Origin of the sequence: Dorea sp. AF24-7LB, assembly GCF_003478575.1 — a bacterium.
In the GTDB taxonomy this organism is placed as follows: Bacteria; Bacillota; Clostridia; order Lachnospirales; family Lachnospiraceae; genus Dorea_D; species Dorea_D hominis.
In genome coordinates, this window is record NZ_QUFR01000012.1 from 1 (window position 1) to 57,671 (window position 57,671).

45 protein-coding genes and 1 tRNA gene (1 of these 46 running past the window's edge) are annotated in these 57,671 nt (G+C 40.0%); 4 read left to right on the plus strand and 42 right to left on the minus strand.

From position 1 onward, the window contains the following. Window positions 1-403 precede the first annotated feature (403 nt). Window positions 404-808 (plus strand): hypothetical protein, encoded by a 405-nt coding sequence (locus DWY31_RS11150; protein WP_021860559.1) that lies wholly within the window; start codon window positions 404-406, stop codon window positions 806-808. Window positions 809-811: 3 nt separating this feature from the next. Here DWY31_RS11150 and rpoN read toward each other — a convergent pair whose 3' ends face one another. The 8 genes from rpoN to DWY31_RS11190 form a co-directional block, all read right to left on the minus strand. Further along, window positions 812-2,188, minus strand: a complete 1,377-nt coding sequence (gene rpoN, locus DWY31_RS11155) for an RNA polymerase factor sigma-54 (RefSeq protein WP_118520651.1) — start codon at window positions 2,186-2,188, stop codon at window positions 812-814. A gap of 85 nt (window positions 2,189-2,273) precedes the next feature. Further along, a tRNA-Cys gene (locus DWY31_RS11160) sits at window positions 2,274-2,344 on the minus strand. A gap of 87 nt (window positions 2,345-2,431) precedes the next feature. Beyond that, window positions 2,432-3,070 (minus strand): lactate utilization protein, encoded by a 639-nt coding sequence (locus DWY31_RS11165; protein WP_118520583.1) that lies wholly within the window; start codon window positions 3,068-3,070, stop codon window positions 2,432-2,434. A gap of 112 nt (window positions 3,071-3,182) precedes the next feature. Then, window positions 3,183-4,337, minus strand: a complete 1,155-nt coding sequence (locus DWY31_RS11170) for a PucR family transcriptional regulator (protein ID WP_118520585.1) — start codon at window positions 4,335-4,337, stop codon at window positions 3,183-3,185. Window positions 4,338-4,598: 261 nt separating this feature from the next. Then, window positions 4,599-5,903, minus strand: coding sequence for an O-acetylhomoserine aminocarboxypropyltransferase/cysteine synthase family protein (locus tag DWY31_RS11175; RefSeq protein ID WP_021860555.1), 1,305 nt, complete (start codon window positions 5,901-5,903; stop codon window positions 4,599-4,601). A 243-nt stretch (window positions 5,904-6,146) separates the two neighbouring features. Further along, window positions 6,147-7,277 (minus strand): M20 peptidase aminoacylase family protein, encoded by a 1,131-nt coding sequence (locus DWY31_RS11180; RefSeq protein ID WP_021860554.1) that lies wholly within the window; start codon window positions 7,275-7,277, stop codon window positions 6,147-6,149. A 28-nt stretch (window positions 7,278-7,305) separates the two neighbouring features. Further along, window positions 7,306-7,776 carry a YjiG family protein gene (locus DWY31_RS11185; RefSeq protein ID WP_021860553.1) on the minus strand — a complete coding sequence of 157 codons (471 nt, stop codon included), beginning with the start codon at window positions 7,774-7,776 and terminating at the stop codon, window positions 7,306-7,308. 4 nt (window positions 7,777-7,780) lie between these two features. Then, window positions 7,781-8,467 (minus strand): nucleoside recognition domain-containing protein, encoded by a 687-nt coding sequence (locus DWY31_RS11190; protein WP_118520587.1) that lies wholly within the window; start codon window positions 8,465-8,467, stop codon window positions 7,781-7,783. 175 nt (window positions 8,468-8,642) lie between these two features. Here DWY31_RS11190 and DWY31_RS11195 point away from each other — a divergent pair, with 175 nt between their 5' ends. Beyond that, the gene (locus tag DWY31_RS11195) at window positions 8,643-10,712 is read left to right on the plus strand and encodes a sigma-54 interaction domain-containing protein (RefSeq protein ID WP_243060560.1); all 2,070 of its coding nucleotides are present in this window, start codon (window positions 8,643-8,645) and stop codon (window positions 10,710-10,712) included. Here the strand turns inward: DWY31_RS11195 and DWY31_RS11200 are convergent. The 13 genes from DWY31_RS11200 to DWY31_RS11260 form a co-directional block, all read right to left on the minus strand. Then, window positions 10,687-11,607, minus strand: coding sequence for a LysR family transcriptional regulator (locus DWY31_RS11200; RefSeq protein ID WP_118520589.1), 921 nt, complete (start codon window positions 11,605-11,607; stop codon window positions 10,687-10,689). The two genes, DWY31_RS11195 and DWY31_RS11200, sit on opposite strands and share 26 nt — an antisense overlap. 476 nt (window positions 11,608-12,083) lie before the next feature. Further along, complete coding sequence (locus DWY31_RS11205; protein ID WP_021860549.1) at window positions 12,084-12,515, minus strand: RrF2 family transcriptional regulator; 432 nt, start codon at window positions 12,513-12,515, stop codon at window positions 12,084-12,086. A 178-nt stretch (window positions 12,516-12,693) separates the two neighbouring features. Beyond that, the gene (cysK, locus tag DWY31_RS11210; protein ID WP_118520591.1) at window positions 12,694-13,626 is read right to left on the minus strand and encodes a cysteine synthase A; all 933 of its coding nucleotides are present in this window, start codon (window positions 13,624-13,626) and stop codon (window positions 12,694-12,696) included. Between the two features lie 376 nt (window positions 13,627-14,002). Next, window positions 14,003-14,125, minus strand: coding sequence for a MetS family NSS transporter small subunit (locus tag DWY31_RS11215; protein ID WP_021860547.1), 123 nt, complete (start codon window positions 14,123-14,125; stop codon window positions 14,003-14,005). 19 nt (window positions 14,126-14,144) lie between these two features. Continuing rightward, a complete protein-coding gene (locus tag DWY31_RS11220) occupies window positions 14,145-15,635 on the minus strand; it encodes a sodium-dependent transporter (RefSeq protein WP_118520593.1) in 1,491 nt (496 codons plus the stop codon). 378 nt (window positions 15,636-16,013) lie between these two features. Then, window positions 16,014-17,537, minus strand: a complete 1,524-nt coding sequence (locus DWY31_RS11225; RefSeq protein ID WP_118520595.1) for a D-alanyl-D-alanine carboxypeptidase family protein — start codon at window positions 17,535-17,537, stop codon at window positions 16,014-16,016. Between the two features lie 394 nt (window positions 17,538-17,931). Further along, a complete protein-coding gene (locus tag DWY31_RS11230; protein WP_117537961.1) occupies window positions 17,932-18,588 on the minus strand; it encodes an L-fuculose-phosphate aldolase in 657 nt (218 codons plus the stop codon). A gap of 59 nt (window positions 18,589-18,647) precedes the next feature. Further along, a complete protein-coding gene (locus DWY31_RS11235) occupies window positions 18,648-20,087 on the minus strand; it encodes an FGGY-family carbohydrate kinase (protein ID WP_118520597.1) in 1,440 nt (479 codons plus the stop codon). 30 nt (window positions 20,088-20,117) lie between these two features. Beyond that, window positions 20,118-21,068, minus strand: a complete 951-nt coding sequence (locus tag DWY31_RS11240) for a 2-hydroxyacid dehydrogenase (RefSeq protein WP_021860542.1) — start codon at window positions 21,066-21,068, stop codon at window positions 20,118-20,120. 61 nt (window positions 21,069-21,129) lie between these two features. After that, window positions 21,130-21,513 carry an OsmC family protein gene (locus tag DWY31_RS11245; RefSeq protein WP_021860541.1) on the minus strand — a complete coding sequence of 128 codons (384 nt, stop codon included), beginning with the start codon at window positions 21,511-21,513 and terminating at the stop codon, window positions 21,130-21,132. 62 nt (window positions 21,514-21,575) lie between these two features. Beyond that, the gene (locus DWY31_RS11250) at window positions 21,576-22,631 is read right to left on the minus strand and encodes an S-methyl-5-thioribose-1-phosphate isomerase (RefSeq protein ID WP_117537962.1); all 1,056 of its coding nucleotides are present in this window, start codon (window positions 22,629-22,631) and stop codon (window positions 21,576-21,578) included. Between the two features lie 65 nt (window positions 22,632-22,696). After that, window positions 22,697-23,902: an S-methyl-5-thioribose kinase gene (gene mtnK / locus DWY31_RS11255; RefSeq protein ID WP_021860539.1), complete on the minus strand. Its 1,206-nt coding sequence runs from the start codon at window positions 23,900-23,902 to the stop codon at window positions 22,697-22,699. A gap of 36 nt (window positions 23,903-23,938) precedes the next feature. Further along, window positions 23,939-25,228, minus strand: a complete 1,290-nt coding sequence (locus DWY31_RS11260; RefSeq protein WP_243060562.1) for a Na+/H+ antiporter NhaC family protein — start codon at window positions 25,226-25,228, stop codon at window positions 23,939-23,941. A 490-nt stretch (window positions 25,229-25,718) separates the two neighbouring features. Between DWY31_RS11260 and DWY31_RS11265 the strand changes: the two genes are divergently transcribed. Together DWY31_RS11265 and DWY31_RS11270 are read left to right on the plus strand one after the other, a co-directional pair. After that, window positions 25,719-26,489, plus strand: coding sequence for a DeoR/GlpR family DNA-binding transcription regulator (locus DWY31_RS11265; protein WP_118520601.1), 771 nt, complete (start codon window positions 25,719-25,721; stop codon window positions 26,487-26,489). 41 nt (window positions 26,490-26,530) lie between these two features. Beyond that, a complete protein-coding gene (locus DWY31_RS11270; RefSeq protein WP_021860536.1) occupies window positions 26,531-27,697 on the plus strand; it encodes an iron-containing alcohol dehydrogenase in 1,167 nt (388 codons plus the stop codon). Between the two features lie 145 nt (window positions 27,698-27,842). Here DWY31_RS11270 and DWY31_RS11275 read toward each other — a convergent pair whose 3' ends face one another. The 21 genes from DWY31_RS11275 to DWY31_RS11370 form a co-directional block, all read right to left on the minus strand. Next, complete coding sequence (locus DWY31_RS11275; RefSeq protein WP_118520603.1) at window positions 27,843-29,027, minus strand: iron-containing alcohol dehydrogenase; 1,185 nt, start codon at window positions 29,025-29,027, stop codon at window positions 27,843-27,845. Between the two features lie 869 nt (window positions 29,028-29,896). Continuing rightward, window positions 29,897-30,118 carry a hypothetical protein gene (locus tag DWY31_RS11280; protein WP_118520605.1) on the minus strand — a complete coding sequence of 74 codons (222 nt, stop codon included), beginning with the start codon at window positions 30,116-30,118 and terminating at the stop codon, window positions 29,897-29,899. A gap of 15 nt (window positions 30,119-30,133) precedes the next feature. After that, on the minus strand, window positions 30,134-30,394 hold the full coding sequence (locus DWY31_RS11285; RefSeq protein ID WP_021860260.1) for a hypothetical protein: 261 nt from the start codon (window positions 30,392-30,394) through the stop codon (window positions 30,134-30,136). 30 nt (window positions 30,395-30,424) lie between these two features. Then, window positions 30,425-39,298: an MBG domain-containing protein gene (locus DWY31_RS11290; protein WP_118520607.1), complete on the minus strand. Its 8,874-nt coding sequence runs from the start codon at window positions 39,296-39,298 to the stop codon at window positions 30,425-30,427. Further along, entirely contained in the window at window positions 39,276-40,355 is a 1,080-nt protein-coding gene (locus tag DWY31_RS11295) for a hypothetical protein (protein WP_118520609.1), read from the minus strand. Before DWY31_RS11295 ends, DWY31_RS11290 begins: the two co-directional genes overlap by 23 nt. 297 nt (window positions 40,356-40,652) lie before the next feature. After that, the gene (locus tag DWY31_RS13955; RefSeq protein ID WP_021859627.1) at window positions 40,653-40,808 is read right to left on the minus strand and encodes a hypothetical protein; all 156 of its coding nucleotides are present in this window, start codon (window positions 40,806-40,808) and stop codon (window positions 40,653-40,655) included. Between the two features lie 202 nt (window positions 40,809-41,010). After that, on the minus strand, window positions 41,011-43,476 hold the full coding sequence (locus tag DWY31_RS11300; protein WP_118520611.1) for a leucine-rich repeat protein: 2,466 nt from the start codon (window positions 43,474-43,476) through the stop codon (window positions 41,011-41,013). A gap of 99 nt (window positions 43,477-43,575) precedes the next feature. After that, complete coding sequence (locus DWY31_RS11305) at window positions 43,576-44,220, minus strand: GDSL-type esterase/lipase family protein (RefSeq protein WP_158575514.1); 645 nt, start codon at window positions 44,218-44,220, stop codon at window positions 43,576-43,578. After that, the gene (locus DWY31_RS11310; protein ID WP_118520615.1) at window positions 44,198-45,190 is read right to left on the minus strand and encodes a helix-turn-helix transcriptional regulator; all 993 of its coding nucleotides are present in this window, start codon (window positions 45,188-45,190) and stop codon (window positions 44,198-44,200) included. The genes DWY31_RS11305 and DWY31_RS11310 overlap by 23 nt, the downstream gene beginning before the upstream one ends. 35 nt (window positions 45,191-45,225) lie before the next feature. Then, entirely contained in the window at window positions 45,226-45,720 is a 495-nt protein-coding gene (locus tag DWY31_RS11315) for a hypothetical protein (RefSeq protein WP_243059847.1), read from the minus strand. Window positions 45,721-45,819: 99 nt separating this feature from the next. Further along, entirely contained in the window at window positions 45,820-46,746 is a 927-nt protein-coding gene (locus DWY31_RS11320) for a site-specific integrase (protein ID WP_118288267.1), read from the minus strand. A 65-nt stretch (window positions 46,747-46,811) separates the two neighbouring features. Beyond that, entirely contained in the window at window positions 46,812-49,787 is a 2,976-nt protein-coding gene (locus DWY31_RS11325) for a type I restriction endonuclease subunit R (protein WP_118520617.1), read from the minus strand. A 66-nt stretch (window positions 49,788-49,853) separates the two neighbouring features. Continuing rightward, window positions 49,854-50,384, minus strand: coding sequence for a restriction endonuclease subunit S (locus tag DWY31_RS11330; protein ID WP_118520619.1), 531 nt, complete (start codon window positions 50,382-50,384; stop codon window positions 49,854-49,856). Window positions 50,385-50,423: 39 nt separating this feature from the next. After that, window positions 50,424-50,966 (minus strand): restriction endonuclease subunit S, encoded by a 543-nt coding sequence (locus tag DWY31_RS11335; RefSeq protein WP_118520621.1) that lies wholly within the window; start codon window positions 50,964-50,966, stop codon window positions 50,424-50,426. Window positions 50,967-51,033: 67 nt separating this feature from the next. Next, entirely contained in the window at window positions 51,034-51,516 is a 483-nt protein-coding gene (locus tag DWY31_RS11340; protein ID WP_118520623.1) for an NADAR family protein, read from the minus strand. Next, window positions 51,516-51,932: a hypothetical protein gene (locus DWY31_RS11345; protein WP_186855653.1), complete on the minus strand. Its 417-nt coding sequence runs from the start codon at window positions 51,930-51,932 to the stop codon at window positions 51,516-51,518. The genes DWY31_RS11340 and DWY31_RS11345 overlap by 1 nt, the downstream gene beginning before the upstream one ends. A gap of 11 nt (window positions 51,933-51,943) precedes the next feature. Then, complete coding sequence (locus tag DWY31_RS11350; protein ID WP_118288260.1) at window positions 51,944-52,591, minus strand: DUF3990 domain-containing protein; 648 nt, start codon at window positions 52,589-52,591, stop codon at window positions 51,944-51,946. Between the two features lie 16 nt (window positions 52,592-52,607). Further along, on the minus strand, window positions 52,608-53,864 hold the full coding sequence (locus tag DWY31_RS11355) for a restriction endonuclease subunit S (protein WP_158575515.1): 1,257 nt from the start codon (window positions 53,862-53,864) through the stop codon (window positions 52,608-52,610). Window positions 53,865-53,869: 5 nt separating this feature from the next. Further along, complete coding sequence (locus tag DWY31_RS11360; protein ID WP_118520627.1) at window positions 53,870-55,468, minus strand: type I restriction-modification system subunit M; 1,599 nt, start codon at window positions 55,466-55,468, stop codon at window positions 53,870-53,872. A gap of 21 nt (window positions 55,469-55,489) precedes the next feature. Beyond that, on the minus strand, window positions 55,490-57,298 hold the full coding sequence (locus tag DWY31_RS11365; protein WP_243060564.1) for a GGDEF domain-containing protein: 1,809 nt from the start codon (window positions 57,296-57,298) through the stop codon (window positions 55,490-55,492). Window positions 57,299-57,579: 281 nt separating this feature from the next. Further along, a protein-coding gene (locus tag DWY31_RS11370) for an aminopeptidase P family N-terminal domain-containing protein (protein ID WP_117537974.1) crosses the window boundary here: on the minus strand, window positions 57,580-57,671 show its final stretch. It continues 1,696 nt past the right edge of the window; 92 of the gene's 1,788 nt are visible here — the last part of the coding sequence; its start codon lies beyond the right edge, outside the window; the stop codon is at window positions 57,580-57,582.

Below are 57,671 nucleotides of genomic sequence, written 5' to 3' on the forward strand. Positions count from 1 at the left end.
TATGGAAACTAACTGCCACGTCCTACTTTTGAATTAATGTGTTTTGCTCATCTCTACAGGAAAGCTTTCTATAGCTGTCTTTTTCTCGCATTATTTATTTAATTTTAATCGTTATTGTACCATATTTGCCTGAGCCGTCTTTTGCCTTTGCAGTAATCTTCACTTTTTTGCCTTTTCCGGCTTTCATATTAGACAAATAAATTCCAGGATAAGTTTTATGAAATATAAAATATTTTAATTTATGTGATAGATGTTTTCAGTATAGCCTCCCCCAATTTTTTTGTCAAAACATCATTTTATACTTTTTTAATGACCTTTCACTTCTTCTTAATTGACTTTAAAATCTGTGGGTATATCATTATGAAATATAGAAATAATCTTATAAAAATCAGAGGTGTGAGATATGAATCGGTTCAAAGAAAAATTTATGCAATTCATGTATGGAAGATACGGAATAGATACATTAGGAAAATGGACAGTCGGGCTGGGACTCGCAATTATGCTGATCGCCGGATGGACATCTAATTCCAAGTTGTCTCTCCTTTCCTGGGTGCTCATTATTTATTCCTATTACCGGATGTTTTCCAGAAATATTTATAAACGTTCCCACGAAAATCAACTCTTTCTTGGAAAGACCGCGAAGATCCGCAGCTGGTTCTTCCATAAGAAAAGTATGATGCTGCAGCGCAAGACACATCATATTTACCGATGTCCGGGATGCAAGCAGAAAATAAGAATCCCGCGTGGCAAAGGACGGATTGAGATCACCTGCCCAAAATGCCACACGACATTTATAAAGAACAGTTAAAAATCAGACAACGGAGTCCTGTTTCCAGTCCTTTCTTCCGGATGCTCCCGGTATTCCTTCCTGATTCCGGTATTTTGCAACGGTTCTTCTGGAAATCTGGATTCCCTTTTCATTTAATAATTTTGTTATAACCGCATCACTGTACGGTTTCTTTTTGTTTTCCTGTCTTATCAATTCTCTTATCATCCCCTTAATAGCAGCACTGGATTGTTCTGCATTTTCCTGCATACCACGAACAAAGAAATAACTTAACGGGAAAATCCCCTGGCTGCATTGCAAATATTTTTTATTCACCGCACGACTCACTGTCGATTCATGTATTCCGATCTCTTCCGCTGCGTCTGCCAGACGATATGGTTTTAAATATGCACTGCCATGTTCAAAAAAATCTTTTTGATGTACTACTATTGCTCTTACTACTTTTAACAAGGTTGTATTTCGCTGCTCTATGCTCTGTTTCACCCAGTTTGCCTGTTTTATCTTCTGTTCCAGATAATCTTTCACTTCCTGAGATGAATTATTTTTTTGCATCTGACTGTAATATGGACTGATCGATATATCGGCATACATCCAGTCATTTAACAGAATGTCGTAATATTCTTTAAATTTCACAACAATTACATCGGGAATAATGTATTTCATCTGTTGTCTGTTACTAAAAGACCCACCCGGCTTTGGGGTAAGCGTTTTCAGTCGTTCACACATAACTAAAACTTCATCTATTGGGAGTTTCATTTTTTTTGCAATCTGTGGAATTTTATTTTCTCCAAGCAGCGGAAGACATTCTGCCACCAGTTTTTTCATATTATGATCCAGTTCCCCCCGTCGCTGCAATTGCAGTTGAAGGCATTGCTGCAGATTCATTGCTGCAACACCTGCCGGCTCCAATGTACGCACCTCTTCTATAAGCTGTATTACATGTTCTTTCGTCTCACCTACACTGTCCACAATATCTTCTACAGTATCTGTGAGATATCCCCGGTCATCCAGACTGTCCAGAATAAATTTAAAAATCTTCTCATCCCTGTCACTGTGCTCCTTCCATAGAAACTGCGACCAGAGATAGTCCTGCAGTGTTTCTTCGTTGTTTGGATCCACATTCCATTTATTTTTCAGATCGGAAATATCATCATCATCGCTTTGTCTCTGTGTCAGATAATGATACTGTTCCTTTGCAGATGTCTGCTGTTGCCTTTCTTCAATAGATTCTGTTCCAGTATTTTCTTTTACATGTTCATCCAATTCTACAACCGGATTCTCCAGCATTACTTCATTCACATATTCTTTTAATTCCTGCGAAGTCATCTGTAAAATTTCCACGGACTGTATCATTTTCTCTGTCAAAATCTGTTTTTGTTTCTGTTGTAATTCAAGTCTCATACACTCCACCGCTGTCCTTTTTCGCATTTTTCTCGTCACCATAACAGAAAAATCCTGCCCGAATCGGACAGGATTTTTGTTATAAAGGCGCCAACCAGATTTGAACTGGTGATAGAGGTGTTGCAGACCTTTGCCTTACCACTTGGCTATGGCGCCATCTATGTGCATTTGTTATTATAGCAAATGCACAGGTATTCGTCAATAACAGAATCTTAATTCTACTGTCAGATTTTTAATATTTTTCTAAAATCCCAGGTCTTCATTTACAAGGATTACTTTAATCCGGTTTGGATGTTTAGAATAACGTGTCACCAGAAACTGACAGCAAATCGTGTCCGGATTCTTGCAGTCAAAGCAGGAACCTGTTTTGCAGCAAGGTGTATCCAGCCCGAAGCGCTGCGCATTGATCGGCGCCGCCTCATTTCTTGCGCGGGACCATGCATTTTCCAGATCCTTTGTAACCTTATTCATACCGATGATCATAATAACATTTCTCGGTCCATATGCAATTGCGGACACACGATTGGCATTGCCATCAATATTTACAAGCACACCACTTTCCGTAATCGCATTAGCACTTGTCAGGAAGAAATCACTGTCGTAAGTTGCCAGCTCAATTTCCCGTTTTTCTTCTTTGTTCTTTGCCGCATCACGATTATAAACTTTATAATTACCTTGACAGACTGCATCCTTTAATCCGATCTCGGCGATCGACATCGAACCGCCCCAGGCAATTGAACTTCCTTCCGGAATGAGCCTGAGTGCGATCTGCAATGCTTCTTCCTTAGAGTCCGCATAGTAGCCTTCCATATTGCGGGTTTCCAAATTCTTAATCATGCGCTCGCCCAGGAGCACATTTCTCTTGATACGATTTTCATCCATAGTCTTCTCCTCCTGTCCACATATTTCACATCATTCCCTCCACATTCCCTGTGGGAAATGTGGAGTACTTTTAAAAGGGGACGGGGCTTTTCTAGAAAAGCTCCGTCCCCTTTTAAGCTTTACGGTTATTATACCACATCTCGCCGATACGCAAAATATAAAATGAAAGCATAATCTTTGTGCGGTTCTCATTATTTAAAATATCATACCCCAGTATTTCTTTGATAGCATTCAATTTGTAAGTCAGTGTATTCTTATGGCAGTATAATGCCTGTGCTGTGCAGACTGTGCTGCACTCATTCTCAAAATATGCCTGCAGGATTGCCACATAATCTGTCTGATGTTCTCTGTCATACTGGAGCAGACTGCCCAGTGTCTCGTCCACAAATTTCGTATATAATGTCGGTTCTTTAAAGTCAGTCAGTATTTTGTAAATGCCAAGCTCATTATATACAAGATAATTCTTCGGAATTGCTGTCTTCGTAAGCTGATATGCAATCTGTGCAGATTCAAAAGAGCGGTGGATCTCATTTAATTTGTTCACCGTAATTCCAATTCCTGCATAAATATTCTCATCATTTTCACACATATCCCTCACACATTCCTTCACCCACGCCTCAAAATGACCGGCTACCAGAACTGTAAGAATACCCTGTTCTTTGTAAATAATACTCTTCTTCATAGAATAACGGATATCGCGCTCCAGATCTTCCAGAATACTATTGCCTTTATCCGTATCATAAGTGTGACAACTGATACGGATAACATTATAAGAATAATCTTCAAAAAAGCCATTACGTTCCAGATGATTCTGATACATATCCTGACTGTCCGGATAATAAATTGCATTTTTCAGTGCATTTACCAGATTCGTCTCAATCTGCTCATTCTTCAGCAAAATTTCCGAGAAAAGCCGCATAATATCGATATAAGGCGTGTCCCATGACGCTGAAAATAACGGAAGTTTCTTCTCATTACAGTAATCTACAATCTCCTGCGGAAATCCCATTCCATCATGCATTCCCACAATCAGTCCCCCCGCATTTTTTTCACAGAGACAATCGATAAATTTCTTCAGCCATTCATTGGATTCATAATTAAGTCCCGAATTAAACAGTAGTTCATTTCCATGCAGAAATTGTGTAAATTCAATATCCTCTACCATATGTATCCAGCTGATTCTTTTTTCAAAGCAGCTCTGCGTACAAAGCCTGATATTGTACTCTGGAATCAGCTGTACGTATAATTTTTCCAGTTCTACGGCCATAAAACATCTCCTTTTTTGAAACTATTGTATCATTTTTGTGATCAGAGCACAATTTATATCTGTTTTTCTGTTTACAAAACCTATGTTAAATCTGGATAATTCATGTTATATTGTCATTGAAGCACAAAGCTATTGATAGCATCCCCGAAATTTGTGCTCCATATTTGAACTTCAGATTATTGAATATTAATAAAAGCCGAAGTATTTCCACTTCGGCTTTTATTAATTATCTAAAAGAACGCTTTTAGCGTCAAGAGGGGCTTATTTTACTGCCTCAAATGCTGCATCTAATGCTGCAATCAAATCTTCTACTTTTTCAATTCCGATAGAAAGACGGATTGTGTTTGGTTTAATTCCCTGATCTAACAGTTCTTCCTCTGTGCACTGGCTGTGTGTTGTTGTTGCCGGATGGATTACAAGAGATTTTACATCTGCAACATTTGCAAGCAGTGAAAAAATGGACAGGTGATCAATGAAATCCTGCGCCGTCTTGGCATCTCCTTTAATCTCAAATGTAAAGATAGATCCACCACCGTTCGGTAAATATTTCTTATATAATTCGTGGCTCGGCTCACTCTCAAGAGACGGATGATGCACTGCCTCTACCTGTGGGTGATTTGCCAGGTAATCTACGATTTTCAGCGCGTTGCTTACATGACGTTCTACACGAAGTGATAATGTCTCTAATCCCTGAAGGAATAAGAATGCATGGAATGGAGAAAGTGTTGCTCCTGTATCACGTAAGATAATTGCACGAATGTATGTAACAAAAGCTGCCGGTGCAGTTGCGTCTGCAAATGAAATTCCGTGGTAGCTTGGGTTCGGATCAGAGATCCATGGGAATTTTCCACTTGCTTTCCAGTCGAAGTTTCCTCCTTCAATGATGACACCACCGATTGCTGTTCCGTGTCCACCGATGAATTTTGTTGCTGAATGTACAACGATGTCTGCGCCATATTCAAATGGACGGATCAGATATGGTGTTGCAAATGTTGAATCTACAACCAATGGAATATTGTGTTTGTGTGCAATTTTTGCAATCTCTTCCAGATCAACTAAGTTAGAGTTCGGATTTCCTAATGTCTCAACAAAGATTGCTTTTGTATTTTCCTGGATTGCTGCTTCAAATGAACCTTCAACTTCCGGGTCAACGAATGTTGTTGTTACACCGTTTGTAAGTGGAAGTGTATGTGCCAGAAGGTTATATGTTCCTCCGTAAATAGTCTTGGATGCTACGATATGCTCACCTGTTTTTGCAAGTGCCTGGAATGTATAATCGATTGCTGCTGCTCCGGATGCAACTGCAAGTGCTGCAGAACCACCTTCCAATGAAGCAATACGCTGTTCAAATACATCTTCTGTCGGATTTGTAAGTCTTCCGTAAATATTTCCTGCATCGCGAAGTCCAAATCTGTCAGCTGCATGCTGTGAGTTATGGAATACATAAGATGATGATGCATAAATCGGAACTGCTCTTGCGTCCGTTGCCGGATCAGCCTGCTCCTGTCCAATGTGTAACTGTCTTGTTTCAAATCCCCAGTTTTTTGAATCCTTAATATCTGCCATAATTTTATCCCTCCATATTACGCTTACTGCGTTTCCTTAATTTGCCCTTTTTTGTTGTGTTTCTTTGTTTCTGTAAACATACTAACATGGTAGGTAATTCTTGTCTAATACATAAGAAAAATATCCAGTTATAGAATGAAGCTATAACTCAGGGGACAAAAAGCAAAACAGACTATCACTTTATTTTCTTAAAATGACAGTCTGCTTTTCTTAGAGGGTGTTTATTTTATTTTTCCTTATTTCTTAATCATGCATCCGTTTTTCTACCAGTCTGCACCAAATCTGTACACCATATTCCAGTGCCTTTGTATCAATCACAACATTTGGATTATGGAATCCCGGAACTGCATCCGCTCCCAGTCCCATATAAGTCGTTTTGCAATGCAGCTTTTGTGTATAGTAATGGAAATCTTCTCCGCCTGAATTTTTGAAGATTCCAATTGAACCATGTTCGCCAAATACATCCAGAATCGTTTCTTCTGCAAGTTTAATCATATCATCATCAAATTCTGCTGCCGGAACTCCACTGTTGAATGTTAATGTCGCTTCTGCTCCGACTGCTTCGCATGCTTTTGTCACAGCTCTGACAACCAGTTCTTTCATATGTTCAATCTCTTCATTACTCTCTGAACGAAGATCCAACGCCATAAATGCTTCTTCAGGGATATTATTATATGTTTCTCCCGGAATCTTAACATTTGTCACTTTTACAGAACTCGGGATTGCCGGATTTACACGAATCATATTAACAGCCTGTGTAGACAGCGACAGTGCATCTGCTACGTTGACACCAAGATGTGGTTTTGAACCATGCGCAGTTTTTCCTTTGATAGAAAAATGCATAATACAGCTTGCATTATGATACATTGCCGGTATTGCCTTTCCCAATCTGCAATCCTGTTTCGGGCGCAAATGCATGCCAACCATTTCCTCAACATCATTCAGTACTCCTGATTCAATCACTTTTAAAGCACCAAACAATTTTTCTTCTGCCGGCTGGAATAAAATTTTCAGTCTTCCTGCCTTCACCAGTCCTCTGTTCTTAATTTCTCTTGCAGCAACCAACAGCATGGAAATGTGTCCATCATGTCCACATGCATGAATAATTTTGCGTTCTCCATTGATAATAAATTCCAGCGCATCTATATCTGCTCTTAACGCCAGTACAGGTCCCGGTTTACCAGAATCAATCGTCACAAGAATACCTGTTCCTGCAATTCCCGAAACAATATCTTCATCCCTGAATCCACATTTCTTTAATTCACTCAGAATAAATGCAGATGTCTTATACTCTTCAAATCCCAGTTCTGGAATTGTATGTAAATAATCATAAACCTCATGTACATAAGTGATATAATCTTTCTGTTCTGCCATTGTTCTTTCTCCCTTCTGCTACATTATTTTAAACAATAAAGTAATTCATGATCAGCATTGCAATAATTCCATTTACAGTTGCAATCGTAAACATATGAGGATAGTATTTCGTATCCAGTTCTGCTGTTCCAAGCATACGTCCCATGAACTGCACCTGTGCTCCGGAAAGCAATAATGCCGGAAGCATAATTGCAACCTGTGCACTTGTCATCTGTCCAGCCGTAAAAAGTCCGGCGATAACACCTGCGGCTCCTCCCATAGATACAAAAATTGCCATCCATGCTGTTGCAGCAACACCCGGGAGTCCAAAGATTCCCATGATCGGTGTAAATACTTTTCCGATAATTTCCATTAATCCGGTCAGATTTAAGATTGAAATCACAGCAAATCCAAAAATAATATTCGGAACCATAGAATTTGTACCGATCTTAAATCCATTTCTCGCTCCGCCTACAAATGCGTCAATAATATTTCCCTTCTTCTCTGTCTTTGCTTCCATATGTTTATGCCTCCTCTTTCTTATCCATTTTGTTTACCCAGAAACGCATTGCATTTGCACCCACAAATTTCAACACAATAATCAATACCAGCGGTTTCCAGATTGCCAGGTTTCCAATAAATGGGAATAATGCGGCTCCTGATGCAAAAAAGTTTGTAATTACAGACGCTCCTGAAAACTGGAACGCACAGAAAATCGCTTTTTCTTTCTCTGTGATATAACCATTATCACTTAATTCTTTTGTCATAGCTGCTGCAGCATCTGTTGACTGAATACTTGTAATCAATGTAAGTCCGGCACTTCCCGGAAGTCCCATCAGTGGTTTTAACAACGGGCTGAGTAATTTCTGTGCTGCTTTCATTCCATCCAGATGTTCAATGATCTTTACCATACCAAGTGCAAACATAACTGATGGCAATAATGTAAGTGCATATAACCATCCGTCCTTCGGTCCGGACCCTCCGACTCCACGGAAGTTTTCCGCCAGCGTACCCGATCCTTTTGTTAATTCTCCAAGTGTTCCAAAACTTCCCATTACATTATTGAAATCTAATGCTTTAAGAGCTCCTGGTGCTTTCTGAAATAATCCTGAGAAAAACAGAATACCTACCAGTAATGCAATATAACCATACCATTTTACCTGTACCTGTTCTTCTGCTCCCTTTCTCTTTTCCTTTGTTTCTGTTGCCATTCCTTTTCTCCTCCTTTATGACTGATATATTTATATAGAGCAAAAACCGTGCCAACTTTCTTCCTGCTTTATTTCGCGTTTTTTCTCTATTTTTTCTTTTCTTCAAGTATTTTTTAGGATATAATTGGATAAAATAGGATATTATCCATTATATTCAAAGAAGGATGGGAATTCAATGAAGAAAAAGCTGATTTTAATTACCTACGATTTATTAAATGCCATGCATTACCGCCAGGAACTTTTAGATTTTTTTGGTGGATTATTCGAACTGGAAACACATACAATTACAGATGGAATCGGCGAACACCTGAAAGCCGATGCTGTTCTTGCTCTTTCTCCGATTAATAATGAAGAAATACTTAAACATTTTGACGATGAACCAATTATTATTCATGGCGTAAAAGCAATTTCAAATACTGGTTATAAAAAGCTCATGAATATCGTACCCGGAACAAAAGTCCTGTTAATGACTACAAACCGTACTTCTGCGTTTGATATGGCTGCTTATCTTTATCAACTGGGAATCAATCATATTGATTTCGTTCCATCTTATCCGGACAATCCGGAAACTTACAGTGTTGATATTGCGGTCACTCCTGGACAGATGCGTTTTATCCCATCATATATCACAAAAGTTATCGACATTGGATGGCGTCTGATTTCAGCAGACACATTAATGTCTGTGATGGTTGCTCTAGAAATCAAAACGAACTCTCTGCTTGAGAAATTGTATCAGACATCGAAAGAAATTTTGAACAGCGACTTTTCACACGCACCGTTGGATCTCTATTCAAACACAAAAGACCTGTTAACTCTGACAATCAACCTGATCGATGATGGTCTGCTCTTTTTAAACACAAGTGACCATCCGGCTTTTGTCAATCAGGCTTTTTTGTCTATGATGAATTTGAACGAACAGACTATTGACACCCGGGAACTGATCCGTTATCTTCCAATGGAAGTCCGGGAACTGATTATGGATCCGTCAGAACGGGATAATTATATTTTTAAATTAGAAAAACAAGAAAAAATATATACATTTTCCAAGCATATATTTTCACTTTACAAAGATACAAAAGGATTCTTAATTATCTTAAAAGATGCAAAAAAAATCGAATCTCTGGAACATGAGATCCGTAAAAAATCAATCCATAAAAATGCTGCTGCCAAATATCAGTTTTCTGATATTATCTGTAAAAGCAGTGTTATGAAAGACTGTATCCAACGAGCCAAACGAATGGCTCTTACAGATTTTCCGATTCTTATCAACGGAGAAAGCGGAACCGGGAAAGAACTGTTCGCCCAGTCTGTGCACCAGTATTCTGCACGCAGTGCTCATCCGTTTATCGCACTCAACTGTGCCTCCCTTTCAAATGAATTACTGGAAAGTGAACTTTTTGGTTATGAAGAAGGTGCCTTTACCGGTGCAAAACGCGGTGGTAAAAAAGGCTTATTTGAACTTGCGCAAAACGGAACCATATTTCTCGACGAAATTGGCGAAATGCCTGTCATTCTGCAAGCGAAGCTCCTTCGTGTTCTGCAGGAACAGGAAATCCGAAAGCTCGGAAGCAGCACGACGATTCCGATCAATGTGCGGATCATCACAGCAACAAACCGAAACCTTTCGGACATGATCGAACAGGGACTCTTCCGTCTGGATCTGTATTACCGTATCAGTATGTTTACACTCGTGATCCCGCCACTCAGAGAACGTATCGATGATATCCTGCCATTGTCCGAACATTTTTTGAAAAGTTTTAAAATCCATCATTCTATCACGCCTGCGCTACAGGAACTTTTGCTGTCTTATTCATGGAAGGGAAATATCCGCGAATTACAAAACTGTATTGAATATATGGCATACATGGGTTCCAGAGCTTTAACACCGGATGATCTTCCACCTGGATATAACAAAAAAATAATTACAACCTCCCAGACAGATCTCATACATTCACAAAAGGATTCACCTATTTCCAATTCTTCTGTGGAATTTTCCGATTTGTTTTCCAGAGAAGAAACTTTATGCCAGCGCATTCTGTCTCTTCTCTACCAACAGCCAATGGGGCGGATGAAAATATTAAAAGAACTAAATTATGACTATACTGAGCATGAGATAAAAAAAGCTTTTGAATATTTACATGAAAAAAACTGGATTAAAAGTTCCAGAGGACGCGGCGGAACATCACTGACTTCCGCCGGAGTACAGCAATTCAGACTGGCTACTCAATCCGCAGATACTTTTTAATCTCTTCTATATAATGCTCGCCCATGCGGCTTAAAATAGAGTTTTTTCTTGTGACATACCCGATCTCCATCTCACTGTTCGGGTTCATTTCATCATCTTTAAATGGAACTGCGCGGTACTCATCACCATTCAGTTCCTCACAGATGATGCCGGAGCACAGCGTATAGCCATTCAATCCGATCATCAGATTCAGCATCGTTGCACGATCATTTGCCTTGATGATCTGCGGATATTCATTCGTAGACAGGATTTCTTCTGCAAGATAAAATGCACTGTCATCTCCCTGTTCAAATGCAAGGCACGGATATTTGCCAAGCTGCTCAAAAGAAATAGATTCTTCGTTTGCCAGCGGATGTCCTTTCCACAAATATACATATGCCTGGCAAATGGTCAGATGATGAAATTCCAGTCCCGCGGAGTGAAATAATTTTGTCATAGATTTACGGTTGAAATCTGACAGATAGAGAACGCCGACTTCGCTCTTCATCGTACTGACATCCTGAATGACTTCTTTGGTCTGCGTCTCCCGGATTGCAAATTCATACTGCGACATATCATAAGCTTTTGCCATATCTACAAACGCTTTTACGGCGAAAGAATAATGCTGTGTGGAGACACCAAATTTCTTCTTATAGCTGCCGCCACCGCTGTATTTTTCCATCACTGTTTCATATTGTCCATAAATCTGCTTCGCATATAATAAAAATTCAATTCCGTCATTCGTCAGCGTAACTCCACGTCCGCTTCGGTAAAATAATGTAATTCCAAGCTCTTTCTCCAGTTCTTTTACCGCACTGGTCAGCGACGGCTGAGAGACAAACAGCTGCTCCGCTGCTTTATTCAGGGATTTAGTCTGTGCAATTGTAATAATATAATGAAGTTGTGTTAATGTCATAATCTTTTATCCTCATATTGTGGCAAGTCACTAAGCCATTTTTATTCTGGACTCCACCGCTATATTCGCAAATCCGCACGTCACTACGTGCTCTTTCGCTGCTTCGCAGCTCATTTTGCTCATATCGGGGCGGTGACTCTATTTTTCTGTTTCCTATATATAAACACCTTACGGATTGCTCCGTGCTATGCACTTCCACAATCCTGCACAATATTCGGATATCGCAGGGCTACACCCTGCTTTTATCCCCATATTGTGGCAAGTCACTAAGCCATTTTTATTCTGGACTCCACCGCTATATTCGCAAATCCGCACGTCACTACGTGCTCTTTCGCTGCTTCGCAGCTCATTTTGCTCATATCGGGGCGGTGACTCTATTCGAGTCACCTTTCGAATAAGAAAAGATGCTATTTACATACAAGCATGACATATCATCTTTTCTTATTCTATGGAGTCCTGAATAGTTACTCTGGTGTTTATATATAGTACATCTCCGCTGAATACGCAGTAATCTCTTCTGTCTTTTCCACTAATTCTTTTAAGGTCAGTCCCTGCAGCAGTTGATTGGTCTGCTCATTGACCGGATTGATAATACATCTCTGAATCACCTGTGCAGTCGGCAGTTCAGACACTTCTTCATCCAGTTCATAGCTTCCGTCCATCGCTTCAACTACATCAGATATGCGAATTTCCTCCGGTAATTTTCCAAGCAGATATCCGCCCTGTGGACCTTTGATACTTTTTACAAATCCTGCTTTTCTGAGCGCAGTAAATATCTGCTCCAAATATTTGACGGAAATATCATTCCTCTCCGACACATCCTTTAACTGTACACATTCCGTTTTTGCATATATCCCCAGATCTATTAACGCCTGTATGCCATAGCGGCTTCTTTTCGAAAATTTCATATTACCCCAATCCTTTATCTTTTATTTTTAACTGGCAAAATACAGAGTAAACATTTTAGGCTTACTCTGTATTTCTACTCATGGTATCTACTTTATGATTATGCCTGTCCGGCGAATGTTTTACTCACTTTTACAGGCATTTCCGCTCAGCAAATGTTTTACTCACTTCGCAGGTTATTTACTCTGTAAATAATGGTGTTGAATAATATCTGTCACCTGTATCTGGCAGTAATGCTACGATTGTCTTGCCTTTATTCTCTGGTTTCTTCGCATATTCGATTGCTGCATGAAGTGCTGCTCCTGAAGAAATACCTACCAGTACGCCTTCTTTCTTGGCAAGCAGTTTTGCTGCTGCAAATGCATCTTCATTTTCTGCTTTATAAATCTCATCGTATACAGATGTATTGAGTACGTCCGGTACAAATCCGGCACCGATTCCCTGAATCTTATGTGCTCCGCTCTTTCCTTCAGATAATACCGGTGAAGAAGCTGGCTCTAATGCTACGATCTTCACATCCGGTTTCTGCTCTTTCAGGTATTCACCGGTTCCTGTCAGTGTTCCACCGGTTCCGACACCTGCGATAAAGATGTCAACTTCACCATCTGTATCTTTCCAGATCTCCGGTCCTGTTGTTGCTTTGTGCACAGCAGGGTTTGCAGGATTTACAAACTGTCCCGGAATGAAGCTGTTCGGAATCTCTTTTGCAAGCTCTTCGGCCTTGGCAATTGCTCCTTTCATTCCTTTCGCGCCCTCTGTCAGCACTAACTCTGCACCGTATGCTTTCAGAATATTTCTTCTCTCAACGCTCATTGTCTCAGGCATTGTAAGAATAATACGATATCCTTTGGCTGCTGCGATGGATGCAAGTCCGATTCCTGTATTACCAGATGTTGGCTCAATAATCACAGAACCTTCCTTTAACTGTCCTTTGCTCTCTGCATCTTCGATCATTGCCTTTGCGATTCTGTCTTTTACACTTCCTGCCGGGTTGAAATACTCTAATTTTACAAGTACTTTTGCTTCCAAACCTAATTCTTTCTCAATATTTGCTACTTCTACAAGTGGTGTGTTTCCAATTAATCCTAATGTTCCTTTATAAATATTTGCCATTTTAAATCCCTCTTTCTATTTATCTGTAACGGTTCTACGTTTTTCTTCTATGATGCCAGGGGCAAAAGCCTAAAACTATGATATGCTTGCACACGAATGGTTTTATGGCATCTTCCTGTATAAAATATGCGATGATACTTCATCTTAAAACTGTGGGCAGCAACATCGGCTGCAACACCTTGCCACACAGCACAATTGATAAACTAACATTCGCCAGTGTTTTCTCACTGCACTACAGTTTCTGATCATCTTGTTCATCTCCTCATCTCTTCTTCATGTAAAGTATACTATCACTATAAACCTACTATGTCAATAGGTTTTATTCGAAAAAAGAAGCGATACACTCATATGTGCACCGCTCTTATTTTATAAACACTTATTTACTCTGCTCTTTCGCTTTCATTCTTTCTTTTTTAAACACTCTTGAAAGAAAGTAAACAAATCCACCAACATATCCTACAATTGTAATTACCATCATAATAATTGCATCCATCGTCATAACACATACCTTCTTTCTATTATTTTGCGATCTCGTCTTCTTTCATCTCGCCTTTTGCAGTTTTACTATTGAAGAATTTGGAAAGTGCAATACCTACAACAATAACAACTGCAAACTGAAGTAATACTGTTCCCGTATTATCCTGTATAATAAATGGATTCAGCCATGTATTCGGGAACCATTCTTTTGTCTGAAGAAGCCAGTAACCAACCATTCCTACTACTAAAACAGGAATAATATACATACATGCAGTATAGTATGCTTTTGGTAAATGTACGTCTGCGCCTTTTGCATTGACTTCTTCTGTACGCAATTTTTCTACTCCATATTTCCATGCAAGCACTGCAATAAATGCACCACTTACTAAAAGTCCAATTCCCCATACCCAGTCCTGATTATCGATGTTGATTAATGACCAGCATGAGAAACATCCTACAAGGAATCCTGCAAAACAAACACCAACAACTGCTTTCTTACGGGATACGCCAAGGTCAACTACACATTTGACACCGACCTCGATCATTGAGAACAGTGATGTAATAGCTGCAATTGCAAGCAGTCCGAAGAAAATAAATGAAATAAATCTTCCACCCGGAATTGTTGTAAATAACTGATAAATATAAATAAATGTAAGTCCGAAGTTACCCTGGCTAAGTGCCTCATTTGCTGCTTCCGGTGTTGCAGAAAGTGCACAGATTGCAGGAATTACTACAAGTGCTGAAAGGATGGCTCCAAGGTTATCACCAAGTCCCATGATCAGACAGCTTGTCGGAACGTCTTCATCTTTTCCAACATAGTTTGCATATGTAATAATGAATCCCCAACCGGCGCCGGTACTCCATGCTGCCTGAATAAAAGCCTGGATCCATGTATTCGGACTGAGAAGATATTCTTTCTTAATTGTAAAAAGATACTGCAGTCCCTGACTTGCTCCATTTAATGTAACTGCGTAAATTGCAAGTCCGACAAGAATGACAAATAATGACGGGATCGCTACTTTACAAAATCGCTCGATACCACCGGCAATTCCCTGATAAACGATAAAACATGCAACTGCAAATCCGATTGCGTGGAATAAAATAACCTGCCATTTAGAATCTGTAAATGCTGTCCACATTGCTGATGTAGTCTCGGTTGTCAGATTCGCTTTAAATGTGGCAACTGAATTTACCGCATATTTCATACAATATCCCTGAAGTACACAATAATAACTCATCAGGAAAAAACAAACTGCTGCCACGAAAAATCCCATCCATGTATATTTCTTTCCAGCAACATTACGGAAAGAACCGATACATCCAAGCCGGGTCTTCTTACCAATTGCCATCTCCGTTGAGAGAAGCGGTACTGCAAAAATCAGCATTGCGATCGTCCAGGCTAAAATAAATGCTCCTCCACCATTCGCCGCACATACTCGTGGAAATCGCCAGACATTTCCTGTACCAATACACATACCTAAAGCGGCTGCAATGTAACCTATGGTACTAAACTTTTCTTGTTTCTGTTCCATAATTAAACCTCCGTCCGAATACTACACTCGTCAGAAGCTCTAATTTCTTTCCTACCACCTGTTTCTTTCGCAACCGTAAAACTTCCGTGTGTATTCTAATTTTTCTTTCTAATCAGTATTTTTTGTAGATAATTACAGTTTTTTCTGATTTATCCGATTTATCCGAATTTTCTAATCACTGATTGATTTTATTTTAACGTTCACGGATTCAAAAGTCAATATAAATATTACATTTTTTAATTTCAGGTATTAGTATTTATTATGTGCAGTTATGTACTTGTCTATAACCGAAAGTAAAACTGGATCAAGCAAGAACGATTTTGCTATAAAAGAGCAGCCTTAGGACTGCTCTTTTATGTGCGCGTGTTCTATTTTCCCTTATCGTTTCCTCTTCTGCTTCTTCTTAAACCGTCGCATCTTAATCAAACGCGCAATAAACAGCAGAATCAGCACGAACAGAACAGCCACCAGCCCGGCGAGTTCATAACTCTTCGTTTTTCCGTATTGCTGATATTTGGCTGCAAGCTGCTTCCAGATTTTCTCCGGAAGGATTTTTTTGACTTTATTTTTAATCATCCTCTCAGTTTTGCCAGGTTTTGTAACTTTACTCTGATTTTTCACAAATGATTTTGGCTCAACTTTTGCCTTGTGTGCATCCAGATAAGACTGGCTCAGCTTCGCTCTTGCACTTCCGACAAGATTGCCTCTATAAGTATAAGTCAATGTTGCTTCGGACGGCATGCTCTTGTCTACTTCCATCTTCATCTTCAGATCTGAAAATTTTACCCCTTTTGGCAGCATGACATAACCGCTGTTCTCATCGGCAAGGATCTCCCCGACATCTTTTGATGTCTCATTGCCGGAAACCGACGTCTTTTTGAAATTCTTAAATGCATAATCGAATAAATGTCTCGTATCCGGGAAAATATTTCTTCCGTGTGTACGCATCACAACACAGACGAGTTTCGTATCGCCTTTTTTTGCCATCGTGATCAATGTTGCCAGTGCATCTGATGTAAATCCGGTCTTTCCGCCGACTGCATATTTATAATAATAAGAGCCACCCGGCCATAACATCTTATGCTTCTGGTAAAATTCGTGTTTCTCTACCGTCTTTGATTTTGGAATTGTGTAATTCAGTGTCTGTACAATCTTGAAAAATTCCGGATGTTTGAACAGCTCTCTTCCAATCAGTGCCATATCTCTGGCGCACGTATAATGATTCGGATCATGCAGACCATTCGTATTTGCAAAATGAGAATTATTTCCACCCAGTTCTTTGCATCTTACATTCATCTGCTGCACAAACCAGTTGTAATCATGTCCGGCATTTTTACCGACATTTGCCCCGACTGCGTACGCAGCTTCATTTGCCGATGCAAGAAGTGTCGCATACAACGCCTGTTCCAGCGTGATCTTATTCCCTTTTTTCAGCCCGATGGAGGAATCGCCCGGTTGAATAAATGACACGCAGTCTTTTGTAAATATAACCGGATCATCCATCTTGCCATTCTCCAGTGCAACCAATGCTGTCAGCACCTTTGTGATACTCGCCGGATATTCGTGTGTGTCAATGTTTTTTGCATACAGAATCGCACCTGTACCGGCATCCATCACAATTCCGGACTCTCCGTAAGTCCCCGGTCCTTTCGGCCAGCCCTTGATCTGGTTCGACTGGATCTTCATCTTATAGACTTTCTTTAATTCTTTTTCCCGCTGCTGTTCCGGTGTCAGCTTCTTTTTTGTTTTGCGTTTTTTTCCGGTCTTTTTCGCGGCTGTAGTTTTTGCAGTTACCTGGCCGTTTGTTCTCGCTGCATTTGCCTGCACCACCGGTCCCAGGCATAAAGACAGTGCAAGAAGCGTTGCCAGACATCTTCTTCCTATTTTTTTCCTATTAAACATATATTGCCCTTACTTTCGTTTACTGTTTTCTGCCGTTCCCCGTATGCGTCCAAATCAGATTTTCGACAGTTTTGTTCATTATACCACACTTTTCTCACTTCTCAAACCTTGCCGCTGGCAGCTTCTGGGGACGGGGCTTTTTGAGAAAAGCCCCGTCCCCATTTCAAAAAGCCCCTGTCCCCATTTCAAAAGCCCCGTCCCCATTTCAAAAGGCCCTGTCCCCATTTCAAAAGGCCCTGTCCCCATTTCACCGAAAAGCACTCGCAAAAAGGGCAAGAGCCATCGCTTTCGCGGTGGCTCTTTTATTTAAAGGGTTCCCTTCTCTATTATACAATGTATATTAAGGGAATGGAGGGTTATTTATATTATTTTAAAATGTGAATTGTCGGATAAATTAGTTTTTCTTTTTCGGCTGTCCGTAGCTCTTAAAGCTTTCCAGTACTTCTGCCATTTCTTCTTTAGACAGATATACAGGACCACCGATTGTCTTTGTACGGTACTCTAACTCAGCACAGAATTCCATTCCACATGCCAGAGAATAAGCGCTCTTTAAGCTTCCGCCGCAAGCGAGCATACCGTGGTTAGCAAGCAGAACTGCGTTGCTGTCACCGATTGTATCAGAAGCTGCTTTCGCAAGCTCCGGTGTTCCGTATGTGCAATACGGAGCACATGGTACTTCATCTACACCGGCATCTGCGATTACATAGTGAGCTGCTCTCAGTGGCTGACGAAGTGTTGCAAATACTGTACAGTACATAGAGTGTGTATGAACAACGGCTCTACATTCTGGTTTTGTTTTGTACATTGCTGTATGAAGTGCCCACTCGCTTGATGGTTTCTTGTCTCCATCTACGATATTAGCATCCAGGTCCATGATAACTACATCTTCCGGTTTTACATCGAAGTATCCGATTCCTGAAGGGCTGATAGCCATGTAACCTTTTTCTGCGTTATAAATACTGATATTTCCGCTTGTTCCGGATGTCAGTCTGTCAGCGCTCATCTTTTTGCCATATTCTACAATCTGTTCTCTTTCTTCCTGCATTAACATTGTTTTTCCCTCTTTCTTCATTAATTTCTGTTTCTTTTTCATAATCTATGCTAACTCCCTTAAGGATTTAACATCTGACGGTTTTTCAACCATTCTTTGTAATATTCCAGAATCAGGCTGTCCTCTTTTGGTGTGTAAATCGTTTCTGCCTGCTCTGTCTCTTTTTCGGATTCAATTCCGTAATATGCATTACAGATTCTTAAGCAGCCATTGATAGATGCTTGGCTGAATCCGTCCCGGATGATCAGTTTCTTTCCTGTCAGATCTGCCAAATGCTGGCATAACATCTTCGACTGGAAACCACCTGCACATCCTAAAATGTATTCTTTCTCATGTCCTGTCATCTCGCACAGACTTCTGTACTGTACATAGATAGAACATGCAATATCAGCTACGACTGCCCAGATCAGATGGATTGGTTTCATCGTTGCGTCAAATGGTGCTTTCATGACAAATCCACCCTTTTTCAGAGAACGTTTCTCCGAGAAATATAAGGATGAGAAAGATGCGGTACATAAATACTCGGTCTGTTTTGCCATCTCTTCTTCCAACTCCTCATAAGAAGTATCCGGAAAGAGAAAAGCTTTCATCTTCTGATAGTTCAGTCCGGTAACGCCCGGGTTTGTCTCAACCTGGTAAGTATCCCCGCCAAGGTTGGAATCTGTCCAGCAGCGCTCCTGTTTGTCATAATATTTATAATCTGTGATTGTTGCAACCGGCGAAGTTGTTCCGGATACTACCGCAACATCTCCGACACCCATTCCAACACTCTTCAGCGCAATCTGTGTATCAGCTCCGCCGACGATGAATTCTGCATCGTTGCTGATTCCCAGCTCATCTGCCATTTCTTTCTTAATCGTGCCAAGGCTGTCTCCGGCTTTGGCAATCTCCGGCAGAATGTCCATGGAAATTCCATAGTCTTTACAGAGTCTTTCGGACCAGTCTTTTTCTTCAATGTCAAAGAGCTGTGTCTCGCATGCCTGTGATGGTTCGATAACCAGTTTGCCTGTGAACATTTCCCCGATCCACTCGCTTAAACTTGTGATTTTTGCAATACTCTCGAACTCTTCCGGGTATTTTTTGCGGTATCCCATCAGCTTTGCTGCCGGGAAGTCTTCTGTTACCCAGCGACCGGTCTTTTCATAAATGAATGTGCAGTCTTCAATCTCTGCCATCCATGCACGGCCTCTGTTATCAATATTCGGAAGTCCCAGATAAGCCTTTCCTTCTTTATTATAAAGGACAATACTTTCCCGGGCTCCGGATGAAGTGATCGCACGTACCGGATGATCCGGAAACTCCTCCAGCAACTCTTTACAGCCGCCTAAAAGATTCTGTTCCCATTCTTCCGGGAGAAAATACTGTGCATCTTCATACTGTTTATCTTTGTAATATTGATTTTCGTAATTTCGAATTCCCCAGATGGTTCCATCGGCACTGACAAGTCCTATTCTGGAATTTCCGGTTCCCATATCTACAACCAGATAATTTGTTTCCATCTGCTTTTCTCCTTATTTAACTGAATTAAATTATTTATTTTCCTTCATCCATGCATCGATGCGGTCAGCCAGAATTCTTGACTGATGATCTGTTACTTCATAAGTTGCACCGCAGATATGTGGTGTCAGAAGTACATTGTCCAGTCTTGCGATCTCCAGTGCTTCCTCTGTCGGAGGTTCAACTTCCAAAACATCCAGGATTGCTCCGCGTATCTTCTTATTTCTTAGTACTTCCATCAGGGCCGGCTCATCTACAACTGCACTTCTTGCTGTATTTACGAAAATAGCTGTTTCTTTCATCTTTGCAAATAAATCTGCATTGATCATTCCCTTAGTACTGTCAAGTACCGGAAGATGAATAGAAACGATATCTGAATTTTTGAAAATCTCTTCCAGTTCACATTTCTTGTAGCTGTCTTTTACAAAATCTACAAATGGATCATAGAAAGAAATCTCACAACCATATGCTTCAAGGATCTTAGCTGCATGTTTTCCAACTGCTCCAAAGCCGACGAATCCGACTTTCTTTCCGCAAAGCTCGTTTCCCATCCATGTGTAGTAAGGAGTTGTTCCTTCTACCCATTTACCATCTTTGATCCACTGTACTGCCGGAACCAGGTTACGCATATAGCTTACAAGAAGTCCTGACAGCATCTCTGCTACAGCCTGTGCATTTCTTGCCGGTGTGCAGAGAACCGGTATATTTGCTTTCTTGCATGCTTCTACATCAATATTTGCCGGATTTGCACGACAGTCTCCGATGAAAATCAGTTTGTCATATCCGTTTAATACCTTTTCTGTTACACGGTCAAGCTCTGTGATCAGTGCGTCCGGCTGTTCTTTCTTTAGAACTTCCAGCATCTCATCTTCATAATAACGCTCTCCGGTAGTTGTCCACGGATCATATACGATCTCATCAAAATAAGTTTCGAGTCTTTTTCTTTCGCTTTCAATAAAAGGTGCTCTGATTAATAATTTCATTTTATCATTCTCTCCTTTTTACTCTTATCCTGTTCGCTGTCGTTTCTATTTTCTACTAAATCTATTCTCCAAGTGGTTCAAATACAAGTTCTTTAGAAAGATTACTTTTCACAAGGCAATCATCATAAGCTCTCTTCGCTACATCTTCGGATACTTCTTTCGGAACTCCTGTAACTTCGATCTTATGTCTGATATATGTTTTTTTATCATCGTGATAATCAAGTGCTACTGTTACAATAACTTTTTTGAATTCAATTCCATCTGCTTCACAAATCTTACGTGCGCATACGTCCAAACATGCTGCATATCCGGCTTCGATGAAATCATGTGGTCCGAATACATATCCGTCTCCGCCATATTCTGTTGGATTGTCACAGTCTACGGAAACTTTTCCGTTAGAAATAACAGAGCCATATTTTCTTTCTTTATTCATACATGTAACCATTGTTCTTACCTCTTTTCTTTATCTAAAGTCGGGGCAAAAGTCCCGGCTATAATGTTTTAATTTTAGTAGAAGTCTTTCACTTCACCTTTGAAGTAATCATTTAACAGATACGGTACATAGACACCTTTATCTGTTACAACACCACTGATGAGATGTGGCGGTACTATATCGAATGATGGATAGATTCCTTTTACTTCCGGAATTGTATTCGGGATACCTCGGTAAGAAAGTACCTGTGCAGGATCTCTTTCCTCGATAACGATATCTTTTCCGTACATTTTGTCTTCATCCGGGATTCCTGTTACATAGTATGGAATTCCGAAATATTTTGCCAGAATGGAAATCTGGAAAGTACCGATCTTGTTAGCAATATGACCATCTCTTGCGATCGTATCTGCTGCTGAAGTAAAGAGATCGATACCTTTGTGCTGCATAGAATAAGCTACCATATTATCTGTAATAACTGTTGTATCGAATCCCATCTGTGCACAGCATGTAGATGTCAGTCTAGCTCCCTGCAGATACGGTCTTGTCTCTGCACAGAAGATTTTAATATCGTTGTTGTTCTTTCTTGCTGCACGAAGCATCATTCCGATGATTGTCTCACCGAAGCACTGTGTAAGGATTGTTCCGTTCTTCGGGAACAGAGCTGCCAGGTTCTCTCCGACTTTACCCATTGTTGTATATCTTCTGTTCAGAGAATCAACAGTTCTGTTGAAACATGCTTCTACTGCACTTTTTCCTTCTGCAAGTGCTTCTTTTGCAACTTTTAAGCAGCCTTCTGTGATAATTCCCATACGGTTTGCTGTTGTCGGCCTTGCATGTGAAATATCATAAGAAGCCTGTGTTAAGAACTTGATCTGCTCTTCTTCTGTCTTTCCTTCTACTTCGTGTGCTGCCAGTGCCATTCCCATACCAGCTGCTGTATATGGTCCTGCACTCTGCGTAACCATATCTGTGATTGCCTGTGCAACTTCTTTATAAGTTGTACACTCAACAAATTTTACCTCTGTAGGATAAATTCTACGGTCTAATATTCTTACTTTTCCATTCTCATACCATGCTACATTTTCATACTGGAGCATGAATGCCAAATCCTGATCACATCTTTCCATCATACATCTTCCTTTTCTTATAGATACTTTCCGGACCGTTTTACCAGCCCGGAAAGTGATTTCTTTACTTATTTTAAATATTCTTTACCCACAGCTTTGATTGCTGCTCCGTCTTTCAGAGTTCTTCTTTCCTTGATCAGCTTAATACCAATCTGTATCAAAGCTCTCTCCATCGGTACTCTCTGGTCAACATTTGTAACAGAAGTAACTTCTTTTACTTTTGAGTCTCCAACGACACGACGGATGATTTCTGTTCCGGCATATCCAAAGGAATCTGCCATTACTTTGTCTGTGTAATATTTCTTGAATCCTTCTGTCTTGTACAGCGGGAATTCAACAAGCGCATCCCATTTTGCTGAGAATTTCTCTTTGAACTTATCTGTAACTTCTCCGATTGTCTTCTCAATCCATGTCAGGAATTCTGTATTTTCAGAATCTGTGTAGTATTTGTTTGCCCAGGCAAAGAACAGGTTTCCGATTACATTACCGATATCATATCCCATTGGTCCATAGAATGCAAATTCAGGATCGATTACCTTTGTTCCTTCTTGATTTACGAAAATAGAGCCTGAATGTAAATCTCCGTGGATCAGTGCCTGTGCATGATTCATAAAGTCATCACGAAGCTGTCCTACCTCTGCATGCAGGTCTTCATCTCCATAGAGTTTTTCTTTTACGAAATCCATGTTCTGATCCAGGATGATGTTACGTCCCTTGTAATCATAGTATGGCTCTGTAAATACCAGATCTTCTGAAATATCGCAAAGTTCCGGGTTTGTAAATAATTTTACTTTTTCTTTCTTCTCTGCTCTGTTCATGATCAGATCTGTTGTTGGAAGCAGCGTATCTGCCATAAAAGTTGCAATATCATCTGCAAGTTTCGGGAAAGTCTTACCTGCTGCCATCTCTGTACGAAGGTTCTTATAAGCGGAAATATCTTCCATAGATAATGCATACATGTTCTCATCATAGAGGTAAATTTCCGGAACAAATCCTTCTGATAATTTTCCTTCAATGCCAAGAATCTCTGCTTCAATTTTATTACGATGCATATCAAGCGGTCTTCCTGATGAACGAAGAACGGTATCTGCCTGTTTGATGATCAGAGATTTTCCTGTTTCCGGATTCCAGACTTTAAATACATAGTTGATGTTTCCATCACCGATCTCGATTGCTTCTAATTTTTCGTCTTCTTTAAAATATCCAACTTTTTCTACTGCATATTCTTTTGCTGTATCAACATTCAGCAAAAAATGCTTTGAATATTTATCCATTTTTAAATTCCTGCTTTCTGTCTTTAATTTCTGTTCTTAGTTTGCTTTTGCAGCTTTTCCTTTGAATTTCGGCCATCCAATGACAATAAAGATTACACCGAAAATGATCATGAGGATGTCATACCATACATATGGCATAATAGTTACAGGAGCGATCTTAGCCATAGCACCGGCTGTCAGTAACTGTCCTGCATATGGTGTTAAACCATTGAATGCAGATGAGAACAGGTCAAGAATGCTGGCTGTTCTTGCCGGAGCGATATCAAACTCTTCTGAGATATCTTTTGCGATCGGTCCAACAGCGATGATTGAAATTGTGTTGTTTGTTGTTGCTACGTCTACTAAACTTACAAGTGCTGCGATACTAAGTTCTGCACCTACTTTGGATTTCATTCCCTTAGCCAGTTTGTTCAGTAACCAGTCGATACCACCCAGATACTGCATGATTGCAACAAGACCACCTACGAAGATAGCGATAACTGCCATGTCCTGCATACCCTTCATACCTTCGTGTACAACCGTGAATGATTTTACAAATGAGAAATCTCCGTGGAAAACTCCGATAACCATTCCGGAAATAACGGAAATTGTCATAGCCATTACTGCATGCATTCCTGCCAGAGATAATACAATGATTAAAATATAAGGAACTAAGTTCACAAAGTTGATTGCTCCGCCTGCGGAAATCTTAGTTGCATCAATCGGATACAATGCAAGTGCTACTACTGTAATGATAACAGCAGGTCCAACCATGAAAATGTTTGCTTTAAATTTTTCTTTGTTTCCAATTCCCTGTGTTGTTGTCGCTGCGATTGTTGTATCAGAAATGAAGGAAAGGTTATCACCGAACATTGCTCCACCTACTACTATACCGCTGACAAGTGCTACGCTTACGCCTGTTTTAGATGCGATATCAATTCCGATTGGCATCAGGGCTGCTACAGTACCCATTGAAGTTCCCATTGAGAAACTCAGTATACAACCGATTAAGAATAATCCCGGAAGGATCATGTTGGCCGGCAAAATTGAAATACCGATGTTTGTTACTGTATCTGTTGCGTGCATTCCGCTTGCTACTCCGTAGAATGCTCCGGCCAGCATGTAGATGATTACCATCAGGATCAATGTGTCATCTCCGCCACCTTTGCAGAACATAACCATTTTCTCTGTAAATGATTTTTTCTCAGCTACCGGGCTTTTCATAAATAATGAAATTCCGGATGCTAAAAAGATACCGATCATTAATGGGAAGTTACCGAAATCGCCGGTTCCGATGCCCATTGCGAAATAAACTACCAGGAATATTACCAGAGGTAATAACCCCATAAAGCTTCCTTTCTTGTTGTTAGCGTTTTCCATTTTACTCTTCCTTTCTTAACGTTATATGTATTTTCTTTTTTTAATGAAGTTCCTGGATTATCTTGTGGTCTTTTGTTTTGTATCCGTTTCTTCATTAATAATAACGTTCGCTTGAATTGAATTTTGATACTGTGTCATGTTGTCGTGCGCTTGCATTCAACATAAAATGTCATTTTTCCTAAATACCTCTCAAAATCACATTTTATTACGTCTACCCTCCTTCGTCTGTTTTGCTATAACAACAAATTACAACATTGCTACACATTTGTCAACACTATTTTTGTTGCTTTTTTTTATTTTTTTTGGCATTTTCTTGACTTTTATAGTCATTTTCACAACTCGTTCCAATTTTTTTCAATTTTAATGTTGAAAAATGCGAGTTTTTTTGGTATTATATTCATGCATTCAATAATATTATATATTTTTCCTATAATAATACTGAAAGGATTTACGAGTTATGTTAAAGATTGACAGACAAAAACACCTGGACGAGGAACTTCATACATATGGAAGCATCTTGATCTCCACAATGAGTCAGAAGCTGAATTGTAGTGAAGAAACGATTCGAAGGGATTTAAAGGAAATGGAAGCGCAGAACAAGCTGAAGCGTATCCATGGTGGAGCATTCCTGCCGGATGCAGATGACAAAGGTGCACCCGTACAATTACGTGAAACATTTTTCTCACAGGAAAAAAAACGACTTGCAGCATGTGCAATTGATCGCTTTATTAAAGACGGAGATACTATTTTTTTAGATTGCAGTACAACCTGCCTGGCACTTGCTAAGGAACTTGTACAACGGAATCAAAAAATGACCATTATTACTAACTCTCTTCGTATTATAAATTTATTTGGCAATCAATCTTCTGCCCTGAAGCTTATTGCACTTGGCGGAACATTCCGTCAGCGTTCCAATTCATTTACAGGATATCAGACTACGGATGCGATATCCTATTACATTGCAGATAAGTGCTTTATCAGCAACTCAGCCATCGACTTAACCCACGGTCTGCTCGACAACAATATGAACGAAAGCCAGGTAAGAAAAGCTTTCATCTCTCAATCACGTAAACATTATCTGGTCGCTGACCATACCAAATTTTCAGATACTGCGGAATATAAGATCACAGATTTGAAAGATATTGATATGATTATCACAGATAAACGTCTATCCGATGTATGGGAAGATAAATTGCAACAATGCAACATTCCCATTTGTTATTGCTAAATACTACAAATCAGGTATAGAACCCTCAGGAGGCAATACAAATGTTAAACTTTCACTATAGAAACCCGGCCCGCATCTTCTTCGGTGACGGAGCTGAAAATAATATGTACGATCTTTTAAAAGAATATAAAGTTACTTCTCTGATGTTTGTTTACAGCGGAGATTTCATCAAAACACTTGGTATCTGGGATGTGATCAAAGATGCCTGCGATAAACTTGGAATCGATTTCCAGGAATGTGGGGAAGTTGTTCCGAACCCGAAGATCGAACTGATCCGTGACCTTGTTAAAGTTTGTAAAGAGCACAAGACAGACTTCGTACTCGCTGCAGGCGGCGGAAGTTCTGTAGATACAGCAAAATCCATCGCACTTGGTATTCCTTACGATGGAGATGTTTGGGATTTCTTTGATGGATCAGCAACACCGGAAACAGCAGTTCCGGTTGGCGCTATCACAACTCTTCCGGCAAGTGGATCTGAGACATCCAATGCAGCTATCGTTTCTAACGGACTGATGAAATTAGGATTCGAAGATGACATGATCATTCCGAAATTTGCGATCATGAACCCAAAATATACCATGGGACTTCCGGCATACCAGACATCCTGCGGATGTGCTGATATCCTCTCCCACCTGTTAGAGAGATATTTCTCTGATGTTGCTCACACCGATACAACTGACTACATGATCGAAGGTGCTGTTCAGGCAGCAATGATCAATGCCAAACGTCTGATGAAAGATCCTGCAAACTATGATGCCCGTGCCGAGATCCAGTGGCTTGCATCTGTTGCTCACAACGGAATTCTGGATACAGGACGTGCCGCTGACTGGGGTTCACACAGAATCGAGCACGAGCTCAGCGCCCAGTATGGTATTACACACGGCGAAGGAATGGCAGTAATTCTCATAGCATGGTGCAAATACATGGCTGAAGTTAAGCCTTACAAACTTGCCCAGCTTGCTGTTCGTGTATTCAATGCTGATCCATACAACTACACCGAAAAAGAACTTGCTTACATCTTAGCTGATAAGTTAAAAGAATTCTTCCAGTCACTGAATCTTCGTACTTCCCTCACAGAGATGGAAATCGACGATGCACACTTCGAAGAAATGGCTAACAGAGCTACACACAATGACACCGCTCCGGTAGGACATTACGTACCGCTGCATGTGAAAGAGTTTGTTGAGATTCTGAAGCTTGCGATTTAAATTAAAAAGGGGACAGGGATTTTCTAGAAAATCCCCGTCCCCTTTTTAATTTGCACCTGGCACTTTCTAAAAATGCCCCGTCCCCTCTTTATTTTCCACATGGTTTCCACAGATTATCCCCCGTTTTTCCACGAAGTTATCCACATTATTGGGATAACTTGTAAATTTCGTACATATCTTCCTCGTGTAATACTTTTGCAGATCCCTGGCTTCCGCCACATGCTGTGGCACATCTTTTTGCCATTTCTCGCATTTGGGCATCTGTAGGCTTGATTCCAAGTTCTTGCATATTTGTCGGCATATTGATCTCATGGTAAAATGATTCCATTGCCTGGATTCCTTTTTCAGCGATCTCTTCGTCTGTACCTTCTCCGGTCACGCCCATTACGTTTCTTGCATAGCGTTCGAATCTTGGAAGCGCGTCTTTGCATACATATCTTGCCCAGCTTGACCAGATTGCTGCAAGACCGGCGCCGTGTGTCACATCAAACATTCCGCCCATCTCATGTTCCAGCATATGGGTTGCAAAATCTCCACCATCATTGCCACAACCGGTCAGATTGTTATGTGCCAGTGAACCGGCCCACATTACTTCTGCTCTCGCTTCGTAATTTTCCGGGTCCGTATGCAAGATCTTTGCATATGTCATGACGGTGCGCAGTAAGCCCTCCGCGATAGCGTCTGTCAGCTCCATATTTCCGCCATTTGTAAAATAACGCTCCATGGTATGCATCATGATATCTGCGCAGCCACACTCTGTTTGATAGTCTGGCAGGGACATGGTAAGCTCTGGATTCATAATTGCAAACTTCGGGCGACTGATATCATCGTCATAAGCCCTCTTATCCTTCGTATCTGCCTTTGTAATAACGCAGCTGTTACTTGTCTCGCTTCCTGCTGCCGCAATCGTTAAAACGGACGCTACAGGCAAGAATTTCTTTGCTGTTCTTGTATGTGCAAATAAGGTCCACACATCTTCTTCTGGCTCCGCCAGTCCATAGGAAATCGCTTTCACAGTATCTATGACAGATCCTCCACCGACTGCCAGTACAAAATCCGCTTCCATTTTCTTGCCGAGCTCGATTCCTTCATATACTTTTGACAAATGTGGATTCGGCACAACACCACCAAGCAGTTCATATGTAATTCCTTCTGTCTTTACAGATTCCGTAACCGCATCCATCACCCCATTTTTCAACACCCGGTCACTTCCATACACGATCAGAAGCTTTGTTCCGCCATATTTCTTCACGTATGCGCCTGTCTGTGCATGTGTCCCCTTTCCGAATACAACTTCCGTCGGTGAATAATAATTGAAATTATTAGCCATTTTTCTCCTCCTGTTCTTTAGCAAGCTCTTTCCTGTTCTTTCTCATGTAAGCTTTCTTGCTTGTTTTTCAGCTTACCTTCTGTATCTGCAGTTTCTCTCTGCAAGTATTGTATACTGTTATTTTAACTCACTAAGGCTAAGATAGGCAAAGAATTTTTCTTTTATCTTCTTCTGCTTTCCAATACCCATTTGGGGATACTTTTACTTGCTTTTACATATCCTTTCTGCCCTCTATTAATCATCCAGGGATACGGCAGATCGATGGGCGATATCCCTCATATCTCTTTTAGCTTGCTTGGGGATACCCGTCTGTATCTCCTTCTGGCTCATTAGCTTGCTTGGGGATACCCGTCTGTATCTCCTTCTGGCTCATTAGCTTGCTTGGGGATACCCGTCTGTATCTCCTTCTGACTCATTGACTCACTTTGGGATATCTCCATGTATCCCTTTATAGCTTTTCTACTTCTCTTGGGATACTTACACTTGCTTTTGCGTATCCCTTCTGTCTTCTATTACCTATAAAGAGATTCAACAAGCAAATGTTTTGTATCCCTTACATCTCTTTTAACTTATCGGGGATACTCTCCCGTATCTCCTTCTGGCTTACCAGCCGCTTAGGGATATTTCACTATATCCCCTCTTCTCCAACACTTTCTATCAGGGATATCAAGCTGCCTCCATCACCATAATTTGCCGAATTATTACTGACATCTTCCTTCGGATGCTATAATCAAAAAAAGCGCTGCTCTGCAGCGGATCTCCCGCCACAAAAACAACGCCTCTTTTTTCACTTTACTCACTCAGACATGTCTACTTACAATTTAATCATTTCTCATCTGAGCAGTTTTTCTTTGACCCAGTCTCTCTGCCTAATCTGCGTCAGAACTGTCAGCTTCCTCTCCATTCGCTTCTTCTACGTCCAGAGAATCATCTGCATACAAGTCAGACAACTGATCTTCCAGATCTTTCTGTTCGCTTTTTAAATTATGGCGTCTTACCGCCCACACGATCACTACTACAAGCAGAATGATCAGTGCCAGGAGGTCGAGCCAGTCAAAGCCGAGCTTTGTATGTTCGATAATATATCTCATCTGCTTACCTCCTTTTTATACTTTGGCAGTTCCATTTGCCTGAACTGCTTCTCCTGCCTGTACAGTTTCACCTGCTGCCATTTCCGGCTGGTTTTCTGCCATCTCTTCGCGGATTTCCTGGATCTTCTGATCCAGGTCATCCTCAAAGTCATTTAATCGTTTCTTCTGATTCCGGTGATGTACCAGGATCATGACAACCAGTATAACTGCAACGATCAGTGCCGGTATATCCCAGGAATGTATTCCTAAGTTATGCACAAATTCATAATAACGCATATGTTTTACCTCCTTTTCCTGCTACATTTTCTACTGTTGCTTCTGCTCTTTCGTCGTTGGAAGTCCTCTCTTTGCAAGTTCGGTATCAAGTTCCTCTCTCACTTCGAATAACTTCTTCTGACGTTTTTTCAGGTTATGTGTAAAGAATCCATACAGGATTGCTGTTAACAACATAATCAGGAAATGGAGTACACAACACTTATGGTCATCCAATTTCTGGTTTCCAAGTGGTACATTGTTATCGCCTGCATTTACTAACTCACGAACCTTCGCGCCTGTTTCCTGTACTGCTCTTGCGATTCTTGAAGGTACGTTTCTTACAGAAGTTACAACTCTCTGAACAACATTTTTGTTCTGTGGTGTCGGGTTTGCCGGCGTATTCTGCGTATTCGGTGGTGTTACCGGTGCCGCTGTAATTGTCAGCTTACCTTCTACCTTCTTAATGTTGTAGTTTGCTGCTTTTGTTCCATTCTTCAATGTGTAAGTAAATGTATTCTTGCTGGTTCCGGTATTGGTCCGTGTTCCGGTTACATTGTATGTAGCTCCTTCACCCTTCGCAAATCCTTCTCCGCTTACAGTTACTTTCTTGTTTGTCAGTGCTTTACCATCATATACTTTATTCTGGGATGCACTTGTCATGATCACTGTACGTTTTTCGATGGTTAATGTTCCATCTACAATGACGAATTTCACTTTGCTGAAGTTCTTATTCGTATTCTTGAAGTCGCCTGCTTTCACTTCCATATTGTAAGTTCCGGCATTTGTTCCTTTGACTGTTGCGTCTCCGCTGAATGTAAAGTCTTTCTTTGTGTAAAGCTTGTTGCTGATATTTGTTACATCATAGCCTTTTACAGTATGTTCTTTACCATCGTATTTAGCAGTGCCACTCTTCTCTGTAATTGTTACGACTACTTCATCTGCATTTTCTGTTACGGTCAGTTTACCGTTTACAGTCTTGATGTTGTAGTTGTCTTTGTTTGTACCTTTGTTCAGTTCGTATGTAAATGTGTTATCACTTGAACCTACTTCTGTCTGGCTTCCGGTTACGTTGTATGTTGCTCCGTCATTTCCAACAAAGCCTTCTGCTGTTACATTTTTATTTTCCAGTGCTGTTCCGTCATATGCTTTGCTGTCACTTGTACTTGTCAGTGTAACGTCACGTTTGTCGATCGTCAGTGTTCCGTCGATGATCTCGAAAGATACATTACTGAAGTTCTTGTTAATGTTCTTGAAATCTCCCGGTTTCAACTCCATGTTATAAGTTCCGGCGTTTGTTCCCTTCACAGTTGCATCGCCGTTAAACTCGAAGTCTTTCTCTGCATACGGAAGTTTGCTGCTGATATTTTCAACAGTGTAACCGGTTACGGTCTTCTCTGTTCCGTCGTATGTCTCTTTTCCACTGTTTTCTTTGATCGTAACTACAACTTTCTGGTCAGATGGTGTTACTTCGAGTTCACCATTTACAGTCTTAATATTGTAGTTATCCGGATTTGTTCCTTTCTTCAGTTCGTATGTAAATGTGTTATCACTCTTACCTACTTCTGTCTGACTTCCGGTTACGTTGTATGTTGCTCCGTCGTTTCCAACAAAGCCTTCTGCTGTTACTTCATCTTTTGTCAGTGCCTTACCGTCATACATCTTTGTTGCGGATGCAGAAGTCAGGGTGACATCTTTCTTGTCGATCTTCAGTGTGCCGTCTTTGATGATAAATTCGACATTGCTGAAGTTTGCATTGTTGTTAGCAAAATCTTTTGCTGTAAGTTCCATATCATAAGTTCCGGCATCTGTTCCCTTCACTGTATCCTTACCACTGAATGAGAAATCATTTTCAGAGTACAATTTATTGCTGATGCTTTCTACTTCATATCCTTTTACGGTCTTCTCTGTTCCGTCATAAGTGAACTTACCGCTGTTCTCCTGGATAGTTACTGTAACTTTGTCTGTTACCGGTGTTACTTCCAGAGTTCCTTCTACCTTTGTGATCGCATAATTCTTTGCAAGTGTTCCACTCTTAAGTGTATAACCAAATGTGTTCTTGCTTGTTCCCACAACGGTCTGTGTTCCGGTTACATTGTAGTCTGCTCCGTCGTTTCCAACGAATCCTTCGTTCTCACCTCTGCTTGCAACAACTTCTTCCTTCGTTAATGCTTTACCGTCATAGACTTTCTTCGCATCTGCTGATGTCAGTGTTACTGGTCTAGGTGTGATCTTGTACTCTTTTGTAACCGTTCCTGTGTAGTTACCTTTTCCTTTGATTGTTACTTTAATTGTTGATACATTCGTAAAGTTATCTTTGTCATAACTTACTTCGTAATCGGTTCCTTCTTTCAAGACATTTCCATCTTTGTCTTTTACTTCCGGCGCCCATTTGTGTGCTTCGCCATCGTAAATGTGATCGGATGGATCATTGATCGTAATGCCTTTGTAAGAATCTGGATTTTCCGGATCCGGATCTGGTGTAATGCTCTGTGGTGTTACTATCAGAGTTCCTTCTACTTTCGTGATCGTGTAGTTGCCGGCTTTTGTTCCATCGTTCAGTTTATAGTCGAACTTGTTCTTGCTGCTTCCGACTGCAGTCTGAGTTCCGGTTACATCATAAGATGCGCCTTCACCTTCCACAAATCCTTCATCTGTTACATTTTTATTTGTCAGTGCCTTGCCGTCGTAAACTTTCTTATCGGATGCAGAAGTCATTGTAACTTCTCTCTTCGCGATATCAAGTTTTCCGTCTTTCACTACAAATTTTACATTTTTAAAGTTCTTATTGCCATTTGTGAAGTCTGTTTCCTTAAGACCCATCTCGTAAGATCCGGCGTCTGTCTTCTTCACTTCGGCTTTTCCGCTGAACTGAATATCGGCTTCTGTATATTTCTTCTTATTTGTATTACTAATATCTGTAACCTTATATCCTGCTGCGGTTTTCTCTGTTCCATCGTAAGTATCGGAAACTGTATTACCAACAATCGTTACAACTACTGTATTCTCATCCGGTGTTACTGTCAGTTTTCCTTCTACCTTTGTGATGGTGTAGTTTTCTTTCTTTGTATTTGTGTTCAGAGTGTAAGTAAATGTGTTATCACTTGTACCTACTTCTGTCTGGCTTCCGGTTACATCATAAGATGCGCCTTCACCTTCCACAAATCCTTCATCTGTACCCTTGCTCTCTGTAACTTTCTTATTTGTCAGCGGATCGCCATCGTACGCTTTGCTGTCTGTTGCAGATGTCAATGTTACCGGTCTCGGTGTGATCTGATATTTCTTCGTGATCGTTCCTTTATAATCGCCTTTTCCGGTAATGGTTACTGTAATTGTCGTCACGTCTTTGAAATTATCTTTGTCGTAACTTACTTCGTAATCCGTTCCATCTGTCAGAGCTTTTCCATCTGCACCTTTTACTGTCGGGTTCCATTTATGATTCTTTCCGTCATATACATGATCAGATGGATCATCTACAGTGATACCTTTGTAAGATGGATCTGGATTTTCCGGATCCGGTCCCGGTGTAATGCTCTGTTCTGTAACAGTTAATGTACCAGGTACTTTTGTAAAGTTGTAGTTATCTTCGTTACCGGTCAGCTTCTTGATCGTGAAGTTGTTCTTGCTGCTTCCGACTTTTGTCTGGCTTCCGGTTACGTCATATGTTGCTCCTTCACCTGCTGCAAATCCGTCACCGCTTACTGTCACTTCGTCATTTGTCAGTGCAGTTCCGTCGTAAACTTTCTTATCTGTTGCAGATGTCAATGTTACATCTCTCTTTGTAATTGTAAGCTTTCCGTCTGTAACTACGAATGTTACTTTGCTGAAATTGTCATTTACATTAGAGAAATCTGCTGCGGTAAGTCCCATCGGGTACTTGCCTGCATTTGTCTTTGTTACTTCCGCTGTCGCTTTTGCAAAGTGAATATCGCTCACTCTGTAGAGACTGTTGCTGATACTTACAATCTCATAACCATTTACTGTCTTGGCTGTTCCATCGTATTTCGCAGTCTTTGTATTACCTTTGATCTGAACAACAACTTCTTTGTCATCACTTATTACAGTCAGTATACCTTCTTCTGTTGTAATCTCATAGTTCGCTGCTTTTGTGTTTGCATTTAACGTATAAGTAAATTTGTTTGCGCTGCTTCCGACAGTTGTCTGACTTCCGGTTACATCATATGTTGCACCCTCGCCATTTACAAATCCCTCATTCTTGCCTGTGCTTGCTGTTACATTTTTATTTGTAAGAGGCTGTCCGTCATATACCTTCTGATCACTTGCGGAAGTTAATTTTACTTTACGTTTTGTAATCTTGTAAGTCTTTGTTACAGTTCCTTTATAGTTGCCCTGTCCGGTAATCGTTACCGTAATTGTCTGGACATCTTTGAAGTTCTTGTCTTCTGTACCATACTTATAACTTACTGTGTAATCTCTTCCTTCTGTCAGCGCCTTATCGTCAGCATCTTTGACTGTCGGACTCCACTTATGTTCCTTTCCGTCATATACATAATCGGATGGATCATTGATTGTAATTCCCTTGTAAGAATCCGGGTTGTCCGGATCTGGTGTAATACTCTGCGGTGTAACTGTCAGCGTTCCAACAGACGTTGTAATCGTGTAGTTACCTGCTTTTGTATTCTTGTTAAGCTCATAAGTAAATGTATTATCGCTGCTTCCGACTGCTGTCTGGCTTCCGGTTACATCGTATGTTGCACCTTCGCCGTCTACAAATTCATCACCGCCAACAGTAATGTCTTTACTTGTCAGAGCAGTTCCGTCATATACTTTGCTTGCTGTTGCAGATCCTAAAGTAACTGTTCTCTTCTCAATTGTAAGACTTCCGTCTGTAACTACAAATGTTACTTTTTCGAAATCTGTACTGTTATTTGCAAAGTCAGACTCTTTCAGTCCCATCAGATATGTTCCGGCATCTTTCTTCGTAACGTTATCTGTTCCCTTGAATGTGAAATCAGATGCGTGATACTTCTTATTATTAATGCTTACGTCATATCCTTCTGCTGTGTGATCTTTGCCATCATATTTTGCACTGTTTGTATGACCTGTGATCGTTACAACAACTTCGTTCTTATCCTTGGTAACTGTAAGTGTTCCTTTTACAACTGTAATGTTGTAGTTGTCTTTCTTCGTGTTGTCTTTCAGTGTGTAAGTAAATTCATTGTCGCTGCTTCCGGCTTTTGTCTGGCTTCCGGTTACGTTGTATTTTGCACCTTCGCCCTCGACAAATCCGTCTCCGCTTACTGTTACTTTATCTTTTGTTAATGGTGTTCCGTCATATACTTTCTCAGCTGATCCGGATGTTAAAGTAACATCTCTCTTGCTGATGATCAACTGACCATCTTCCACAACAAATTCTACATTTGAGAAATTGTCGTTGATATTTGTAAAGTCTGTTGCCTTTACATTCATATCGTATGTTCCGGCATCCGTTCCTTTGACTTCTGCTGTTCCGCTGAATGTAAAGTCATCTTTGCTGTACAGATTGTTACTGATGCTCTTCACTGTATATCCGGAATCTGTATGTCCGTTACCGTCATACTTCGCATTCTTGTCATTTCCTTTGATTGTTACTGTAACTTTATCTGTTATCGGTATAACTTTCAAAGTACCAGGTGTTTCCGTGATATTGTAGTTCTTAGCTTTTGTATTATCCTTCAGCGTGTAAGTAAATGCGTTTGGTTTTTCACCTACATTTGTAATGGTTCCGGTTACATTATATGTCGCACCTTCGCCATCGACAAATCCATCGCCGCCAACTGTCACGCCATCTTTGGTTAATGCTGTTCCGTCATATACCTTCTTAGCATCCGCAGTTTTTAACGTAACGTTTCTCTTCGTAATTGTGAGATTTCCATCTTTAACTACGAATTTCACTTTGCTGAAGTTTGCGCTGGTATTTGTGAAATCGGATGCTTTCAGCTCCATTGCATAATCGCCGGCATCCGTTCCTTTTGCTTTTGCTGATTCTTTGCTGAATGTGAAATCATTTGTTGTATACAGACCTGTGCTTGTTCTTACATCATAACCTGTTACGGACTGCTCTTTACCGTTATACATCTTAGAATCTGTATGTCCGGTAATGTAAACAGTTACTTCCTGTTTCTCATTCTTTGTAACAGTTAATTTACCTTCTGTCTTTGTAATGTCGTAGTTTTCAAGGTTTGTTCCGTCTTTGGCAATGTAAGTAAAGCTGTTTGCGCTGCTTCCGACTGCTGTCTGTGCTCCGGTTACTGTATAAGTAACGCCTTCGTCACCGACAAATCCGTCTTCACCGCCAACTGTAATCTCATTGCTTGTAAGTGGTTCACCATCATACTCTTTGGAAGCATCCGCAGATGTTAATGTAACTTTACGTTTCTCAATTGTGAGTTTACCATCTACAATTACAAAAGTTACATTTTCAAATCTGTCATTGATGTTTTCAAAATCGTCTGGTGTCAGGTTCATATCATAAGAACCTGCATTTTTCCCTTTAACTGTAGCCTTTGCACTATTTTTAATCTGGAAATCTTCTTCTGTATATACGTCGGTGTTTTCTCCGCCACGCTTAATACTTTCAACAGTATAGCCTGAAACAGATTTTTCTGTTCCGTCGTATGTCTCTTTTCCACTGTTTTCTTTGATAGTAACAACAATTTCCTGTGCATTCTTTGTTACAGTTAACTGACCAGGCTCCTTTGTAATCTGATAGTTTTTAGCTTTTGTTTTATCATTTAACGTATACTCAAATGTATTATCACTTGTACCGACTTCTGTCTGACTTCCGGTTACATTATATTTATCAATACCTTCGCCGGATACAAATTCTCCACTAACAATCTCTACATTATGATTTGTTAATGGTTTCTTATCATATGCTTTGCTGTCAGATGCTGATTTTAATGTAATCTGACGAGGATTGATTGTAAGACTTCCATCTACTACTTCATATGTTACATTTGTAAAGTTCGCATTCTTATTCTTGAACTGGGATGTCTTAAGTCCCATCGGATATGTAGCCGCATCCGTTCCGGCTGCTTCTGCTTTCCCGCTGAATGTGAAATCATTTGCTGTGTAAAGTGTATTACTGATTTCTGTTACATCATATCCTGTAACTGTATGCTCTGTTCCATCATAAGTTACTGCATTCTGATGTCCTGTAATCTTAACTTTTACTTCCGTTGTTACCGGAGTAACTTTGAGCGTACCATTTTTAGTGCTAATGTTATAGTTCTCTTCTTTTGTGTTTTCCTTCAGCTTGTAAGTAAATGCGTTTGGTTTTTCACCTACATTTGTAATGGTTCCGGTTACTTTATATGTCGCACCTTCGCCCTTAACAAATCCGTCTTCTCGGCTTACTGCTACGTCATGGTTTGTAAGCGGCTGTCCGTCGTAAACTTTCTCACCACTTGCAGATGTCAGTGTTACATTTCTCTTTGTGATCGTCAGTTTCTCTGTACCGGTTAATTCGCCAACCAAATCAGTGCTTGTTACGCGAACCTTCACAGTCGTACTTTCAGATACATTTGTTGCTGTAATCTTGCTGAGATCTGTTGTCCATGTGTCTGTGCCAGGAATCTGATATTCAATCTTAAGATTTCCAATATCCTTATTATCTTTTCCTTCTTTTGCAGCTACAGTTGCCTGTCCTGCCTGATGAGGCTGTCCGTCATATTTTTCTGTTACGTCTTTTGTTGTTAAGGTAACGTAAGCTTCAATATTTTTCGCTTTCCAGTTTGCCGTAAGTTTTACAGTGTTGCCCGGCATCTTGAAATGATCTCCACTATTAATAGTAGACACATCCAGTCCTTCAACTGTCCAGCCTGTAAATGTATAACCTTTACGAGTAGGTTCTGTTCTTACAACTACGTTTGTACCTTCATCGTGTTTTTCTGTTGCACTTGTTGAGCCGTCAGAAAAACTTCCGCCTGCCAGATCGTACATAACCTGATATCCGGCAACATATTTTGCATAGTAAGTAATTGATGTTGTAACCTTTGCCGGGAAGGCAGGCGCTGCCTCTGTAAGTTCCCGATTGGTATACCATCCGGAGAATGTATATGTTACACCATTAACTGTCTTTGTTGTCGGAAACCGCTGTGAAGTAACATCACCCGGTTTTGTTGTGGATGTTCCGTTGATCACATAGTTCTTGGAACCTAACATACTAAAGTTTGTACCGCCGGCATCATACAGATAGTATTTTACTGTCGCAACATTCTTACATCTGATATTTACATTACAGTCCAGATGCTTATCCGGATTTGTTCCATTATCTTTTGAAATCTTTGCCGGAACCAATGTAATCTCTTCTACATCATCTTTGGTGATAGTTACACCAAGCTGACTCTGAATAGAAGATTTATAATTGTTAAATATCTGAGTCCATGCATCTGAACCTCTCGTAACCACATTTGTTCCGTTCGGCCATGATACAACACGCTGATCGACGTTATCAAAACAGTTTTTTCCATTTGTCCATGTAGCATTCGTCACATTCACTGTAGCGTTTCCATATGCAGGTCCCCAGTTACCCTGATCATTGGAGTTCGCATCTTTTGTAGGATCTAACAGATAATAAACGATTGCTCTATCTGTTGATTCTGTATTTGTCACAACCTTGATCGTCTTTGTTGCAGTGATTGTAGTATCGTTGCTGCCCTGAACACTTGCTGTAACAGTAGCTGTTCCTTGACGTAAGCCGCTGACTGTTCCGTTGGAGTCAACTGTCAGGATCTGTTCGTTAGATGAACTCCACTGAACCTTGCCTGATGCATTGGAAGGTGTGAGACTAGCAGTAAGCTTTGTAGTCTTAAACTGTGTGACTTCATCTGCTCCGTTGATTGAGATACCAGTTGGTGATACGGCTGCAAGAACTTCGATATTGTACTTCTTTTCTTTTCTTTCAGCAAAAACCCCCCCAGCCACTCGTATACGTATCTGTGACCGTTGTACGTCCTGCTTTTAATCCTGTTATAGTAATGCTTATATCAGTATCTTTATTTAACCTAACTAAACTATTATCTTTGACAGTCCAGTTATGATCAGAATAATTATACTTGTCCACATCTCTCGAATCCAATGTGATTGTCTCACCAACACGGATTGTTCTGGTAGTATCTGTATCTGCTACTGTTGCAATCTTACCATTTTCAGATGCTGCAGATACGTTCTTATCCTCGTTCGCCTTCGAGTCTGACTCCCCATCGTCAGATGCATCAGCATCATCCTTCTTGTTGTCACCAGACTTGTTCACATCCGTTTTGGATTTGTCTGAATTAGTTTCTTCCTTATATAATACATGAAATGTCTTATCTGATTTTACATCAGCAATTTTGTATGTATAAACATTTCCATCCACCTTCTTCGGCTGGATCGTATTATTATTCTGGTCTGTTACTTTGTCCAGCTTGAAAGAATTCTTTACAGTGATCTCAAAATTAAAAGAGTCGCCTTCTTTTACTTCTTTCATATATTTGCTGTCTGCGTAAGCAACAGTCTCTTTCTTTCCGTCAGAGCCCCATGCTTTAATATCACCGCCATCCAGTTTGGATTTCTGGATTGTAGCTTTATAGGCTTTCTCCTCGGAATCTTTCTTTGTATCGCCGGAGCTTGCATCTGCTTTCTTTGCAGTGTCTGCTTTCTTTGCAGTGTCTGCTTTCTTTGCAGTGTCTGCTTTCTTTGCTGTCTGCTCCTGCTTTTTCTCAGTCTTTTCTGTAACCTGAGTCTTCTTGGAAGTGTCCGAAGTATTCTTATCTTCCTCCGTATTCACCTCCTGAACTTTGGCTTCTCCTGAGTCTTTTTTGTGTGCATTCGAAGCCGCCTCCTGCTGTGCTTTCTCCTCAGCAGAATCGTCCTGTTGCTGTGCTTCCGTTGTACTGTCCGATTCACTTGCACTCATATTGGTGCCAAGCTGATAGATTACATTCGAACTGACTAAAACTACAGCGAGAAGCATCGCCAACCAGCGTCTTGTCTTCTTCATACATGTTCCTCCTTACTTCTTTATCTATAAGTCTACATAAAATGTCTCTGTATACTTATTAAGACATTGGTTCCCGTCAAAAAGGGTCATTTTTTTATTATTTTTTTCATTTTTTCCTTAATATGATGATTAATAGCTCAGAAAGCATTATTACTAATTAAAAGACTTTTCTGTTCTATTCCTTTCACTTTCTTTCACTAAAAATTGACATTTTCTGCCTTATTGCATTTTTATCACCTAATATTAAAGAGCCCAGAATTAAATCCGGGACTCTTTATTCTCGCGGAAACACTTTTATTATACGCTAACTTTTTCTTTCTTCTTTTCCACTTCCTTTTCTTTATTCTTGGTACACTTTTTCTCTTCCGCTATTCCGTTTATCAGAAACCATATTCCCTGCCCCAATAATACAAAAGGTAATAACATCTGTGCAAAATTTGTTACATCCACCATTTTTCATTCTCTCCTTTGTTCCTTATTTTGGTAAAATATGCTCGTTTTCAATCGTTTTTCTAATTTATAATGTCTCCCAAATGTGTTTTTTTATCCTCTGAATGATACTTTTAGCTGAACATAGAAAAAGCGGGGGATAAAATCTATTTGAATAGCTTAGACTTTATACCTCGCTTTTATTTTTTTCTCTCTTATCTGATTCTTATCTGATCTTTTTCACTGCTGAAAACGAACCGTATATTTTCTTATTTCCTGATTTCTTTAATGCACGCACTTTGTAAGAACCATTCTTCGGCGCATTTTTATACTTGTAAGATGTCTTGCCTGTCGTTGTTACTTTCACCCATTTTTTATTCTTGTAACGATAAATTTCATAAGCAGTTGCGCCTTTCACTTTTTTCCACTGCAACAGAACGGTTTTTGAAGAACGTCTGCATTTTCCCCAGCTTACTTTTGCAAGAGAAGATCCTTTGACCGTTACTGTAAATGTCTTTGCAAGAGACGGTGCGGCTTGCGGCGCTACTTTAATCTTTGTCTTACCTGCTTTCAATCCGGTTACTTTTCCGGACGCTGACACTTTACATACGGACGGTGTATATACCGTATATTTCATTCCGCCTGCAACAAGCGGCACATTTACAAAGCTGTTAAATATACTGTAAGAAATGCTTCTGGACGTCCCTTTCTTCATGCTGAAAGAATATAGCGGATTGATATAAAACAGATTTCCGTCCTGCTCTTTCGTTACCTCTACGTTTACATTTGCACTCTTATTCTTATAAGAAGAAGCCGATGCTTTCTGCACTGTGGTCGTTGAAAAATTCTGTACCCAGTAATGCACGCCGTTTACGACAACTGCACCCACGCCGATTCCCGTATAAGCAGACGTAAGAATATTTTTCTTATGTCCCTGCGAATTCATCCATGAAGTCATGGCGCTCTTGCTGCTTGTCTGTCCGGCAGCAATATTCTCGCCCATCATAATATAACCCTGTTTGCTGTCATAACAAACCGTATTGAAATCTCTTCCTGACGGACGTGTATGGGAAAATGCAATCGCAAGTTCCGCTGCACGAAGCATAGAGCCCTTAATCATCCGCTTATCCATCGTAAGCGTATTAAGTCCTCTCTTGCTTCTCTCACTGTTTACTCTTTTTACAACATCAAATGCTGCACTGTAATCATATTTCACCTTGACCGGCAGTTTTTCCATCTTCATATAAGAGCCATCATCCATCTTTGCCAGGCCACTTATTCCGGTCATCACTGTGCCTGCCGGAAATGCTTCCGGTCCGATATAAGTGACAGAGGACGGAATCTTTACCTTTTTAATTCCGGTTCCGTAAAATGCTACCCGGTTAATCTTTTCCAGCGCTGATGGGAATGTCACTGATGTCAGTTTTCCACAATTTAAAAATGCCTGAAATGCGATCTCTTTTAATTTCTTTGGAAATATTATCTTTTCCAATGCAGAACATTCTCCGAAACATCCATTTAAAATCTGAGTCACATTGTCCGGAATTGTAATCTGCCGTAAAGATGTACAGTATGCAAATGCCAGACTATCCAGTGTATTTAATGTACTGCCAAGCGATACTTCTGTTAAAGAACTGCACTTATAAAACATTCTATAGGAAAGACTCTTAATTCCTTTTCCAATCGTCACCGCCTGAAGTTCCGTGCAGTCTTCACACAGATATAATCCAAGACTTGTTATGGAACCAGGCAAATTCAACGTTTTTATTTTTGCTCCGGCAAAAGCACCTTCATTAATCGCACTGACCGTCTTTGGAATTAGAATTTCGGAGACATTCGCATTGTTAAATGCATTTTCTCCGATCGTTTTTACGGAACCCGGGATTTGATAGGATTCAGCCTGTTTTCCCATCGGATATAGAACTAACGTTGTCTTCTTCGCCTCAAATAATACACCTTCTGAAGCACTGTATTTCGCATTTCCGGCTGCTACCTGAAATTCCTGTAATCCACTGCATCCATAAAATGCAAGTGATGATATATAGTTTACAGATGCCGGAAATGTCATCTGCGTCAATGCACAATTCTGGAATGCATAATCTCCGATCTGTTGCAGTTTTTTCGGAAGTACTAAATCAGCAAATGCACTGCAATCAGCAAATGCTGCTGTCGACAGTGTCGTCAATGACCCCGGTAATTCTGCACTTGTCAGTTCGCTACATCCGTAAAATGCCGCTTCCCCGATTTTCTTCAATGTTGACGGAAAATCAACTTCTGTCAAATTTGAGAAATTAGCAAACGCCTGTGTACCAATCTCTGTAATTCCATCCTGTAAAATAATTTTACGAGCCTTATTTTTATAAGCACTCAGCGGATAACTGGTGTCATAATTTCCGACAACTTTTCCTGTTCCGCTGACTGTCAGCGTCTGCGTGGTGTCATCCCAGTCATATGTCATGGAATCTACACCTGCTGCCCGCGCACGAACACCGGCAGCCTTGTTTTTCTTATCTTTCAACACATATTTCCCCGGTTTTTCTGTCTGTTTTCCGTTCTGATCCTTTGCAGAATCCTGCAACGTCACACTCTTACTCTCCACGCTGTCAGCAGCTACCACATTCACCGGCGCAAATACCGTGGACACCGCCACCGCAAACGCCAGGAGCACACCTTCTAATCGTTTCTTTTTCATTTGCTCTCCTCCATCCTACTGCAATGTATTTATAGATAACCTTTTATTATGAACTGTACCTTCTACTAATTTCATTATTTTCTTTACCGCATACATTTATTATATAATATCCAATTCAAAAGCCTCCGGCTCCGATATCAGCTTTTCCGCGAATTCCGCATGTCCTTCCTCAGACAAATGCACACCGTCATATAGAAGCGGCAGCTCCCATTTACCGCAATTTATGCATTTAATGCCAAGCTGCTCTGCTATTGCCCCGTACAATTCGCCAATCTTCTGTGATTCTGTCACAATCCGGTCATCCGAAACCCACGAGCCACGCTTCATCATCGGCGGGACAAGCAGACATAATTCTATCTTGCCCTCACTTACTTCCGGCGTTTCCTGTAATCTTTCCAGAAAATGCTTCATTTTCTCTGCAGTCTTTTCTGCCGATGGTTCTGCCGCATTCAGGATATCATTCGTCCCGAGCATAAGAAACAACCATATCGGTGCAGCTTTTTTTGCCCAGGATTTGATCTGTTTGCAAATAAAATCCATCTGTCCTGTCATCTCCGGAATACATCTTCCGCAGATTCCATGATTTTTCACTTTGTATTCTGTTCTGTCATCCAGAATTCCCGTCCATCTTATCTCTTTCGGAAATCTTCCTTCTGTACCCATGCGGGAATCATACCCGAAAGTGTTCGAATCCCCGTAACAAATGATCGTTCCTGCCATCTTACTCTCCATACTGCTCCACAAGCCTCTTAATCTCCTGCTTCATCTGTCCTGCCACTTCATCCGGTCCGATGATCTTAATACCCTCGCCAAGCGAGATCACCCAGCCAAGGAACTGCCTGCTGACATGCACCTGTACTTTCACAGAGAAATGCTCCTTATCCACCGGCACCATCATAATATCCTTGCCAAAGCGGTCAATCATAACGCCCGCCAGATGATTTTCCACCAGCATTTTCACATCCTGCTCTTTTCCACCGTACATCCCGAAACTCTTCTTCGCATAATCTGCCATGTCCAGCTTCTTAAAGTGATCTCTGCCCTCCCGACGCTCATCTATCATCCGAAGATTCAGCATCTTATCCACCCGGTAATGCTTGATCATCTGCGCATCTGAATCATAACCAACCAGATAATAGTTCTCATCATCCCAGGACAGACCCCACGGACTGATACGATAATATGCTCCACCATGGCGCAGTTCCATTTCCTTCTTCACATTCCACTGGAAATATTGAAAACAGATCTTTTTATTTTCGGAAATCGCATTATGGATCTCGTCTACAGTATAATAGATACTCTCATTCATCGTCTTGATCCGTCCGGAGACATATACCTGCCTCTGCAATTTCATGGCATCGTATCTGCTGACAAACGTCTCCAGTTTGCGAATCAGATCATTCGTCTTTCTTGCGGTAATGAATTTGGAAGACTGAATCGCATCCACCAGAAGCTTCAGCTCCGGCATCTCAAACGGGCGGTTCACCACATGATAGTGATAACGGTTTCCGACCTGTTCTCCCTCCACATCGATCCCAAATGTCTCCAGATCCCTGAGATCCGCGTAAATGCTCTTACGCTCCGCAGTGATATCGTATTCTTTCAGTGCCTCCATGATCTCCGGCATTGTAATATAATGCTCTTCGTCTGTCCGCTCCAGCATGATCTGCGCCAGACGATAGAGTTTGAATTTCTGATTCGTTCCTTTTGGCATTGCGTTCTCTCCCTTGATTCTTTTGTGAAAATGATTTAATCCGGCAACTTATCAGTCATAAAAGCCTCAAAAATATAATCCGGATTTTCACAATAAACGATACTGTTATAATCATCTATTTTATCACTGATAAATGAATGATACACCTCAAAAATTGCATCCACTTCATCTACATTTTTTACTTTCACTACCTGTTTAATCAATCTCTTATACACTCTTCCAATATCCCAGTGTGACGGAATATCATATTGACACGCTCCGACATTATCAAAATCGCCCGGCTCAATCTGGGATTCTTTCATTAACACTCTGCATACTTCTTCCAAATTACTGTTGCCATAAAAATCAGCTAACTCTCCGGCTCTTCCAATTCGTTCCTGCCCTAAAACATCCACGATCACACTTCTTTTATTCTTTGTTTTTCTCGCAATATAATCGATTAGTGCACATATATAAAACAATTTCTTATCTTCTTCACTTTCATCCGCATAAAATGGACCTGTTATCTCAATCATATCTTTTCGTATCATTTCCCTATAATGCTCTTTTGGCTCCTTCTGGTTATACTCCGGTTCTTCCTCTTTCAAGGACGTTCCATAAAATCAGCGTAAGTATTTCTACTTTAATTTTTACAATCCAGATAATGTTCGCATTACCAGATCTACATCTTTGTTTTCAAGTTCCTGAATAATGTGTAAATACGTTTTCTGTGTTGTTGTCATGCTGGCATGTCCAAGTCTTCGAGCAACACTCGCTATTGAAACACCTGCAAATAGCAATAGCGAGGCATGGGTGTGTCTTAAGCCATGAATCGAAATCTCCGATATCCCGCATTCTCTGCAATGTCTGGTTAATGCATCATTCACTGTAGAATTATATATTTTCGATTCGCCTACAAAGATTGGCTGATCTTCCGGCAGTCCTTTAATCAACTCTGAAAATTTTACAACAATCTGCCAGTCAATCTGGATTTTTCTAACCGAAGATTTATTCTTTGTTGGCAGGAAACCACCTTCGCCCTTGTAGTCCCATGTTTTACTGATAGATAATGTCTGTCTTGCAAAATCAAAATCTCCCGGCGTAATCGCAAGTGCTTCTGAAAAACGCATTCCTGTTTTCGCGACCAGTAAAATAAACCAGTCCCAATTCGGTTCTTCTTTGAGATCCAGATCAGAAATCAAAGTATGTAACTCAAATTGACTTAAATATTTAATCTTTTTGACTCTCGGCGTTTTCCCCTTAATGATTGCTTTTCTGGTTGGATCTCTTTCAATCAGACCATCGTCAACCGCATCTAAAATCGCTCCCTTTAACTGATGGTGAAAATCCAATGTTGTCTGGCGCTCGTGTTCTTTTGCGTATGCATTCAATAATTGCTGATATGCTGTTCTGTTCAGCTCCGCAACTTTTAACTCCGGCATAAGCTTCTCTACCCATCTCTGTGTCATACGGTATTTTGCCATAGTCGCTTCCCGGATTGCGCCTTTCTTGTAAATATCAATCCATTGCTGAAAATATTCACTGAAAAGCAATGTCCTGTTCATATCATTTATCATAAGCCTTTTCCTTTCCCGAAATAACTCACGCTGATATAAACATAAAACTACACCTTCACCTTGCTTTACAATGGATTAATTAAAGGCTTAATTTCGGTATCTAAGACCTCTTTTAATTCATCCATACACATCTTATAGTATTTGAACTTCGGAACCGCTTTTTCTGCATTTGCCTTATAACATGTATAATCAATTGTAGCTTTTATAACACCTTCATTCGGTATCTCATCGTTTCTGTAATGCATGGCTGCATACATAACATCATCAGGTTCCGCATACCACTTCTCACAAAAGTCAGAAATCCTGTTTTCAATGTATTTCTGCTTTGTTGTTTCTACTATGTTCAAAATCGAATGTCCTTTATACCTGTCTGCGTCCACTTCAATCTCTGAAACCAGATTTGACATAATATCTGCCATCTTCGGATTACCATTTCGTAATTCTTCTATATATTGCTTAACTTCATCTATCTGCTGCTGTCTTTCCTCTGGTGAAATATCCTCTTCATCTTCTCCCGGTGATACAATATTCTGAATCAAATTGATAATGTACTCATAATCAATTTTCGTATTACTGTATGCCATCAGCTCATACTCTGAATCTAAGTCTGACGTTTCCTCTTCATCTTCTCCGCCATCATTTCCTTCTTCTTTTTCTCTTTTTATCTCTTCTATTACATTTTTATAATGCGCTACATAATCTTCGTACTCTTCTTCTGTAATATCATATTCTTCCAACAGCTTGTCACTGTAATTTGAAAACGATTTAAGCTGTGCAAATAACCGGTCAAATGTCTGAAATATTTTTGCAAATACTTTCTTTTCAGCCAATGACATTCCCGGTATAGCTGTCGGCGCTCCTGCTGCAATACGAAGCGCTTTCAGCGCTGTACGGAATGCCTTTTCCACCTCGTCCCATTCTGCCAGAATAGAATCATTTGTACCACCTGCGGAATACAATTTTACTGCGTTATCTACACTCTCTTTGAAAAGCTTCGGAGCCTGAAATGTAACAATCTGTCCATATGTTTTATTCTTATCGAAAATACGATTTGTTCGCGAAAATGCCTGTATCAGATCATGCGGTCCCATAGGTTGTCTGTCAATAAACATCGTAGACATACAAGGGGCATCAAATCCTGTCAGCAATCGATCAACTACAATTACCAGATCCAATTGTTCATGTCGTCTCTTAAATTTAGGATCTTTTCTCGCAAGCCTTTTATTCAGATTGCCATTGTAAGACTGGATCTGTGCCAGATCAAATTTTGTCCCAAACATATTGTTATAATCATCCAACGATTTCTGCATCTTCTGCTGATTTACCTGTGAACCTTCTTCATTTTCCGTCACAGAATATGTAATTGCAAATTTCGGAAAATCAGGGAGTACCTGCCGGATCTTTTCATCAATCCGCAATGGAGTATTTCCTTCTTTTACTTTCGTTAATAATTCATAATACTTCTGCGCCAGAGGAATCGAACTTGTTGTCAGCAATGCCTCATACGTCTTACCTTTTCCATTCTGGAATCCCAATTTATGATAGGACTTGTTCAAAATCACATCCAGAACTTTTAACATATGTGCTTCATTATCATACAATTTACTATCTGTTTCATCAGACATCGTCTTCGGTCCATTATGCTCTACCTGAAAGCCAAGAACCGCATTATCATGGATTGCATTTTGTATCGTATATCTGTGTAAACGTTCTCCGTATAATTCGTCTGTTGTGCGCGGCAGATCACCCATCTTCGGATAAGGATTTTCTGAAAATCTTGGTGTTCCAGTGAAGCCATACCATAATGATTTTCCAAAAAATCTCTCCAGTTCTCTCTTCGTTCCCGGTGTAACTGCTCTGTGACACTCATCTACTACAAATGCAATCCTCAGATTTTTAATCTTGTTATATTCCGGCGTTCCTTCCTGCAATCTCTTTGTAATTAATCGTTGCAGCTTTTGGATGGTTGTAACGATTACCTGCCGGTCTTCTGATTTTAATTTTCTCTTCAAATCATTTACATTGTCTGTCTCATTTACGTCGATCAGATCATTGTTGGCATATGCCTGAAATGCCATTGTTGTCTGTGTATCCAGATCCTTTCGGTCAATTAAGAAAATCGTTTTATCCAAAGACGGAATGTCCATCAGCAGGTTACGGGTTGCCTTATACGAAGTCAACGTCTTACCTGAACCCGTTGTATGCCAGACATAACCAGACTTCCCTGTCTTGGAAGCCTCTCGTATTGCTTCAATCGCATGAATCTGATACGGCCGCAATAATATTAATCGTTTCGCATCTTCATCTAATACCGTATATCTCGCAATCATCTCATGCGCTTCCGGGATGCTCAGTACACTCTTTGCGAACTCAATATAATCAGATACCGGATTATTATCCTGATCCAGCCATCCACTGATGAATTTTTCATTTAATTCCGTGTCGCTTGCTGCAGAAAAATACTTTGTATTTACGCCATTGCTGATTACAAACATCTGTACCGCAGAGAAAATTCCAGTAAACTTCCCTTCTCCGATATATTTCTTAATCTGCCAGAATCCATCCATATAAGAATGCTGCTTATTCTTTAATTCTATATGAATCATCGGAAGTCCATTAATCATCAGCGTTACATCAAATCTGCGATTACGTCCGTCTTCCTCTGTCTTCAATGCACTGTATTGATTAATCACCTCATACACACTGCTTCCCCCTGCAATATGCTCGTGATTCATCACTACGAGATGTAATCTCTTCGTATCTCTCTGCACATGTACCTGAACCTTACCGTTCTCTCCAACAAGCCATTCTCCCGCTTTATAGAAGGATGAAAACTGCAACTGGTTCTTCACCTGTTCAAACTCGGTATCTGTTAAAGGCTCTCCATCCAAACGCTCCTTATTATTCTGTTCCAGAATATACCGGAAATTCGCCCATAAATCCTCTTCCGTCTTCAAATCCGGTCGATATGTCCACTGCGAATCTCCATATACCAGTTGTTCAATTAACTTTTGTTCTATCATTGACTCTAATTCAGGCATAATTTTTGTCTCCTTTGTGATTCTATGTATCTAATATACATTATTTATTTTATACTTACACTGATTTCAAGTGTTTTTTGACCCTTTTTTACGTTTGTCCTGCTTACGAAGGTGAAGAGTGATGAGATGGTCGAGGTTGCGGAAATAGTCCGCAATCACTTTCTGTTCTTCGTATTTTGGAACATCAACTACAAATTCCTGCATATCTGACGCAAGGATATGTTTTATGGTATTACCAGTAGTAATGTTTTCTATTTTCTTCTTGGCTTTATCAGTCTGATATTCATAATTTAAAAAATAAGGCTCGATTTCTTCTTTGGGATTTCTGAACATAATTAAGGCATGAGCCGCTGTATTGTCCAATTCTTCAGGGATTACAGCAGCATGTCCAACATGTCCAGACTGAACCATAACCATATCTCCGGTACGTAACCATTTATCTTTTTGCTTTTCATAGAATTCATCATTTATGAAAACCTCAGAGTTATGGTTTATCTGTCCATCTTTTACATTGTTAGATTCCAGATAAAAATGTCCTTGTTCTACATAGTATGGAGTAGCTGTTCCTACGAATGCATTTCCAATCGAACCATATATATCACTTAACTTACGCTGTTCCCAAACGTTTTTTGTTCTTCATCTACTCGTCATACACTTGCGTTGGTGAAGAGTGATGAGATTGTCAAGGAAATGAAAATAATTTCCAATCTTTGTCTGTTCTTCGTATTTAGGGAATGCCACCGGAATGATAGAAAGCGTAGGAAACTGCACTCTTTGTTTTTCTATCAGTGAACCCGTCGCATATGTGCGATATAAACGTATTGCCTGTGGACTTTTTAGCCATGTATTAATGTAATATGTATCATAATTCTCTTTGGCAACCATGGTGGTGTAATAACCCGAAACTGCAACACTTTTCGCCATTCCATTATATCCAACTGCTCCCAATGTCATATTCATTGGATTATATACAATATCTCCCGGGCGAACTTCTTTAAAATTATCATCTTTCTTTACAAGAAATTCTCTGTTATATCTATCAGATTTCTTTGTTAATCCATCTTCAACAGTTAAACTCCAAAGTTCTATTTCATCTTCCTTGGGATTTACTAAATTCGATGTCTGTTCGAACACATCTCCCAACTTACGCTGTTCCCACCCATCTATTTTAATTCGCAAAAACTTGCCTACTTACGCTTTATCGCAGTATGTAACACTATTATCACCTATATCACAATACATACGATTATTCTAAATTCAATCGCTCTCTCACCATCATCAGTGTATATCCAAGCAAATTTTCTCCTCTCCACTTGCTCTTGTCGTATCTATTTTCATCTTTCATAGACAATCCAATACCCCAGATTCGATCTTTCACTGCACATTCTGCTAATATCACATTCCCAGTATTTACAAGGTTATCTTTCAGCTCGTCATTCTGTGAAAACTTTGCAAGCAATCCTTCGTATACAATAACCTGTCTTACTCCATTCCAATAGTTTTCATCATAATCTTTTACTGCACGTCCTAACGCTTTGATCTCTGCTACATCTTTCGTGCCGAGTATCTGCTCTGCAATGCATTCATCTTGAAAACAAATTGCTTTCCGATACATCATAAACTGTTCCATGGACGAAAAATGAACACCATCAACTATAAAATTAGACGGATACCAATTACTTAAGTATCCGTTCTCTTCATCTGGATTGTGAAAGCAAATAATCTGCATTACACTTCACCTACTTTTTTTACTGCCAGATCCAGTTCCAGATCATGAAGCCCAGAATACGCCTTTTCCAAAAAGTCTACTGGAATCTTCTGAATAACTTCTGAACTCGGCATATTGTAATACCATTGATAATACGCATAAAACTCGCCAATCCAATCCGGCATAAAACCATCAAGACCTTTTCCAGCTTCCAATTTATACTGATCTGTTTTTTGAAAATAATTCCATAATTCCTTATAATCCATCGTATTTACATATGCCTGCGATTCATCAATACTTTTTCTTGTCTTACTTTTCATATAAAAGTTGATAAATTCTTCTGTATCTTTATCAGGAAAATTCTGCGCCACATAATCAAACAACTTTCCCTGATTTTCTACAACATCATTCAAATACTCTTCTGCATATGCCTTCATTGTCATCTCTCCTAAAATAATGTACTAAATACATTTGTTACTTTATTTGCATCAGAATCCACTAATTCTCGCATCTTTCGTCTTGCCGTTATATCACGTTCGTTATACTTTTGGCTATATTCCTTGTAATCAACCGGCAGTAACTTTTCTTCTACTTCCTGCAATTTAGAATATGCCCGCTCAGATTTAATACAATATTGAATGCCAAGACCGCCCAATGAAAGCAACTCCGGTAATATTTCAAGATCAATATTGTCTCTTACAAACTCTTTTGCGATATAAAAGTAAGAAGCGTTTGCTCTCCAACCTTTTATAACATCATAATCACTTGCATCCACACCATATTTTTCAATAAACTTTGCTGCCAACATACGATAACGCTTAGAATCTGCTGCATCTCTATGTTTCATCAATTCTGCAAGCCACGCCAACACATCTTTTTCTTGAAAATCTAATATTTTCAGACCTTCTGTGCCCAATTCATATTGATGAACCCAGCCATTTTTCTCATTCGGTCTGCAAACAGCCCATTCCTTAGCAAGATCTATATTGTCCGTTAAGTAAAATCCAATTCCATAATCATGTCTTTTCTCACCAAGTCCATATGTCGGAACTACAATTTTATCAGGTGTTCCATGAAATAAAGTTATTTTTCCCATTTTCTCGCCCTTTTCCTTAAACAAACATGTTTTGTAACATAAATTTCTTAACTTCTTTTAGTTCATCACACTTGCGCTGGTGAAGAGTGATGAGTCGATCAAGGTTTCCAAAATAGAGACCAATTTTTCTTTGCTCATCAATTTCCGATGGTAAAATTATTTTCAAATTTTGTTGAGCAGTGATTCCAATATATGGTCTTGTAGATTGTGCCGCTTTAGTTTTTAACTCTGTTTGGAAATCTAAAGAATTAAAAAAGGAATACAAATACTCTCTGTTTAACCGTTCTTCATTCTTAATTCTATAGTAAGTAACCTGAGGTGTTAACATTGCATATTCCGTCATCAAATTGCTTAAAATAGCTGTCTCACCAATAGTTGCCTTGTGTGTTAGTAAGACATCTCCATTTCGTGCAAATCCCTTATCAAGTCTTTCCGCTCTTTCTTTTGTGATATATTTGCATGAATAAATATTTACTTCTCCATTATGAATATCCGATGCCATCAAAAAAGGAATTCCAGACTCTACATACTCATCCGAAGTTGGATGTTTCTCTCCGTGATTTCCATCTAAAGGTGCTTCCAAAATTCCCTCTTTAACAACTTCTCCCAACTTACGCTGTTCCCAATCTTCCGTAAATCCTTCAAATCTTATCTGTGGAACTTTTTCACCATCTTGTGGAAACATTTTTTGAAGCATATATTTTTTTAATGTTTTTGTCTGCTCACACTTACGTTGGTGAAGGGTGATGAGATGATCAATACCCAATATCAAACCACCTATTTTTTCTTGTTCTGCCTCACTTGGAGTAAGAAAAGAATAGGCATTTAACTCATCTCTATTAATTTTCGGCATACCTGAACGTTTCGAAACAGATACCGAATATTTAAAGAAATCGTTTGTCTGTAACAACGAAAACAGGAACTTTTGTGTTAAACCATTTTTCCCATTAAACACATATGCATCCGCACTGGTAAGCCCATCAACACTGGCATAGAAGTATTTCCCAAGTTGAGGATTGATCTTTCCGTATACAACATCACCAGGTCTAAATCTAAATTTTCCACTAATAAGCTTTTCTTCCTTTACAGCCTTTACATTATCTAATATTCGACCAGTAAATGACTCTATATTTCCTGGAGCAATATGTGGCATATTATCATATTCACCCGACGTAGGATCTACCATTTCTGTAGAAATGTCTACAGTATCTATCCACTTACGCTGTTCCCAATCTTCTGTATACCCATTAAATCTAATCTTTGGTTTTGCCATATCCATCACCCCTCAATCTTTCCAATCAGGTCGTTCAGTGATGACATAATTGTCTCATCATTCGAAGTTAAATCCTTAAGAAGTGATAAAAACTCTCCCTGCACCTGTTCCAGTTCTTCATCTGTCTTCTTCATATCTGTTAAAAGTGCATTCAGATCTACATCTTCTTCTTTTTCAAAAGTATCTACATAACGCGGAATATTCAGGTTAAAATCATTCTTTTCGATATCTTCAAAGCTTGCAAGAAATGCCTCTTTTTCTACCGTCTCTCTATTGGAATATAACTCCAACACTTCATCGATATGGTCATCTGTCATGGCATTCTGTTTCTTTCCTTTTTCAAACTTCTTAGATGCATCTATAAAGAGGACATCTCTGCCATCTCTGTGCTTTTTCAATACGATAATACAAGTCGGAATAGATGTATTGTAAAAGAGATTTGCAGGCAAGCCAATAACTGCATAGATATTACCTGAGCGAAGTAATTTTTCTCTTATTTTCCCTTCTGCTGCCCCTCTGAACAACACACCATGAGGCAGTACAATCGCCATTGTTCCATTACTCTTCAAATGATACAATCCATGAAGCAAGAATGCATAATCTGCTTTTGACTTTGGTGCTAACACGCCATAGTCGCTGAATCTTTCATCCTGTAAGAAACCTGCTGCCGCACTCCATTTTGCTGAATACGGAGGATTCATAAGTACCATATGGAAATCTGTCTCTTCTCCGGTAGGCCAGTCTCCATCCAGAGTATCACCATTCCGAAGGTTCTGATTCTCCGGTGTGATACCATGTAAGAACATATTCATTCTTGCGAGATTGTAAGTTGAAGTATTCAACTCCTGTCCGTAGTATTTGATATATTCCGGCTCTTTCGCATATTTCTTTGCATTTAACAATAATGAGCCTGATCCCATACACGGATCATATACGGAAAGTCCTTTTCTGTCTTCCTGACCGGCGATCGCAATTTTCGTCAAGATCTTTGATACTGCCTGCGGTGTATAGAACTCTCCGGCTTTCTTTCCTGTCTCTGACGCAAACTGTCCAATCAGATATTCATATGCATTTCCAAGAATCTCTGCATCGGAATTTAACAAGTCTGCTTTGTCAATTTCTTTAATCAGATTTGCGATAGTGTCACTTTGCTTCTGATCTCCGTTTCCTAAACGATTGGAATACAGATCAATATCTGTAAAAAGGTCCGCAAATATTAGATCACTCTGTTCGATATTGTTGAATCCTTTCTGCAACTGTTCTCTGTTGAATGCATTATTTTTCGCTGCATCTGCAAAGCTGGTATAAGTTAAGTCCGGCTCAATAATGTAATGACATTCGTCTTTCAGTTCCTCTTTTAACTCTTCCGCACTCTCATCCTCTAATGCTTCTATATATGCATCTAATGCGGCTTTCATCGTCTCTGGTCTTTCATCATAAAGCAGATCATATACTTTGATCAAAAATGCATCTGACAAATATTTGTAAAATACAATTCCTAACAGATAATTTTTATATTCGTTTGCATCCATCTTTGAGCGGAGAATATCCGCTCCGCTCCATAACACACTGATTAAATCTTTACTGTTTTCTACTTCCGCCATCTATCTTTCCTCCATCTTTATTTATCGCTTATACATCCAGTTCTGGAAATCGCTCTTCCGTCTCGCATAATGCTTCGCTTTCTTCTCATACATCCGCTGGTCTGCGAGCTTCGCAATTTCACGGACAGACTCCCACTGCCGTTCATCACTCCAGACTGCTCCGCAGGAGACACTCATATGCGGCACTGTGTCACCGGACCAGTTATCCACAAGCAAATCAAAATTCTGCTTAATAATCCCAAACTGTTCCTCATCTGTAAACAGGATTGTGACAAATTCATCACCGCCGATACGGTAAACTTTTCCATAATCTTCAAAGCTCTGTTTCATGCAGCCTGCAACACCGCAGAGCAACTCATCTCCGGCGGCATGTCCCAGCCGGTCATTGACTGCTTTCAGACCATTTACATCCGCGGACAGATACAGGAATTTCTTATCTGCTGTCAGTTTCTTTATATCCTGCTCATAGGCACGCCGGTTATAGCATCTTGTCAGCTCGTCTGTAGTAGATGACCGGAGCAGCTGCTCTTCTTTCCGTTTTTCATATTCAATACTTCGCACCGCAAATATTACACTCACCGGGCGTTGTTCTTCATCCTGCTGAATCGCAATAAACGACGCTTGGAACCAGCCAAGCGTTGTTCCTATAAAATCTCCGGATATATATTTCTCTCCTTCCATTCGTTCAGGAAGTGTATGCAGATCTACAAATTCTCCTGCTGCCTCCCGGTACTCTTCTACGGTTCTATTTTCCAGAAGCGCACGCATACGCACATCTGCATCTTCATAATAACTTCCTTCTATATTTTCTTCACCGATTTCAGCTCCGCCATAACGCATGATCTTATTTTCCCTAAGTTTGATCACATACATACTGTGGTTGCGCCCTGCCATCGTTGCCAGCACTGCATACTGCTCTTCCTTTTCCCTGTTTATTCTCAATACTCTTGCGATCATAATCAGAAGTATAATCGTTGCAATAAGCAGATACAACATCACACTCAGCATTGCCACTGCATTACTTCCGTTAAGATGTGTCATATCGTATACCACTCCGACTGTATAGCCATCGATATTCCGTGAAACACTCCTACTCTTGCTGATTTTTAACTGTTTCAGTTTATTGCCAATCTTTCTGGAATCCGTTGCACCATAGATCTTTCCGCTTTTTCTGTCTGCTACATAGATGTCGATTCCTTCATACACCGGCATATTGCTGACAACGGATTTTATTTCATTTCGTTTCAGTTTTTCCAGAAGACGCACCGGCTCTACACCTACCTGAATCATACGGGTTCCTGCATCATTCCATGTGATCGCATACATCATCTTCTTTCCTTCTGATGTATTCGGTGTCACATCCTGACACATCGTAAGCTTTTTATTTTTCAACATTGGTTTAAAATATGCGATCTGCTTGCCGGAGCTGAAATTATATCCGTAGTATTTCGGCACCGTTCCGCTGTAAACCTTACCGCTCTTATCAAACAGATGCACTTCATCGACAGACATCAGCTTCGCGATCTTCTGTAGTTCCGGCACATCATGCTCTGTCTTCTCATTTGCATCCAGAATATATGCTACCGCCTTTGCCCGCACCATATAATCTTCCTTCAACGACTGGATCACCTCTTTTTCGTCATCTGTATTTCTCTCAATGATCCCTGCCACTTGATCCAGCAGAACTTCTGACGTATTCCTTATGTTCCGGTTATTTACATAATCAAGAAGCCGGTCTTCCAGAAATAACGCCGATATAAGAATAAAAATAATCAGACAGACCACTTTCATCCATTTTCTTTTTTTCACTTGCTTTTTTCCAAATCTCATACTCTAACTTTCCATCCGTTATCTTTATTATCGGTCTTTTGTACATTTTACGATCACAGGTTCTTACATTCTCCATTGTCATAGCAAAAAGTAATTAATCTTCACAAACTAAGTCACTTTTATTATAGCATAATTATTGTTATAGTCATAAAAAAGATGTCAGATAATTTCTTGAATATCTTGCTAATATATAGAAACGAGGTCCTTTACTTTACGTAAAGAACCCCGCTTTGTTGAAAGATGTATAATGATTTATTCTAATTGTAATATGAAAAACTTTCTTAAATCGCTCTTGTATATTTCTTCAGCCATTCTCTTTCCTCTTCGTTAAGATGTGGCGCAATTTTTTCATATACCAGTGCATGATAATCAT

Coding starts and splice junctions, on each gene's coding strand:
- DWY31_RS11275 (WP_118520603.1), bottom strand. CDS start 29,027: ATGGCTAATAATTTCAATTATTATTCACCGACGGAAGTTGTATTCGGA.
- DWY31_RS11265 (WP_118520601.1), top strand. CDS start 25,719: ATGTTAAAGATTGACAGACAAAAACACCTGGACGAGGAACTTCATACA.
- DWY31_RS11355 (WP_158575515.1), bottom strand. CDS start 53,864: ATGGCAAAACCAAAGATTAGATTTAATGGGTATACAGAAGATTGGGAA.
- DWY31_RS11165 (WP_118520583.1), bottom strand. CDS start 3,070: ATGGATGAAAATCGTATCAAGAGAAATGTGCTCCTGGGCGAGCGCATG.
- DWY31_RS11195 (WP_243060560.1), top strand. CDS start 8,643: ATGAAGAAAAAGCTGATTTTAATTACCTACGATTTATTAAATGCCATG.
- DWY31_RS11150 (WP_021860559.1), top strand. CDS start 404: ATGAATCGGTTCAAAGAAAAATTTATGCAATTCATGTATGGAAGATAC.
- DWY31_RS11365 (WP_243060564.1), bottom strand. CDS start 57,298: ATGAGATTTGGAAAAAAGCAAGTGAAAAAAAGAAAATGGATGAAAGTG.
- DWY31_RS11325 (WP_118520617.1), bottom strand. CDS start 49,787: ATGCCTGAATTAGAGTCAATGATAGAACAAAAGTTAATTGAACAACTG.
- DWY31_RS11215 (WP_021860547.1), bottom strand. CDS start 14,125: ATGACGATGGATGCAATTATTATGATGGTAATTACAATTGTAGGATAT.
- rpoN (WP_118520651.1), bottom strand. CDS start 2,188: ATGAGACTTGAATTACAACAGAAACAAAAACAGATTTTGACAGAGAAA.
- DWY31_RS11185 (WP_021860553.1), bottom strand. CDS start 7,776: ATGGAAGCAAAGACAGAGAAGAAGGGAAATATTATTGACGCATTTGTA.
- DWY31_RS11235 (WP_118520597.1), bottom strand. CDS start 20,087: ATGGAAACAAATTATCTGGTTGTAGATATGGGAACCGGAAATTCCAGA.
- DWY31_RS11220 (WP_118520593.1), bottom strand. CDS start 15,635: ATGGAACAGAAACAAGAAAAGTTTAGTACCATAGGTTACATTGCAGCC.
- DWY31_RS11345 (WP_186855653.1), bottom strand. CDS start 51,932: ATGAAGGCATATGCAGAAGAGTATTTGAATGATGTTGTAGAAAATCAG.
- DWY31_RS11175 (WP_021860555.1), bottom strand. CDS start 5,903: ATGGCAGATATTAAGGATTCAAAAAACTGGGGATTTGAAACAAGACAG.
- DWY31_RS11300 (WP_118520611.1), bottom strand. CDS start 43,476: ATGAAAAAGAAACGATTAGAAGGTGTGCTCCTGGCGTTTGCGGTGGCG.
- DWY31_RS11270 (WP_021860536.1), top strand. CDS start 26,531: ATGTTAAACTTTCACTATAGAAACCCGGCCCGCATCTTCTTCGGTGAC.
- DWY31_RS11170 (WP_118520585.1), bottom strand. CDS start 4,337: ATGGCCGTAGAACTGGAAAAATTATACGTACAGCTGATTCCAGAGTAC.
- DWY31_RS11260 (WP_243060562.1), bottom strand. CDS start 25,228: ATGGGGTTATTACCTCTGGTAATATTCCTGGTAGTTTATTTCGCAATG.
- DWY31_RS11200 (WP_118520589.1), bottom strand. CDS start 11,607: ATGACATTAACACAACTTCATTATATTATTACAATTGCACAGACTAAA.
- DWY31_RS11250 (WP_117537962.1), bottom strand. CDS start 22,631: ATGATGGAAAGATGTGATCAGGATTTGGCATTCATGCTCCAGTATGAA.
- DWY31_RS11360 (WP_118520627.1), bottom strand. CDS start 55,468: ATGGCGGAAGTAGAAAACAGTAAAGATTTAATCAGTGTGTTATGGAGC.
- DWY31_RS13955 (WP_021859627.1), bottom strand. CDS start 40,808: ATGGTGGATGTAACAAATTTTGCACAGATGTTATTACCTTTTGTATTA.
- DWY31_RS11310 (WP_118520615.1), bottom strand. CDS start 45,190: ATGCCAAAAGGAACGAATCAGAAATTCAAACTCTATCGTCTGGCGCAG.
- DWY31_RS11190 (WP_118520587.1), bottom strand. CDS start 8,467: ATGGCAACAGAAACAAAGGAAAAGAGAAAGGGAGCAGAAGAACAGGTA.
- DWY31_RS11225 (WP_118520595.1), bottom strand. CDS start 17,537: ATGTTTAATAGGAAAAAAATAGGAAGAAGATGTCTGGCAACGCTTCTT.
- DWY31_RS11245 (WP_021860541.1), bottom strand. CDS start 21,513: ATGGTTACATGTATGAATAAAGAAAGAAAATATGGCTCTGTTATTTCT.
- DWY31_RS11320 (WP_118288267.1), bottom strand. CDS start 46,746: ATGATAAATGATATGAACAGGACATTGCTTTTCAGTGAATATTTTCAG.
- mtnK (WP_021860539.1), bottom strand. CDS start 23,902: ATGGATAAATATTCAAAGCATTTTTTGCTGAATGTTGATACAGCAAAA.
- DWY31_RS11340 (WP_118520623.1), bottom strand. CDS start 51,516: ATGCAGATTATTTGCTTTCACAATCCAGATGAAGAGAACGGATACTTA.
- DWY31_RS11295 (WP_118520609.1), bottom strand. CDS start 40,355: ATGAAGAAGACAAGACGCTGGTTGGCGATGCTTCTCGCTGTAGTTTTA.
- DWY31_RS11240 (WP_021860542.1), bottom strand. CDS start 21,068: ATGAAATTATTAATCAGAGCACCTTTTATTGAAAGCGAAAGAAAAAGA.
- DWY31_RS11285 (WP_021860260.1), bottom strand. CDS start 30,394: ATGCGTTATTATGAATTTGTGCATAACTTAGGAATACATTCCTGGGAT.
- DWY31_RS11230 (WP_117537961.1), bottom strand. CDS start 18,588: ATGTTAATGCAGGAAGAAAGAGAACAGATTGTAGAATATGGCAAAAAG.
- cysK (WP_118520591.1), bottom strand. CDS start 13,626: ATGGCAAATATTTATAAAGGAACATTAGGATTAATTGGAAACACACCA.
- DWY31_RS11205 (WP_021860549.1), bottom strand. CDS start 12,515: ATGAAATTTTCGAAAAGAAGCCGCTATGGCATACAGGCGTTAATAGAT.
- DWY31_RS11180 (WP_021860554.1), bottom strand. CDS start 7,277: ATGGCAGAACAGAAAGATTATATCACTTATGTACATGAGGTTTATGAT.
- DWY31_RS11315 (WP_243059847.1), bottom strand. CDS start 45,720: ATGATACGAAAAGATATGATTGAGATAACAGGTCCATTTTATGCGGAT.
- DWY31_RS11280 (WP_118520605.1), bottom strand. CDS start 30,118: ATGAGATATATTATCGAACATACAAAGCTCGGCTTTGACTGGCTCGAC.
- DWY31_RS11350 (WP_118288260.1), bottom strand. CDS start 52,591: ATGGGAAAAATAACTTTATTTCATGGAACACCTGATAAAATTGTAGTT.